The sequence below is a fragment of the Jiella avicenniae genome, assembly GCF_021390325.1.
Lineage (GTDB): Bacteria > Pseudomonadota > Alphaproteobacteria > Rhizobiales > Rhizobiaceae > Jiella > Jiella avicenniae.
Genome location: NZ_JAJUWU010000016.1, coordinates 115,048 through 171,579, shown reverse-complemented (window position 1 = coordinate 171,579; position 56,532 = coordinate 115,048). Strand labels below are relative to the sequence as shown.

At 66.5% G+C, this 56,532-nt stretch carries 53 protein-coding genes, 1 tRNA gene and 1 pseudogene; 41 read left to right on the top strand and 14 right to left on the bottom strand.

Annotated features, from left to right (window positions below; all coding sequences use genetic code 11):
• Positions 1-187: 187 nt before the first annotated feature.
• Together LZD57_RS16160 and LZD57_RS16155 are read right to left on the bottom strand one after the other, a co-directional pair.
• Positions 188-1,303 carry a (5-formylfuran-3-yl)methyl phosphate synthase gene (locus LZD57_RS16160; protein ID WP_233720510.1) on the bottom strand — a complete coding sequence of 372 codons (1,116 nt, stop codon included), beginning with the start codon at positions 1,301-1,303 and terminating at the stop codon, positions 188-190.
• Entirely contained in the window at positions 1,300-1,761 is a 462-nt protein-coding gene (locus LZD57_RS16155; RefSeq protein ID WP_233720535.1) for a DUF3280 domain-containing protein, read from the bottom strand. Before LZD57_RS16155 ends, LZD57_RS16160 begins: the two co-directional genes overlap by 4 nt.
• A 212-nt stretch (positions 1,762-1,973) precedes the next feature.
• Here LZD57_RS16155 and LZD57_RS16150 point away from each other — a divergent pair, with 212 nt between their 5' ends.
• From LZD57_RS16150 to LZD57_RS16105, 10 genes are all read left to right on the top strand, one after another.
• The gene (locus LZD57_RS16150) at positions 1,974-3,260 is read left to right on the top strand and encodes an ABC transporter substrate-binding protein (protein ID WP_233720509.1); all 1,287 of its coding nucleotides are present in this window, start codon (positions 1,974-1,976) and stop codon (positions 3,258-3,260) included.
• 86 nt (positions 3,261-3,346) lie between these two features.
• Entirely contained in the window at positions 3,347-4,801 is a 1,455-nt protein-coding gene (locus tag LZD57_RS16145) for a sensor histidine kinase (protein ID WP_233720508.1), read from the top strand.
• Positions 4,798-5,451 carry a response regulator transcription factor gene (locus tag LZD57_RS16140; protein WP_233720507.1) on the top strand — a complete coding sequence of 218 codons (654 nt, stop codon included), beginning with the start codon at positions 4,798-4,800 and terminating at the stop codon, positions 5,449-5,451. The genes LZD57_RS16145 and LZD57_RS16140 overlap by 4 nt, the downstream gene beginning before the upstream one ends.
• A 125-nt stretch (positions 5,452-5,576) precedes the next feature.
• Entirely contained in the window at positions 5,577-5,852 is a 276-nt protein-coding gene (locus LZD57_RS16135; protein ID WP_233720506.1) for a hypothetical protein, read from the top strand.
• A 73-nt stretch (positions 5,853-5,925) separates the two neighbouring features.
• The gene (locus LZD57_RS16130; RefSeq protein WP_233720505.1) at positions 5,926-6,900 is read left to right on the top strand and encodes a PQQ-dependent catabolism-associated beta-propeller protein; all 975 of its coding nucleotides are present in this window, start codon (positions 5,926-5,928) and stop codon (positions 6,898-6,900) included.
• 54 nt (positions 6,901-6,954) lie between these two features.
• Positions 6,955-7,593, top strand: coding sequence for a cupredoxin domain-containing protein (locus LZD57_RS16125; protein WP_233720504.1), 639 nt, complete (start codon positions 6,955-6,957; stop codon positions 7,591-7,593).
• 125 nt (positions 7,594-7,718) lie between these two features.
• On the top strand, positions 7,719-8,516 hold the full coding sequence (locus tag LZD57_RS16120; RefSeq protein ID WP_233720503.1) for an ABC transporter ATP-binding protein: 798 nt from the start codon (positions 7,719-7,721) through the stop codon (positions 8,514-8,516).
• A complete protein-coding gene (locus LZD57_RS16115) occupies positions 8,513-9,364 on the top strand; it encodes an ABC transporter permease (protein WP_420844826.1) in 852 nt (283 codons plus the stop codon). Before LZD57_RS16120 ends, LZD57_RS16115 begins: the two co-directional genes overlap by 4 nt.
• A gap of 40 nt (positions 9,365-9,404) precedes the next feature.
• Entirely contained in the window at positions 9,405-10,208 is an 804-nt protein-coding gene (locus LZD57_RS16110; RefSeq protein WP_233720502.1) for a hypothetical protein, read from the top strand.
• Between the two features lie 2 nt (positions 10,209-10,210).
• On the top strand, positions 10,211-10,627 hold the full coding sequence (locus LZD57_RS16105; RefSeq protein ID WP_233720501.1) for an ACT domain-containing protein: 417 nt from the start codon (positions 10,211-10,213) through the stop codon (positions 10,625-10,627).
• 116 nt (positions 10,628-10,743) lie between these two features.
• Here the strand turns inward: LZD57_RS16105 and LZD57_RS16100 are convergent.
• The 3 genes from LZD57_RS16100 to LZD57_RS16090 form a co-directional block, all read right to left on the bottom strand.
• Positions 10,744-10,819, bottom strand: a tRNA-Trp gene (locus LZD57_RS16100).
• A 143-nt stretch (positions 10,820-10,962) separates the two neighbouring features.
• Positions 10,963-11,799, bottom strand: a complete 837-nt coding sequence (locus LZD57_RS16095) for an FTR1 family iron permease (protein ID WP_233720500.1) — start codon at positions 11,797-11,799, stop codon at positions 10,963-10,965.
• A gap of 5 nt (positions 11,800-11,804) precedes the next feature.
• Positions 11,805-12,149 carry a cupredoxin domain-containing protein gene (locus LZD57_RS16090; protein WP_233720499.1) on the bottom strand — a complete coding sequence of 115 codons (345 nt, stop codon included), beginning with the start codon at positions 12,147-12,149 and terminating at the stop codon, positions 11,805-11,807.
• 493 nt (positions 12,150-12,642) lie between these two features.
• On the opposite strand from LZD57_RS16090, the gene LZD57_RS16085 reads away from it, so the two are divergent.
• From LZD57_RS16085 to LZD57_RS16060, 6 genes are all read left to right on the top strand, one after another.
• On the top strand, positions 12,643-14,316 hold the full coding sequence (locus LZD57_RS16085; protein WP_233720498.1) for a sensor histidine kinase: 1,674 nt from the start codon (positions 12,643-12,645) through the stop codon (positions 14,314-14,316).
• 189 nt (positions 14,317-14,505) lie between these two features.
• Positions 14,506-15,546, top strand: a complete 1,041-nt coding sequence (locus LZD57_RS16080; RefSeq protein ID WP_233720497.1) for a magnesium transporter CorA family protein — start codon at positions 14,506-14,508, stop codon at positions 15,544-15,546.
• A gap of 143 nt (positions 15,547-15,689) precedes the next feature.
• Positions 15,690-16,697: an LLM class flavin-dependent oxidoreductase gene (locus LZD57_RS16075; protein WP_233720496.1), complete on the top strand. Its 1,008-nt coding sequence runs from the start codon at positions 15,690-15,692 to the stop codon at positions 16,695-16,697.
• A 110-nt stretch (positions 16,698-16,807) separates the two neighbouring features.
• Positions 16,808-18,058 carry a hypothetical protein gene (locus LZD57_RS16070; protein ID WP_233720495.1) on the top strand — a complete coding sequence of 417 codons (1,251 nt, stop codon included), beginning with the start codon at positions 16,808-16,810 and terminating at the stop codon, positions 18,056-18,058.
• Entirely contained in the window at positions 18,055-18,642 is a 588-nt protein-coding gene (locus LZD57_RS16065; protein WP_233720494.1) for a protein-S-isoprenylcysteine O-methyltransferase, read from the top strand. Before LZD57_RS16070 ends, LZD57_RS16065 begins: the two co-directional genes overlap by 4 nt.
• Before the next feature lie 90 nt (positions 18,643-18,732).
• On the top strand, positions 18,733-19,989 hold the full coding sequence (locus LZD57_RS16060) for an arsenic transporter (RefSeq protein WP_233720493.1): 1,257 nt from the start codon (positions 18,733-18,735) through the stop codon (positions 19,987-19,989).
• Positions 19,990-19,992: 3 nt separating this feature from the next.
• Here the strand turns inward: LZD57_RS16060 and LZD57_RS16055 are convergent, their stop codons facing one another.
• A complete protein-coding gene (locus LZD57_RS16055; protein ID WP_233720492.1) occupies positions 19,993-21,879 on the bottom strand; it encodes a DEAD/DEAH box helicase in 1,887 nt (628 codons plus the stop codon).
• A 734-nt stretch (positions 21,880-22,613) separates the two neighbouring features.
• On the opposite strand from LZD57_RS16055, the gene LZD57_RS16050 reads away from it, so the two are divergent.
• From LZD57_RS16050 to allE, 10 genes are all read left to right on the top strand, one after another.
• Complete coding sequence (locus tag LZD57_RS16050) at positions 22,614-24,260, top strand: thiamine pyrophosphate-binding protein (RefSeq protein WP_255699986.1); 1,647 nt, start codon at positions 22,614-22,616, stop codon at positions 24,258-24,260.
• Positions 24,261-24,355: 95 nt separating this feature from the next.
• On the top strand, positions 24,356-25,387 hold the full coding sequence (locus LZD57_RS16045; protein ID WP_233720490.1) for an ABC transporter substrate-binding protein: 1,032 nt from the start codon (positions 24,356-24,358) through the stop codon (positions 25,385-25,387).
• A 3-nt stretch (positions 25,388-25,390) separates the two neighbouring features.
• Entirely contained in the window at positions 25,391-26,458 is a 1,068-nt protein-coding gene (locus LZD57_RS16040) for an ABC transporter ATP-binding protein (protein WP_233720489.1), read from the top strand.
• Positions 26,455-27,312, top strand: a complete 858-nt coding sequence (locus LZD57_RS16035) for an ABC transporter permease (RefSeq protein ID WP_233720488.1) — start codon at positions 26,455-26,457, stop codon at positions 27,310-27,312. The genes LZD57_RS16040 and LZD57_RS16035 overlap by 4 nt, the downstream gene beginning before the upstream one ends.
• The gene (locus LZD57_RS16030) at positions 27,309-28,121 is read left to right on the top strand and encodes an ABC transporter permease (RefSeq protein ID WP_233720487.1); all 813 of its coding nucleotides are present in this window, start codon (positions 27,309-27,311) and stop codon (positions 28,119-28,121) included. Before LZD57_RS16035 ends, LZD57_RS16030 begins: the two co-directional genes overlap by 4 nt.
• 36 nt (positions 28,122-28,157) lie before the next feature.
• Positions 28,158-28,910 carry an aspartate/glutamate racemase family protein gene (locus tag LZD57_RS16025; protein ID WP_233720486.1) on the top strand — a complete coding sequence of 251 codons (753 nt, stop codon included), beginning with the start codon at positions 28,158-28,160 and terminating at the stop codon, positions 28,908-28,910.
• A gap of 80 nt (positions 28,911-28,990) precedes the next feature.
• Positions 28,991-29,809, top strand: a complete 819-nt coding sequence (locus LZD57_RS16020) for a polysaccharide deacetylase family protein (RefSeq protein ID WP_233720485.1) — start codon at positions 28,991-28,993, stop codon at positions 29,807-29,809.
• A 4-nt stretch (positions 29,810-29,813) separates the two neighbouring features.
• Positions 29,814-30,752, top strand: coding sequence for a polysaccharide deacetylase family protein (locus LZD57_RS16015; RefSeq protein WP_233720484.1), 939 nt, complete (start codon positions 29,814-29,816; stop codon positions 30,750-30,752).
• A gap of 13 nt (positions 30,753-30,765) precedes the next feature.
• The gene (locus LZD57_RS16010; RefSeq protein WP_233720483.1) at positions 30,766-31,884 is read left to right on the top strand and encodes a M20 family metallopeptidase; all 1,119 of its coding nucleotides are present in this window, start codon (positions 30,766-30,768) and stop codon (positions 31,882-31,884) included.
• A gap of 1 nt (position 31,885) precedes the next feature.
• A complete protein-coding gene (allE, locus tag LZD57_RS16005; protein ID WP_233720482.1) occupies positions 31,886-32,629 on the top strand; it encodes a (S)-ureidoglycine aminohydrolase in 744 nt (247 codons plus the stop codon).
• Between the two features lie 23 nt (positions 32,630-32,652).
• Here the strand turns inward: allE and LZD57_RS16000 are convergent, their stop codons facing one another.
• Positions 32,653-33,573 carry a LysR family transcriptional regulator gene (locus tag LZD57_RS16000; RefSeq protein WP_233720481.1) on the bottom strand — a complete coding sequence of 307 codons (921 nt, stop codon included), beginning with the start codon at positions 33,571-33,573 and terminating at the stop codon, positions 32,653-32,655.
• A 77-nt stretch (positions 33,574-33,650) separates the two neighbouring features.
• Here LZD57_RS16000 and LZD57_RS15995 point away from each other — a divergent pair, with 77 nt between their 5' ends.
• Positions 33,651-35,063, top strand: coding sequence for an FAD-binding oxidoreductase (locus LZD57_RS15995; RefSeq protein WP_233720480.1), 1,413 nt, complete (start codon positions 33,651-33,653; stop codon positions 35,061-35,063).
• 103 nt (positions 35,064-35,166) lie between these two features.
• On the opposite strand, the pseudogene LZD57_RS15990 reads toward LZD57_RS15995, so the two are convergent.
• The 4 genes and pseudogenes from LZD57_RS15990 to LZD57_RS15975 all read right to left on the bottom strand — a co-directional run.
• Positions 35,167-35,360 (bottom strand): annotated as a pseudogene (locus LZD57_RS15990) (IS5/IS1182 family transposase); the annotation flags it as partial.
• 53 nt (positions 35,361-35,413) lie between these two features.
• Positions 35,414-36,154 (bottom strand): GntR family transcriptional regulator, encoded by a 741-nt coding sequence (locus tag LZD57_RS15985; RefSeq protein ID WP_233720479.1) that lies wholly within the window; start codon positions 36,152-36,154, stop codon positions 35,414-35,416.
• Between the two features lie 25 nt (positions 36,155-36,179).
• The gene (locus LZD57_RS15980; RefSeq protein ID WP_233720478.1) at positions 36,180-37,160 is read right to left on the bottom strand and encodes an aldo/keto reductase; all 981 of its coding nucleotides are present in this window, start codon (positions 37,158-37,160) and stop codon (positions 36,180-36,182) included.
• Entirely contained in the window at positions 37,157-37,885 is a 729-nt protein-coding gene (locus tag LZD57_RS15975; protein ID WP_233720477.1) for a GntR family transcriptional regulator, read from the bottom strand. Before LZD57_RS15975 ends, LZD57_RS15980 begins: the two co-directional genes overlap by 4 nt.
• 141 nt (positions 37,886-38,026) lie before the next feature.
• Here LZD57_RS15975 and LZD57_RS15970 point away from each other — a divergent pair, with 141 nt between their 5' ends.
• The 10 genes from LZD57_RS15970 to LZD57_RS15925 all read left to right on the top strand — a co-directional run bounded on the left by LZD57_RS15970 (position 38,027) and on the right by LZD57_RS15925 (position 49,093).
• The gene (locus LZD57_RS15970) at positions 38,027-38,827 is read left to right on the top strand and encodes an alpha/beta fold hydrolase (protein ID WP_233720476.1); all 801 of its coding nucleotides are present in this window, start codon (positions 38,027-38,029) and stop codon (positions 38,825-38,827) included.
• On the top strand, positions 38,827-39,219 hold the full coding sequence (locus tag LZD57_RS15965) for a carboxymuconolactone decarboxylase family protein (protein WP_233720475.1): 393 nt from the start codon (positions 38,827-38,829) through the stop codon (positions 39,217-39,219). Before LZD57_RS15970 ends, LZD57_RS15965 begins: the two co-directional genes overlap by 1 nt.
• Entirely contained in the window at positions 39,216-39,836 is a 621-nt protein-coding gene (locus tag LZD57_RS15960) for an amino acid synthesis family protein (RefSeq protein WP_420844825.1), read from the top strand. Before LZD57_RS15965 ends, LZD57_RS15960 begins: the two co-directional genes overlap by 4 nt.
• A 108-nt stretch (positions 39,837-39,944) precedes the next feature.
• The gene (locus LZD57_RS15955) at positions 39,945-41,459 is read left to right on the top strand and encodes an ABC transporter substrate-binding protein (RefSeq protein ID WP_233720474.1); all 1,515 of its coding nucleotides are present in this window, start codon (positions 39,945-39,947) and stop codon (positions 41,457-41,459) included.
• A gap of 107 nt (positions 41,460-41,566) precedes the next feature.
• Positions 41,567-43,042, top strand: a complete 1,476-nt coding sequence (locus LZD57_RS15950) for an aldehyde dehydrogenase (RefSeq protein ID WP_255699985.1) — start codon at positions 41,567-41,569, stop codon at positions 43,040-43,042.
• A 7-nt stretch (positions 43,043-43,049) separates the two neighbouring features.
• On the top strand, positions 43,050-43,991 hold the full coding sequence (locus LZD57_RS15945) for an ABC transporter permease (protein WP_233720473.1): 942 nt from the start codon (positions 43,050-43,052) through the stop codon (positions 43,989-43,991).
• A gap of 9 nt (positions 43,992-44,000) precedes the next feature.
• Positions 44,001-44,816 (top strand): ABC transporter permease, encoded by an 816-nt coding sequence (locus LZD57_RS15940; RefSeq protein ID WP_233720472.1) that lies wholly within the window; start codon positions 44,001-44,003, stop codon positions 44,814-44,816.
• Positions 44,817-44,820: 4 nt separating this feature from the next.
• On the top strand, positions 44,821-46,581 hold the full coding sequence (locus LZD57_RS15935; protein ID WP_233720471.1) for a hypothetical protein: 1,761 nt from the start codon (positions 44,821-44,823) through the stop codon (positions 46,579-46,581).
• On the top strand, positions 46,578-47,354 hold the full coding sequence (locus LZD57_RS15930; RefSeq protein ID WP_233720470.1) for a hypothetical protein: 777 nt from the start codon (positions 46,578-46,580) through the stop codon (positions 47,352-47,354). Before LZD57_RS15935 ends, LZD57_RS15930 begins: the two co-directional genes overlap by 4 nt.
• The gene (locus tag LZD57_RS15925; RefSeq protein WP_233720469.1) at positions 47,351-49,093 is read left to right on the top strand and encodes an ABC transporter ATP-binding protein; all 1,743 of its coding nucleotides are present in this window, start codon (positions 47,351-47,353) and stop codon (positions 49,091-49,093) included. Before LZD57_RS15930 ends, LZD57_RS15925 begins: the two co-directional genes overlap by 4 nt.
• 626 nt (positions 49,094-49,719) lie before the next feature.
• Here the strand turns inward: LZD57_RS15925 and LZD57_RS15920 are convergent.
• The 3 genes from LZD57_RS15920 to LZD57_RS15910 are packed head-to-tail and all read right to left on the bottom strand — an operon-like array spanning position 49,720 to position 52,499.
• The gene (locus tag LZD57_RS15920; RefSeq protein ID WP_233720468.1) at positions 49,720-50,688 is read right to left on the bottom strand and encodes a TRAP transporter substrate-binding protein; all 969 of its coding nucleotides are present in this window, start codon (positions 50,686-50,688) and stop codon (positions 49,720-49,722) included.
• A 25-nt stretch (positions 50,689-50,713) separates the two neighbouring features.
• Positions 50,714-51,991 (bottom strand): TRAP transporter large permease, encoded by a 1,278-nt coding sequence (locus LZD57_RS15915; protein ID WP_233720467.1) that lies wholly within the window; start codon positions 51,989-51,991, stop codon positions 50,714-50,716.
• 10 nt (positions 51,992-52,001) lie between these two features.
• Positions 52,002-52,499, bottom strand: a complete 498-nt coding sequence (locus LZD57_RS15910; protein ID WP_233720466.1) for a TRAP transporter small permease — start codon at positions 52,497-52,499, stop codon at positions 52,002-52,004.
• 144 nt (positions 52,500-52,643) lie between these two features.
• Between LZD57_RS15910 and LZD57_RS15905 the strand changes: the two genes are divergently transcribed.
• The 4 genes from LZD57_RS15905 to LZD57_RS15890 all read left to right on the top strand — a co-directional run bounded on the left by LZD57_RS15905 (position 52,644) and on the right by LZD57_RS15890 (position 56,498).
• A complete protein-coding gene (locus LZD57_RS15905) occupies positions 52,644-53,732 on the top strand; it encodes an Ldh family oxidoreductase (protein ID WP_233720465.1) in 1,089 nt (362 codons plus the stop codon).
• A 36-nt stretch (positions 53,733-53,768) separates the two neighbouring features.
• Positions 53,769-54,443, top strand: a complete 675-nt coding sequence (locus LZD57_RS15900; RefSeq protein ID WP_233720464.1) for a GntR family transcriptional regulator — start codon at positions 53,769-53,771, stop codon at positions 54,441-54,443.
• Positions 54,444-54,668: 225 nt separating this feature from the next.
• Positions 54,669-55,211, top strand: coding sequence for a TRAP transporter small permease (locus LZD57_RS15895; protein WP_233720463.1), 543 nt, complete (start codon positions 54,669-54,671; stop codon positions 55,209-55,211).
• A gap of 9 nt (positions 55,212-55,220) precedes the next feature.
• Positions 55,221-56,498, top strand: coding sequence for a TRAP transporter large permease (locus LZD57_RS15890; RefSeq protein WP_233720462.1), 1,278 nt, complete (start codon positions 55,221-55,223; stop codon positions 56,496-56,498).
• The last annotated feature ends 34 nt before the right edge of the window (positions 56,499-56,532 follow it).

The following is a 56,532-nucleotide window of genomic DNA, read 5'->3' as shown; positions in this document are numbered from 1 at the left end:
GGTGCGCGCAGATCGAAAGCTCCTCTTCGACATCGAAGTGAACGCCACCTCGCGTCGTCTTGCAAGATCGAAGCCTGCCCGACGGCGCAGCGCATGCCTGCCACGAAAATCCCGCATGGTTCGGCGAAACGAACCGCGCGGCGACCTGCGGGCGCGCAGGAACGACGGAACGGACGGCCCCCGGCCTTCAGCCGAAAAAATCGGCGCGGCGGCGACGGATCTCGATTCCGACCGCGGCTGGCCCCAGTTCGAGCTTCTCGACGCGAACGCTCACCTCGAAGACGCGCCGGTCCGAAAGGATCGTGCGGGCGAGATCGAGGGCGAGCGTCTCGACGAGATCGGTGTGGCCTGCCTCGACGAGGGCCCGGATCGCGTCGGTGATCAGGTCGTAGGAATAGACCTCGGCGATGTCGTCGGCCGTCGTGGCGATCCGCGCGATCCGGGCGTCGACGGAAAAGCGCACCTTCTGCCGCCGGCCGCGCTCGTGGCCGTAGGCGCCGATTTCCATGTCGAGAACCAGATCGCGAACGAAGATGCGATCGCGGGCGGCTTCGTCGATCGGGGTCGGCGCCGCTGCCGTCGGCGCGCCCGGGTCCTGCGCCTCGAAGGGCGTCCCTCCGGCGCCGAGAAGCCCGGCGATGCGCCGCACCTTCGTTTCGTCGAGGGCATCGCCCCGCGCCCCGGCGGTGAGCGCGCCGCGAAAGCCGAGATAGTCCGGCCGAAGGACGAGAAGACGGGGAATGTCCGGCGCCTCCAGCGAGCCGGCAAGGCCGGTCATCAGGCCGAGATCCCTCGCCGTGCGAACGAAGCCGGCGAGAGCGCCAATCGTGAGATGCGCCAGGAGCCCGCCGGCGGCCTTGCTGGCGCCGCCCTTGCCGATCGTGTCGATCATCGCGCCATGAAAGCCGGCCGCGGCCAGTGGCCCGAGAAGCGTGAAATCCGGGTCGCCATCGGCGAAGAAGACCGCGACGAGGCGGATTTCGCGGGCGATCTCAGCGAGCGCCGAGATCACGGAGAGACGCTCGGCCCGGGACGCCGGGAACAGCCCCACCTTGACGAAATCGGCCGCACGCCGCGCCTTGACTTCGCCAAGGACGACGTCCGGCTGCATCGGCAGATCCCCGGCGACGGCCGAGACCGGCCGGCGGCCCGCCACGACGTCGATCGTCGCGGCGAGAATCTCCGGGGTCACGGCGCCGAGTGCGCCTTCTGCCGGGTCCTTCAGATCGATGATGTCGGCCCCGCCCGAAAGCGCGATTTCGGCCTCTGCCGGACCGGTGACGCTCGCGAGCAGTTTGGTCAATGCGCCGCCTCCAGCTGCGTCTTCAAGCGGTTCTCGAAGAGATATGTCAGGCCGCGGTCCCAGCTTTCGTCCGTGTTGGAGCGAATGTCGGCGCTGCCGCGGGCGATCTCCTTACCGCTTGAAAGGTCGAAGGCATAGGCGTTGATGTTGAGGATCAGATTGGAGACCTTCTGGACGGTGCCGACGACGGCGACGTCCGCGCCGACCTCTTCGGCGAAGGTCAGGGCGCAGTTGCCGCAACTCTGCAGATTGGCGCCCGCGGCCTTGTCGGCGACCGGTGCCACGTCGACGATCTCGTAGCCGTCGAGGCCGGCGATGTCCTTTCGCAGCATCGGCGCCATCCGCTTCAGCCGCGCTTCCTGGGCTTCGTTCTTGCCGAGCATCGAGCCTTCGAGGCTCGAATCGATCAGCTCGAACCCGAAGACCGCGACCTTGCGCTCAGCCGCGGCGGCCGGCATCGCCACGGCCAGCGCCAGCAGAACAACGGGAAAAAATCTCGCTTGCCTGATCAATCCGGCTCCACGACAGATGGCGGGTGCGGACATAAGGCTCCTCCCTGAATGTGGTGCCCGAGGTCTAGTGATAGCGCGGCGGCCGGGGGGAGCAATGCGGAGCGAGGTGTGGCGCGAGGATCGCCGGGCACCTTCGACCATGCGGGAGGAAAATCATCATGTTCGATCTCGATCGCCTGAAAGGCGGGCTTGTGCCGCTCGTCCTCGCGCCGCTGATGATCTCGGCGGCGACGCTCGGAAGCGCGGCCCAGGGCACCGGCGAGAGCGCAGCGCCGGCCGCTGGCGCCGCGGCCCCCGCAGCGGCTTCGCCGGGCCAGAAAAAGCTCGAGACCGTCCGCATCGGCTATCTGAGAACCTACGAGCGCAGCCTCGCCCTGTCGGTCCTCGGCATTCCGCCGGAGGACATCGGCCTTGCCGGAGCGAATGTCGCGATCAAGGACAACGACACCACCGGCTCCTTCATGGGCCAGAAATTCCTTCTCGACGTGGTGACGCTGAAACCCGGCGACGACGTCGCCCCGGTGGTCGAAAAGATGCTGGCGGACGGCGACCACTACATCGTCACCGACCTGTCGGCCGAGGACACGCTGAAGGCCGCCGACCTCGCCAAGGCGAAGAATGCCATCATCCTCAATGCCGGCGCCGAGGACGACCGGCTGCGCAACGACGACTGCCGCTACAACGTGTTCCATACCGCCCCGTCGCGCTCGATGCTGACCGACGGGCTGGCTCAGTATCTGATGTGGAAGCAGTGGCGGAACTGGGCGCTCGTCGAGGGCGAGCACGAGGACGATCGGCTCTTTGCCGAAGCCCTGAAGCGTTCCGCCACGAAGTTCGGCGGCAAAATCGTCGCCGAAAAGGTCTTCGAGGATGCCGGCGGGGCGCGGGCGACCGATTCCGGCCAGGCGCTGGTGCAGCGGCAGATCCCGGTCTTTCTGCAGGACCTGCCGGACCACGACGTCCTCCTCGTCGCCGACGAGAGCGAGGTGTTCGGCACCTACATTCCCTGGCGCACCTGGATTCCGCGGCCGGTCGCCGGCACGGCGGGGCTGGTGCCGGGCTCCTGGCATCCGGCGAGCGAGCAGTGGGGCGGGGCGCAGATCCAGAACCGCTTCGAGGACGCCACCGGCCGGCGCATGGAATCGAAGGACATGCAGGCCTGGACGGCGGTCCGCGTCATCGGCGAGGCCGCCTCGCGGACCCAGTCGACCGATCCGGAAAAGATCGACGCCTTCATCCGCGGCAAGGACTTCACCGTCGCGGCCTTCAAGGGACAGCGCCTGACCTTCCGCGACTGGGACTGGCAGCTGCGCCAGCCGGTGCTTCTCGGCACCGAGGATTCGGTCGTCACCTCGTCGCCGCAGGAAGGCTTCCTGCATCAGGTGTCGGAACTCGACACGCTCGGCTACGACCGGCCGGAATCGACCTGCAAGTTCGACAATTAGGTCGGCGTCGCATAGGGGTTCGGGGAGCCGAGAATCCCCCGCCCGAAACGGGCCGATCCGGCGATGGAAGACGACGAGACGGGACGATGGCCGGATGGCGACCACGCATTGACGTCAACGCGATGTCGCTGAAGGCCCGCCTCGCCTCCACCCTCGCCAGCGCCTTCGTCGCGATCCTCGTCATCGGCGCCGTGCTGACCTTCTTCCAGGCGCGGGACAACATCCGTGCCGAGCTCGAGGCGGCGCGCAGCGTCGCCAGCAACCGCGTCGCCCAGCTCGTCGCCGAACTGCCCGCCTCCCGCGACGTCCAGGGCAAGCTCGCCGGCTTCGTGCGCACCTTCAACGGCGACCGACGGGTCAAGATCGTGCTGATCGATTCCGTCGGGGTCATTCGCGACCAGTCGGTGATGGCGAAGGGCTTTTCCGCCCTGCCCGACTGGTTCGTCGCGCTGCTCGCGCCCGATCCCACCGTCACGGTGATGCCGCTGACGACCGTCTCCGCGCCGATCACCTCGGCGGCGATCATCGTCGATCCGCGAAACGAGCTGGCCGACGCCTGGTTCGATCTTCTGACCGCGCTGGGCCTGCTCGTTCTCTTCCTGGCGATCGCCTTCGGCGCGATCTGGGTCGTCGCCGACCGGGCGCTCAGGCCGCTCGGCGCGATCCACGAGGCCTTCGTGCGCATCGGCGGCGGCGACTATTCGGCGAAGGTGGAGCCGGACGGCCCGCCGGAGATGCAGGAACTCGCCGAGGGCCTGAACGCCATGACCGACAGGCTCGCCGTGATCTCCAGCCGCAACCGGAACCTCTCCGACCGGCTCCTCCATCTCGAGGACGAGGAACGCGCAGAGCTTGCCCGCGACCTCCATGACGACGTCGGCCCGCTGCTCTTTGCCATCGACGTCGACGCCTCCGGCATCCGGCGGGTCGCGCGGACACAAACGCCGGACTATGCGGCCATCGCCGACCGCGCCGACGCCATCGTCTCGGCGGCCCACGCGGCCCGCAAGGAGCTGAAGCGCATCCTCGGCAATCTGCGGCCGGGTGCGACCTCGGGGCTCGGCCTGAAGGGCGCGATCGAGGAAATGGTCGCCGACCTCCAGTCGCGGCATCCGGGCGTCGACGTCGTTCTCGACGTGCCCGAGGGCGATTTCGGCGCGACGATCGAGACGCTGATCTATCGTGCGGTGCGCGAAGCGGTGACCAACGCGCTGCGCCACGCGAGGCCCGCCACCATTTTCGTCCGCATCGAGGAACACCCCGGCGCGCTGGACTTTTCCGTCACCGACGACGGCGGCGGCTTTGCCGGGCCTCGCCAGCCCGGCGGCGGATTCGGCCTCGTCGGCATGAGCGAACGGATCGAGGCGGCCGGCGGCCGGATGCGGGCGGAGGAGGTCCACGTCCCGAAGGGGGTGCGGGTGCGCGGCACAGTTCCGCTGGCCGGACGCAGCCCGCGACGACAGGAAGAGACCCTCCCCCGGATCGGTCTCGACGACGCGGCCGCCTCGGCCGCCATGGCATATGCGAAGGACGAGCAATGAAGCTTCTGATCGTCGACGACCACAAGGTGGTGCGGGACGGCATCCGCCGGCTCGTCGAAGGCACGGCCATCACCGCGATCGAAGAGGCCGAGACGCCCTCCGAGGCGCTCGGCGAGTTCCGGAAGATGCGTCCCGACGTGACCATCCTCGACATCAACCTGAAGAACGGCTCGGGCCTCGACGTCCTGCGCAGGCTGCGGGCCGACGATCCGAAGGCCAAGGTGGTGATCTTCTCGATGTATTCCGACGTCGTCTATGCCGTCTCGGCGCGGCGCGAGGGCGCGCTCGGCTACGTGTCGAAGAGCGCCCCGTCCGACGAACTTCTCGTCGCGCTCGAACGGGCGATGGCCGGCGAGACCTACGTCGATTCGGAAACCGCCGCGCTGATGAAGGAGCATGCGAGCCGCGAAACGGGGGTGTCGGACCTGACCCGCCGGGAACTGCAGATCCTGCACATGCTCGGCGACGGCAAGAGCCTGTCGGAAATCGCCGAGGGCCTCGGCGTCGCCTACAAGACCGTCGCCAACACCTCGACGCGGATGAAGGAGAAGCTCGGCGTCGAACGCACCTCGGATCTCGTCCGCTTCGCGCTCGAAACCAAGGGCGGTCGCATGCTCGAGCGCGGCGAGCGGCCGCAATCCGGGAAGTAGTCCCGTTGCCGGACGGCAATCTCGTAAGCTAGCAATTCGATTGCTGGCGTTCTCCGCGGCCCGTCTCTCCCAAAGGCGAGTTGCGGGGAACGTCGGGCACCGACGAACGAGACGGGAGGCTCGCCATGCCGACGATCGCACGCATCGGATTTGCTTGCGCATTCCTCTTCGCCGCCGGCGCCGCGCTGGCGCAGGAATCGGAAACGGTCGAGGAGATGGCCTCCCCGGAGGAGGTCTCGAAGGTCGCCGAGACGCTCTCCAAAATCGGCTGCACCGCGCCCTCGGTCGAGAAGGAGAGCGACGACCTCTTCGAGATCGACGACGCGACCTGCGAAATCGGCCAGTACGACATCAAGCTGAACGGCCAGTACAAGATCATCGTGATGTCGATCGACGAATGACGCGCCGTCGCGCATCCTGCGTGGACGAGCAGGGCCGAAATTCGCGGTCTGCTGCGGCTGATGGGAGGAATGATTGAGACGACTGTCACTTGCGGCTCTCGCCGCGACGCTCGCGCTGTCGGCTAGCCCCGCCTACGCATACAAAGTCTTCGTGTCGAACGAGAAGGGCAACGACGTCACGGTGCTCGATTCGGAGAAGGACTTTTCCGTCGTCGACACCTTCAAGGTCGGCCAGCGCCCGCGCGGCATCGCCGTCAGCCCGGACGGGACTTCGCTCTACGTCTGCACCAGCGACGACGACATCATCAAGGAATTCGACACCGAGACGCATGCCTTCGTCCGGACGTTGCCCTCGGGCCCCGATCCCGAACTTCTCGTCGTTTCGCCCAGCGGTGACCAGCTCTACGCCGCCAACGAGGACGACAATCTCGTCACCGTCATCGATCTGAAGAGCGGCGCGCGCCTCGCCGAGATCCCGGTGGGCGTCGAGCCGGAGGGCATGGGCGTGTCGCCGGACGGGCAGACGATCGTCAATACGTCGGAAACGACGAACATGGCCCACTTCATCGATCGCGACAGCCAGCAGATCACCGCCAACGTCCTGGTCGACTCGCGGCCACGCTTCGCCCAGTACAAGAAGGATGGGAGCGAGATCTGGGTCTCCGCGGAGATCGGCGGGACGGTCTCGGTGATCGACGCCGCGACCAAGGAGATCAAGCACAAGATCTCCTTCGAGATCCCGGGCATCCGCTCCGAGGCGATCCAGCCGGTCGGCATCCGCGTCACCGACGACGGAACCAAGGCCTACATCGCGCTCGGACCGGCCAATCGCGTCGCCGTCGTCGATACCGATACTTACGAGGTGGCGGACTATCTCCTCGTCGGCCAGAGGGTCTGGCAGCTCGCCTTCTCGCCGGACCAGAAATATCTCTTCACCACCAACGGCCTGTCGAACGACGTCACGATCATCGACGTCGCGTCCGACCGTGCCGTGAAGTCCGTCCAGGTCGGCCAGCAGCCATGGGGCGTCGCCGTCACGCCGGAATGATCGCGGGGGGCCGTTCTCGCGCGAAATCGACGACAATCACCGGGAGGAACCGCAATGAAATCACCATGGCTCGCCTTGATGGCCGCGCTGTTCGGCATCGGCATCGCCTTTGCGCCGGCTGGCCCCGCCTTCGCCCAGCAGGACGATGACGACGACGACAAGCCGGCGGCTTCTGCCGCGGCACAGGCCGACGACGACGACGACGACGACGATGACGACGACACGCAAGGCGCCGACATGGTGCCGGCCGCCGAGGGGCTGAAGATCCCGCCCGGCTCTGAAATGATGCCGGCCGCCGCCCTGAACGGCGACCAGATCGGCCTGCCGAAGAACAGCCTGTCGTCGCAGATCGTCACGCCGTTGATCCTCGGCGAAGGCGGCAAGCCTTTCACGGTCAACCACACCGACTTCTATCTCCGCGCCGGCCAGGCCTATCGCTGGGACATCAAGTCGGAAGGCGACATCGAGTACAAGTTCAACGCGCCGGATTTCTTCCGCAACGTCTGGATGAACCAGATCGTCATCGACGATCTCGAGATCCACATGGCGGGCGCCCCCGCCTGGCTCGAATACGACGCCCACGGCACCATCACCGTGCAGTTCCAGACCGTGCGTCCCGGGCGCTACGACTGGCATGTCGGCGGGCTCGACGACGAGCACGAGATGAAGGGCACGATCACCGTGGTGCCCTGAGGGCCGGCCATCGCGACGGAACAGAGGCCGCGGGTCGCCCCGCGGCCTTCTGCCGTTGAAGCCTTAGCCCGATCAGGTGGTTGCGCTATAATGTCGGTGAAGGCGCCGAAGAGAGCGATGCAAGAATGCAGGACGGGACCCTGAGCCACTCGGAAGCCCCCGGCCTCCCGGCCCTTTCGGTCGAGCGGGTCAGCCATTCCTACGGTCAGCGAAAGGCGCTGGACGACGTCTCCTTCACCGTGCCGCAAGGCTCCTTCACCGCCCTTCTCGGGCCCAACGGCGCCGGCAAGTCGACGCTGTTCTCGCTGGTCACCCGGCTGTTCAACGTCCGCCACGGCGCCATCCACATCCTCGGCTTCGACCTCAATGGCGAGCCGGGCGAGGCATTGCGCCGGCTCGGCGTGGTGTTCCAGGCCCGCACCCTCGATCTCGACCTGTCGATCAGCCAGAACCTGATCTATCACGCGGCGCTGCACGGCCTGCCGGCCTCCGCGGCACGGAAGCGGGTCGGCGAGATCCTCGCCACCTCCGAACTTCGCGGCCGTCTCAAGGAAAAGGCCCGCAACCTTTCCGGCGGGCAGCTTCGCAGCATCGAGATCGTCCGCGCCTTCATGCACCGCCCGCGGTTGATCCTGCTCGACGAGCCGACCGTCGGTCTCGACATCCGCTCACGCGCGGCGATCCTCGCCGAGGTGCGGCGGCTGGTGAAGGAGGAAGGCGTCAGCGTGCTGTGGGCGACGCATCTGATCGACGAGATCGACCCCGGCGACCGCGTCGTCGTCCTGCATCAAGGCACGGTGCGCGCCGAAGGTCCGGTGCCCGAGGTCGTCGCGGCGGAACGGGCGAAGTCGATCGGCGACGCCTTCACGCGCCTGACCGGTCTCTCCGCCAGGACGGAAGGTCTCGAGGAGGTGCGCCGGTGAGCGACGCGACGCTGCAACGATCCGGCGCCGCGCCGACGCCGCGCGGCTTCCCGCTCTCGGCCTATCTGATCTGCGCCGGCGGGATCATCTGGCGCGAGGCGTTGCGCTTCGTTCACCAGCGCGAGCGCTTCGTCTCGGCGCTGGTGCGCCCGCTGCTCTGGCTGTTCATCTTCGCCGCGGGCTTCCGCCAGGTGCTCGGCGTCTCGATCATCGCGCCCTACCAGACCTACATCCTCTACGAGGTCTACATCGCCCCCGGCCTCGTCGGAATGATCCTGCTCTTCAACGGCATGCAGTCCTCCCTGTCGATGGTCTACGACCGCGAGACCGGGACGATGAAGACGCTGCTCGTCTCGCCGCTGCCGCGCTGGTTCCTGCTGGTCTCGAAGCTGTTCGCCGGCGTCGCCGTCGGCGTCGTCCAGGTCTACGTCTTCTTCGCCATCGCCTGGTTCTGGGAGGTGCAGCCGGAGTGGCTGGGCTATCTCTACGCCTTGCCGGCGATCTTCCTCGCCGGGCTGATGCTCGGTGCGATGGGAATGCTGCTCTCCTCGCTCGTCCAGCAGCTCGAGAACTTCGCCGGGGTGATGAACTTCGTCATCTTCCCGATGTATTTCGCCTCCGCGGCCCTTTATCCGCTCTGGCGGGTCCAGGAGTCGAGCCCCCTGCTCTACCGGATCTGCCAGTTCAATCCCTTCACCCATGCGGTGGAACTGATCCGCTTCGCGCTCTATCAACAGTTCAACGTCGACGCGTTCCTGATCGTCCTCGGCTGCACGGTGCTGTTCCTCGGCGGGGCGATCGTCGCCTACGATCCGGCCCGTGGCCTGATCAGCCGCAAGCGGCAATAGCCGGCCAGCCGGCAGAACGAAATCGAATGGGAGGAAGGTGATGAGGTCCGAAACCAAACTAGGACGGCTGCCCGAGGCCCTGCGCAGCGTGTCGCTCGCCGTCCTCGCCGTCGCCGCCGCCTTTGTACCGGCGAACGCCCAGGACGGCGCGCAGCCGCGCGAAATCCCCAAGGACTTCGTCCTGCCCGGCCCCGCACCGACCAACGCGCCGGCTGCGGCCGGCGATGCGCCGAGCGCCGCACCGAAGGCCGATACCGGCGGCGGGGATGCCCGAAACCCGATGGACTTCGCCAAGGCGCCCGCGGCGGCCACCACCGACTGGCCCTGCATGCAGCGGCGGGTGGAGCGGATTTCCGCCGGCCAGATCTGGGCCGGCCCGCCCCTGCCCGATGCCGCCTCCGTCACGGCCGGCGACGCGATCGACCGGCTGGTCGACGCGGTGACGGCGCGGCGTCTGCCGCTCGCCGAGGCGGAGCAGGCCGTGAAGGATTATCTCTCCGGCCTTTCCGAAGCCGAGCGCGAAGACGAGGCAAAGGCCTTCGTCGCGGTCATGCTCGATCGCTTCAACGCCGAGCGAAGCCAGGTCATGCGCGGGATCGAGCGCTACGGCGCCAAGCAGAAGGCGATGGCGGCGCGGCTGCGCGAGGAGACGAAGGCGTTCTCGACCACCCAGAACAACCCGACGGCCAACCCGACGGCGCTCGACGAGGCGCGCCAGCAGTTGCTCTGGGACACCCGCGTCTTCCAGGAGCGCCGGCAGTCGCTGAGCTATGTCTGCGAGGTGCCGACGCTGATCGAGCAGCGCGCCTTCGCCCTCGGCCGCGCGGCGGAACAGGCGCTGTGACGATGGCGAGCGGAACCGGGCCGAAAGCCCGCATCAGCGTCACGCTGCGCGTCCTGGCCGGCAGCTATGCGATCAGCCGGCTGGCGCCCGACGCCGCGATTCCCGACTGGGCCGATGGACCCGGCTTCGTCTCCATCGGGCGGACGGCGGAGGAACTCTCGATTCTGTGCGAGGCCGAACGGGTGCCTTTCGGCATTCGCTCGGAGCCGGGCTGGAGCGGCTTTCGGTTCGTCGGCCCCTTCGCCTTCGGCGAGACCGGCATCGCCGCCGCGGTCCTTCAGCCGCTGGCGGACGCCGGGATCGGCATCCTCCTCGTCTCCACCTTCGACACCGACCATCTGTTCGTGAAGACCGAACAGGCCGGCCGCGCCGCCGAGGCGCTCACCGCCGCCGGACACGTCGTGGCACCGGGCGGCTGAGCGAACGAACGCTCCTCGGCCCGCGCCGCGGCATGGGCCGCGCGGAGGCACGACCGTCCGAATCCCGGCGGTCGGGCGGCCGACGTGGCCTGGAAAGAAATGTGGTCCGGGAAGAATGGCAGGGGCAACAGGGCTCGAACCTGTGACCTGCGGTTTTGGAGACCGCCGCTCTACCAACTGAGCTATACCCCTACGACCGGGCTGGAAATAAAGCCTCGGCGGGCCGGATGCAACAGCAATCTTCCGCGATCTGCGAGGGCCGGTCCGACGGTCGCGTGGAAGCGTTTGCGGGGCCGGTCGGGTGCGCACGCTCCGCCCCTGCAATCATGCGGGCCTCAGGCCGACGCCCGCATCCGGCCCCGATGGCCGCCCTCCTGGCCGGCGAAGCGGCGGACGACGAGCATGACGGCGATCACCGCCAGATAGGCGGCGAGTTCGCTCGCCGAGGGCTGCGAGGCATAGCCGACGAGGATGTGGGCGACACGGCCGAGGAGGCTCTCTTCCGACAGCACCGAACTCGTGTCCCAGAGCGGCGTCACCCATTCGTTCAGCCAGCCGCCCTGCGCCAGAAAGCGCATCGCCTGCGCCGCTAGACCTGCCGCCAGCAGCGTGATCAGCGCGGAGAGGACGCCGAAGAGATGGCGCAGCGGGATGGCGATGAGGCCGAGATAGAGAAGCGCCGAGATCACCGCGCCGCCGGCGATGCCGAGCAGCCCGCCGACCATGATGCCGCCTGCCGTCGTCTGGCCCGCCGCGGCGACGCCGTAGAGAAACAGCACCACCTCCGAGCCTTCGCGCAGCACGGCGACGGCGCAGACGATGGCGAGCGCCATCAGCGATCGATGGCCGGCCCTCACCTCTTCGCCGACGGTCCTGAGCGAGCGCGCCAGTTCGCGTCCGTGGCTCGCCATCCAGGCATTGTGCCAGACCAGCATGACGACGGCGATCAGAAGGACGGTCGCATTGAGCGCTTCCTGACCGGATCCCTGGAACAGATCGGCGATCGCGCCGGCGAAGGCCGCGACGAGGCAGGCGCCGAGAAAGCCGGCGAAGACGCCGCCGGCGACATAGGCGCCGCGATGGGCGAGGCCGCGCGTCGCGGCCAGCACCACGCCGACGACGAGCCCCGCCTCGATGACCTCGCGAAAGACGATGACGAAGGACGCGAGCATGGCGCCTACTTCGCCGTCACGACGCCGCGCGCCGTCGCGGCGTGATACTCGCCCATGAACATGTAGCGGCCGGGAACCAGCGGCTGGATGCGGATGATTCCGGTCTGGCCGCCGCCGACGACCTTCTCGACCCGCAGATCGTGCGAATCGAATTCGTCGGGCGTCGCGTCCGCGTTGGTCAGCTCGATCTGGAAGCGCTGATTGGCGGGCACCTCGATCTCGGACGGCGTGAAGACGTGGTCCTTCAGCGTCATTTCGAAGGTCGGAACGTCGGCCGCCGGAGCCGGCGAGACCGCAAGCGCGGCGAAACAGGCGGCACCGAGGAGGGTGGCCGGGAAGAGCGAAGCCATGGCGAGATCCTGATTGCTGTTGCCGGAAGCCGGCGAGGTCGAGCGAGCCGGGAGGATCGACCCGCGATTTTCGGGCGAAGAGTTACACCCGCCCGGCAATGCTGACACTTCCGCTCAGATTAAATCTTCGTCATGTTTCGCGCCCGACCGGGATTGCCGGGACCGCGTCGTCGGCGGCGGTCCGGCGACGGCGAGGAATCGCGTCCTGGAGGACGATGCCGTTCGCGGACGGAAACGCATGTGAGCACCCTGAACGGAGCATCGAGCCGACGCAGCGGTCGTCCTGCAAGAAGGCCGGCACACTTGTGGTAAATTTCGGCCATCTCGCTTAAGATACACGACGAACGGGGATATTCGTCCGGCGCGGTGGCTCGCGATTTCGAGAGCCCCCGCGTGTTCGGGAAAGGCGGCGGTGAGCGTTCAAGCGCGATCAGATGGGGAGGCCGGCGGCCAGCGGCAGCGCCGCTCCATGCCTGCTGCCAGAGGCCGGAGAATGGCCCTCTGGCGGCTGTGGCGCCGCCCGACCCTTCTCGTCCATCTCATCGCTTTCGGGCTGATGGTGCTCGTGCCGGCGCTGTTGTTCAGCGCCTATCTGATCGTCCAGTTCTCGCAGCAGCAGCAGGAGATCGCGGCGGCGCAGGTCAACGACACGGCCGAGATCGTCTCGAACGCCATCGACCGGGAGATCTACGGCCTGCTCACCTCGGGCCGGGTGCTGGCCGCCTCGCCCACGCTCGTCGACGGCCGATTGGCGCAGTTTCACGAGCGCACCGCAGCGGCGCTGGCGGGGACCTTCACCACCGCCGAACTCGTCGATCGCGACATGAGGGTCCGGGTCGAGACGCAGGAGGGCTTCCCTCCCTCCGGCGAGCGTTTCGCCGACGAGGCCCTCGCGCGCAACGTTCTGGACACCCACCAGCCGGCCGTCTCGGGTGTCAGCTTTCGCGAGAAGCGCGGCGAATTCGTCTATCAGGTCGCCCTGCCCGTCAGACTCGAGGAGGGCGTCGGCTACGTTCTGGTCCTTTCCAAGGCGACGACGTCGTTCGAGGCGGTGATCGCCGACCGCAACCTGCCGAGCCGCTGGTCGGCGATCATCAAGGACACCGCCGGCAAGCGGGTCTTCGCCGCGGTGACCAGCGACGGGCGGATGCGCGCGCGCCAGATCTCCTACGACAATCCCTCGATCATCGAGGCCATCGGCAATGCCGGCATGGGGACCGATCTGATCGAGGCCTCGACGGTTTCCAACCTGTCCGGCTGGACGACCACGGTGGCGGTTCCGAGCGCCGTCATCGGCCGGCCGGTGATGCGCTCGTGGCTGCTCCTCGTCGGGGTCGGCGCGTTGCTTCTCGCCTTCTCCGTCGCGCTCGGGATCACCTTCGGCCGCCGTCTCGCCGACCCGATCCTGAAACTTTCCCAGCAGGCCGGAAAGATCGGTCGCGGCGACCCGGCGACGATGATCTCGACCGACATCGCCGAGCTCGCCCAGGTCTCGAAGGTGCTGGCCCAGGCCTCGCGGGAGCGTCGCGAGGCGGAAGAGCAGAACCGTTTCCTGATGCGCGAGATGAGCCACCGCGCCAAGAACCAGTATGCGCTGATCGCCGCGATCGCCCGCAGAGCCGCCAACGAGAGCGCCGACACGACGCAGTTCCTGGCGACGCTGTCCGAAGCGCTCAACTCGCTGGCCCGCTCCGCCGACCTGCTTTCTTCCGGTGGCTGGCACAGCGTCTCGATGGCGGAACTCGTCGCAACGCAGTTGCAGGCCTTCAATTCCGGCAGCCACCAGATCGTTCACGACGGTCCGGCCCTCTCCCTGAATGCCACGGCGGCGCAGACGGTCGGCCTCGCCTTGCACGAGCTCGCCACCAATGCCGCAAAATACGGCGCTCTCTCCACGCCGGACGGCAAGGTCGCCATCACCTGGACCTGCGGCGAGAATCTCACCCTGTCCTGGCGCGAGAGCGGCGGCCCGCCGGTGACGAAGCCGCGGCACTCGGGCTTCGGAACGCTGGTCACCCAGAAGATGACCGCACGCGGTCTCGGCGGCTCCGTGGACATGGACTATGCGACGACCGGCATCGTCTGGGTTCTCACGGCTCCTCTCGACGCCGTCGTGCCGCAGCAGGAGTCGGGGGAAAGCGGGATTGCCGGCGACGGCGGCGACTGAGCTCTCTCCGCATCCTCGCCAGTCGTTCACCCGCTCTTCACGGCAAGGCAGTAGCCTGCGATCGGACCCACGCGGCGCCCCGTTGCGAATGCCGTCCGGTCCGTCAACGATTTTTCACGATGATTGCGGCCCAATGCCGAACCACAGTGCAACAGCCGACTGGCTCAGGCGCCATGCGAAAGAGCGCGGATGATCGAAACCTATTCGTTCGACGGCATCAAGGTGATCCACGAAACGGCCCGTTCCGGCGACCTTCCCGAGGGCGCCATCTGGATCGACCTCCAGTCGCCGAGCGCGGAGGAGATCGCCGCCGTCGAGGCGCGCTGCGCGGTCGCCATTCCGACGCGGGAGGAGATGAGCGAGATCGAGGTGTCGAGCCGGCTCTATTCCGAAGACGGCGCCGACGTGATGACGGCGAGCGTCGTCCATGGCGTCCAGAACGGATCGCCGGCCTTCGCGCCGGTCACCTTCATGCTCGCCCGCGGTCGGCTGATCACCGTCCGCTACTCGGAGCCGAAGAGCTTCCGCATCTTCGTCGCCAAGCTCTGCAGGGATCCCGCCGCACTGCCGCCCCACCACGCTCAGACCGAAGCCGGCGAGGTCGAGCGTTCCCCCGGCAAGGCGCCGACCGCCGAACAACTGCTCGTCGGGCTTCTCGAAACCGTCATCGACCGCATGGCGGACCTTCTGGAACTGATCTCGGCCGATCTCGACCGCATCGGCGAAGACATCTTCTCCTCCTCGGCCAAGAAGAAGCCGACGGGAACCGCCGACTTCAAGAAGCTCCTGCAGCGCATCGGCGCGGCGGGTGACCTCACGTCGCGGGTGCGCGAAAGCCTGGCGACGCTCGATCGGCTGCTGCCCTTCCTGCAGCTCGTGCTCGACCGCAAGAAAGGCAGCGGCATGAAGGACGGCAAGGCGCGGGTGAAGGTGATGGCCCGCGACATCCACTCCCTCAACGACTTCGTGTCGTTCCTCTCCAACAAGACGACCTTCCTGCTCGACACCACCGTCGGGATGATCTCGATCGAGCAGAATGCCATCATCAAGATCTTCTCGGTTGCCGCCGTCGCCTTCCTGCCACCGACCCTCGTCGCCTCGGTCTACGGCATGAATTTCGAGCACATGCCGGAACTCGGTTGGGACTACGGCTACGCCTATGCGCTCTGCCTCATGGTCTTCTCGGCGGTCCTGCCGATGCTCTATTTCCGTTACAAGAACTGGCTCTGATCCCTCCCTCGGCCGCGCCACTTCCCGCCGACCGAGGTGCCGCGAACGGTGAACGCTGCGGTCAGGCACGGGTCCCGGGTCTTTTCACGCCCGGCCGATGACGCCATCTGCGCTGCGACACGTCATCCGACCGGAGCGAACCCATGCCAGCCTTTTCCGTCCTCGATCTTTCGCCCGTACCGGACGGCTTCGAAGCAGCGGACGCCTTGAGAAATTCCGGCGAACTCGCGCAGCTTGCAGAACGGCTCGGCTACCGGCGCTTCTGGATGGCCGAGCATCACAACATGCCCGGCATCGCCAGCGCCGCGACCGCAGTGGCGCTGACCTACATCGCCGGTCGGACCGAGACGATCCGCGTCGGATCGGGCGGCGTCATGCTGCCGAACCACGCGCCGCTGGTGATCGCCGAGCAGTTCGGGACGCTGGCGACGCTCTATCCGGATCGTGTCGATCTCGGCCTCGGCCGGGCACCCGGCACGGACATGATGACGGCGCGGGCGCTGCGCCGCAATCTCGAGGCGGCCGACGGCTTTCCTCAGGACGTCCTCGAACTGATGCTCTATTTCGAGCCGTCGAGCGAAGGCCAGAAGCTCCGGGCGATCCCCGGCGAGGGCACGCGAATCCCGGTCTTCATCCTCGGATCGAGCCTCTACGGTGCGCAGCTCGCCGCCCATCTCGGCCTGCCCTACGCGTTCGCCTCGCATTTCGCACCGGCTGCCCTCGACCAGGCGGTGGCGATCTACCGCGAGACCTACCGTCCCTCCGAACGTCATCCCGAGCCCTATTTCATCCTCGCCGCCAACGTCTTCGCGGCCGATACGGACCACGAGGGCGCCTATCTCAAGAGTTCGATGGAGCAAGCCTTCGTCAATCTGCGCACCGGCAATCCCGGCAAGCTGCCGCGCCCGGTCGAAGGCTATCTCGCTTCGCTGGAGGGGCCGGCGCGGACGATGCTCGACGAGGCCCTCGCGGTCTCGGCCGTCGGCTCGCCGGAATCGGTCGAGCGCCAGCTGACCGCCCTCGTCGAGCGCTACCGGCCGGAGGAGGTCATTCTCACCGGCCAGATCCACGACCATCAGGCACGGTTGAAGTCCTTCGAAATCGCCGCCGGCGCGATGAAGCGGATCGGCGCGGCGCGGCGGGCGGCCTGAGCCGTCCTCGCTTCGGCCGGTCAGGGCCGAGAGCGAGAGACACTTTTTATCGGCGCCCGAGTGCGTTAGAGCCTTTTCCCCAGTCAGGATCACCGCGCCCGGGGAGAAGCATGATCACGCGCCGGCTCGTCTGCCTCTTTCCCGGCTTCGAGCCGTTGCGCGCCGATGCTCACGTCCGGCGCTTTCGCCGCGGCGCCGAATCCGCCGCCGCGCTCTTCGACCTGACGATCGGCCTCGACGAGCCGGCCGGGGGGCAAGGGCCGGACGGCCCGTTCGCCAAACTGAACGTCCGGCTCGGCGGCGCGTCGGCCGGCAATCGGCCATGGCGCACGAACACGGAGATCGTCGTCTTCGACTGGGGCGATCTGATCCTGTCCTACGCGGCGCGGCCGTTCTTGAGGCGGTTCTTCTCGGGCTACGTGGCCCTTGCCGACTTCCTGTTCACCGGCACGGTCTTCCGCTATTTCAGGGTGAGCTGGCGCTACGGCCTGTTCTACCTGTTTCCGATCGTCCTCCTCCTCGCCGCCATCGCTCTCGGCCTTTGTCTCGGCTGGCTGGCTGCCGTTCTTGCGGCGGGCCTCGGCGCTTGGCCCGCGGCGCTGATCGGCCTTGTGGTCGCCATCGCCGTCCTCTTCGGCCTTCTTTTTCTCGCCAACGGAAAGCTGCATCTTCTCACCGCGCTCGACGACTGGGCGATGGCGCGCGACATCTGCCGCCGCCGCAACGCCGCAATCCGCGAACGCCTCCGCCTGCAGGCCGAAGAACTCGCCCGGCTGCTGGCCGGCGGCGCGACCGAGCCCGGCACCGAAGTCGTCGTCGCCGCCCACAGCCTCGGCGCCGTCCTGGCGGTGATGGCGCTCGACGCGGCGCTGAGCCGGCCGGATCTGGCGGGTTGCCAGCCGCATCTCCTCACCGTCGGCTCCAGCCTGATGAAGACGGCCCTGCATCCGGCCGCGCGCGACCAACGCGCCGCGGTGAAGCGCCTCGTCACCGAACGGCTCGTCCCCTGGACCGACTGCCAGGGGCTTTCCGACCCGATCAACTTCTACAAGTCCAATCCCGCCACCTCCCTCGGCATCGACGAGGGCCGCACGCCGCGGGTGGTGCGCGTCCATTTTCGCAAGCTGGTGAAGCCCGAGACCTACAAGCGGATCAAGCGCGACTTCTTCCGGCTGCACCGCCAGTTCGTCCTGCCGGTCGAGCGGCGGGCGCCCTATTCCTTCCACCTGCTCCTCACCGGCCCGCATCCGCTCGGCGACTTCGCCTATGAAGCGACCATCGACCGGCCGCCGCTGAAACCGTTGCCCGAACCGCCCAAAATCGTCTCGTCCGGCGCCGCCGGGTCGGGAGGCTCGGCATGAGCGCGGCGCTCGTCGGCAAGATCTGCTGGGTTCTTCTCGTCGCGGGCTGGTACGCGATCCGCTACCCGTTCGAGCGACGGGCCAGGCGCGGGCGCGTGCGCAAGACCGCGCGGGGACGGGCCGAGACCATCCGCATGCTGATCTCGCTGTCGGGTCTCGGCATCGTGCCGGGGATCTTCGTCGCGACCGGCTTCCCGCGCTTTGCGACCTATGCGCCCTCGCCCGTCCAGACCGCGCTCGGCGTCGCCGCGATGGTCGCCGCCCTCGTCCTCTTCCGCCTCACCCACAAGGCGCTCGGCAAGATGTGGTCGGTGTCCCTCGACATCCGCGAGAAGCACCAGCTCGTCACCAGCGGCATCTACCGGCGCGTGCGCCATCCGATGTACACCGCCTTCTGGACCATGGCGCTCGCCCAGGCGCTGCTCGTTCCCAATCTCGTTGCCGGGCTCGCCGGGCTCGCCGGCTTCGGCACCCTGTATTTCCTGCGCGTCGGCCCGGAAGAAGCGATGATGGAAGAGACGTTCGGCCAGGCCTATCGAGACTATCGGGCCCGCACCGCAAGGCTCCTTCCCGGGATCTACTGAGCAAGGCTCCACGTCCCGTGGCGAGCCCGCTCGCCTCCATCATTCGTTTTCGCAGCAGTGCCCGCGGGAAAGCCGGATGACACCCGTCCCATGACCCAGCAACTCGCGACGCTCGCCACATCGGCCGTCTCGGCGCTCGCCGTCGCCGGCGTGATCCTCCGTCCCTTCGGCTGGCCGGAATGGATCTTCGCCACCATCGGCGCCGCCCTCCTGGTCGTCGCGCGGCTCCTGCCCGTTTCGGAAGGACTTGCGGGCGTCGCTTCGGGCACCGACGTCTACCTCTTCCTCGCCGGCATGATGCTTCTCGCCGAGATCGCCCGGCGCGAGGGCCTGTTCGACTATCTCGCTGCTCGCGCCGCAAGGGCCGCCGGCGGTTCGCCGGTCCGGCTGTTCACGCTGGTCTACGGCGTCGGAGCGCTCGTCACCGTCTTTCTGTCCAACGACGCGACGGCCGTGGTGCTGACCCCTGCGGTGATCGCCGTCACCCGCGCGGCGAAGGCGAAGGACCCGATCCCCTATCTCCTCGTCTGCGCCTTCGTCGCCAATGCCGCCTCCTTCGTGCTGCCGATCTCCAACCCGGCGAACGTCGTCGTCTTCGGCCAGACCATGCCGCCCCTCGGCGAATGGCTGGCGCGCTTCGCCCTGCCCTCCCTCGCGGCGATCCTCGCGACCTATGCCGTCCTCCTCCTCGTCACCCGGAAAAACCTCGGAGAGCGGATCGAACCGGAAGACGACACACCGGCCCTGTCCCGGGGCGGCAAGGTCGCGTCCCTCGGCCTCGCCCTTGCCGTCGTCGCGCTCTTGACGGCCTCGGCGCTCGGCGCGGATCTCGGCCTGCCGACGGCCATCGCGGCTCTTGCCACGCTGCTGCTCGTCTCGATCGGCCAAAAGCAAAGCCCGCTTCCGGCGCTCGGCGGCGTTTCCTGGACGACCCTCGTCCTCGTCGCCGGGCTGTTCGTCATCGTCCGCGCCCTCGACCGGATCGGCCTCGAGGCCGAACTCGTGGTGGCGCTGAAATGGATCTCCAGTGAGGCCGGCGAATGGGCCGCCCCGCTTGTCGGGGCGGGGACGGCGATCGGCACCAACCTCACCAACAACCTGCCGCTCGGGCTCGTCGCCGGCGGCGTCGTCGCGGCGGCGGACGTTCCGCCAAATGTCGTCGACGCCGTGCTGATCGGCGTCGATCTCGGCCCCAACATCTCGGTCACCGGGTCGCTGGCGACGATCCTCTGGCTCCTGGCGCTGCGGCGCGAGGGCATCGGCTACGGCGCGCTCGCCTTCCTGAAGGTCGGCCTCGTCGTCACCCCGCCCGCCCTCGCTCTGGCGCTTGCTGCCATGATGCTCTGAGGCTCAGCCCTTCGGCCGACGCTCCTTGCGAGGCTTGCCCTGCGGCCCGCCGGAGGGGGCGTCGGCGCCGTCCGGCCGGCCGCCCTTGCGGTGGAAGGGCTTCTTGCCGCGCGGCTCGTCGAATCCGCCGGGCTTGCGGCCGCCGGCGAACGGCTTGCCGCCCTTGCCACCCGGCTTTCCCGCGGGCTTGCCCTTGCCGAACTTGCCGCGCGGCGGCGCATCGCCGGCCGGACCGTCGGCGAAGCTGATCGTGATGTCGTCGCCGTCGCTCACCTCGGCCGCCGCGGCAAACTTCTTCGCGACGCTCTCGGCGATCTCGAACTTGGTCTCGCGGTCGTAGATCTTGATCGCGCCGATCTCCTGGCGGGTGATCTTCCCCCGCCGGCAGATCAGCGGCAGAATCCATTTGGGATCGGCATTGTTGCGCCGGCCGACATCCATGTGGAACCAGACCACCGGCCCGCCGCGCACCTGGTCGCGGCCGCCGCGCTCGCCTTGGCCGCCATCGCCGTCGCGATCGTGCCGGCGGCCCTTGGCCGCGTATTCCCGCTCCCTGGCGACCTTCAGGTCCGGCCCGAAACCCGGATCGAACACGTCCTCCGGCGCCGGCAGCCGGGCGCGATAGAGCCGCGCCAGCGCAGCGGCGAGGTCCTCCGGGCTGCGGGTTTCGAGGAGACGCTTGGCGGCCGTCAGATCCTCCTCGCCCGCCGGTTCGGTCAGCAGCGGATCGGAAAGGAGCCGCTCCTCGTCGAGGCGGCGGATGGTTTCCGCCGAAGGCGCGCCCGACCACACCGCCCGAATGCCGGCCTCCGCCATCAGCCGCTCGGCCTTGCGCCGGCGCGAGATCGGCACCAGCAGGGCCGAAACGCCCTTGCGGCCGGCCCGGCCGGTGCGACCGCTGCGATGCTGCAGCGTCTCGGCGTCGCTCGGCAGTTCGGCATGGATGACGAGGTTGAGGCTCGGCAGGTCGAGGCCTCTGGCGGCGACGTCGGTCGCCACGCACACTCGCGCCCTTCCGTCGCGCAAAGCCTGCATCGCCTGATTCCGCTCCGCCTGGCCGAGTTCGCCCGACAGGGTCACGACGGAAAAGCCGCGCTCGGCGAGGCCCGAGGAAAGATGGCGCACGGATTCGCGGGTGTTGCAGAAGACGATGGCGCTCGGCGAATCGGCCTCGCGCAACACGTTGACGATGGCATGCTCGACCTCGTTCGGGGCGATGCGGATCGCCCGGTACTCGATGTCGACGTGGCCGGTGGTGCCCTTGGCCACCTCGATGCGCATGGCGCCGCGCTGATAGCGCTTGGCCATCGCCATGATGGTCTTCGGCAGGGTGGCGGAGAACAGCAGCGTGCGCCGCTCGGCCGGCGTCGCCTCGAGCAGGAATTCCAGATCCTCCCGGAAGCCGAGATTGAGCATCTCGTCGGCCTCGTCGAGCACCAGCGCCTTCAGGTCGCCGATCTTGAGCGCGCCCCGCTCCAGGTGATCGCGCAGCCGGCCGGGCGTGCCGACGACGATATGGGCGCCGCGCTCCAGCTTGCGCCGCTCGGCGCGCGGATCCATGCCGCCGACGCAGGTGACGATCTCGGCGCCGCAATGGGCGTAGAGCCAGGTGAGCTCGGCGGTGACCTGGATCGCCAGTTCCCGCGTCGGCGCGACGATCAGCGCCATCGGCGCGCCGGCCGGCGCAAAGCGCTCGTCTTCGCCGAGCAGCGTCGCGGCGATGGCGAGCCCGTAGGCGATGGTCTTGCCGGAGCCGGTCTGGGCCGAGACGAGGAGGTCGCGCTCCGCCGTCCCCTCCTCCAGCACCGCGTCCTGGACGGGTGTCGGCTCCTCGTAGCCGCGCTCGGAAAGCGCCCGGACGAGCGGGGTGATGGCGGTGCGAAACGGCATGAAACGTCCTTGGAACGGCGGGCCGGCGCGGCGCGCGATGCGCGGCATCCGGAGATCGGAAATCCCCGCCCGGCCCGTCCTATGGCACAGCGGCGCGACGGGTTCAAATCGGACGCCAACGGTTGCGAGGTCGCTCGCGAGGAGGCGTGCGGGACTTCGCCCGGAAATGCGCCACGGTCCCCTCGCGATTCCAGGGCGCACGCCTTGGACAAAGCGCCGATCGACGCGGTTTCCCACCAGCGTCGGGCCGCCTCGAAAGCACTCTCCGCAGTCCGGCACGCCGCGCCGACGGCGCGGACGAGCGTGGAAGCCGACGAGGGTGGCTGGCGCGACGAAGACGACGGCAAGTTTCTGACATGGTCAGCTCAGATATCCGCTTTGCCGGACCCGTGTCCTACTATTTTCAGGCCACGGGGAGACCCAGCTCCAGCGCCACCTCGGCCTTGAAGTCCGCCGAATACCACTTCCGTTTCCCCGTCATCGGGTTCGTCCTTTCTCTCGGGCGAACCAAGCTTATCCAACTGTCCGGGAAACCGGGACTACCTCACCGAGACGCGGGCTTGGCTGACGAGACATGGAAGGGCCTATCGTCGCCGTCGGGGTGGCTTCGTCTCCGAGTTATGTTCTCTTGAGAGAACTTTTTCGGTGAAAATTACGCACTTTTTCTCATTTTAAAACCTGCTAACCTCCCCCTTGCTCATCGCCTTTTTCGTGATCGGGGGCTTTACGGAAACATGCAGCATGCGCGGGTCGCAAGGACGGTTCATCGGCTTTTGGCCGAGAGTTTGGCAAGGCTCGGAACCTCGCATCTGTTCGGCCTCGTCGGCGACGCCAATCTCTTCATGGTCGATGCCTTCGTCGCGAACGGCACCGGGCGCTACGTCGCCTGCACCCACGAGGCGAATGCGGTGCTCGCCGCTCTCGGTTTCGCACAGGCGAGCGGGCGCATCGGGGTTGCGACCGTCACCCACGGTCCGGCGCTCACCAATTGCGTGACGGCGCTCACCGAGGGCGCCAAAGGCGGCATTGCGATGGTGCTCCTGTGCGGCGATACCGCGCCGGGCGACCTTCAGCATCTCCAGAAGATCGACCAGCGGCCGGTCGTTGCCGCCACCGGCGCCGGCTTCGTCGAGATGCGCGGGCCGGAGACGGCGGCGGCCGATCTCGAACGCGCCTTTCGCCTTGCCGCACACGAGCGACGGCCGGTCGTCTTCAACATGCGCGTCGACCTGCAATGGGCCGAGGCGAGCGGTCGGCTCCTGCGGCCGGTCCTGCCCGAGGTCCCGATGGGCCCGGCGCGGGGCGAGGCGCTGGAAGACGCGGTCGGCATGCTCGCCTCGGCGCGGCGACCGCTGATCCTCGCCGGGCGCGCTGCGATCGGTGATGACGCGAGAACGGCCCTGATCGATCTCGCCGCCCGCCTCGAGGCGCCGCTCGCGACGACGCTGAAGGCGCAAGGGCTCTTTGCCGGCGAGACCTTCGATCTCGGCATCTTCGGCGGCCTCAGCCATCCGGTCGCGGTGGATGCGATCATGGCGTCGGACTGCATCCTCGCCTTCGGCGCGAGCCTCAGCAAGCACACCATAGAAGAGGGCGCCCATACGCGCGGCAAGCGGGTGATCCAGGTGCTCCCGGACAGTCTGGAAACACCGCGCCTCACCGAACCGACCCTTTGCCTCATCGGCGACATCGCGGGCACGGCCCGCGCCATGATCGCTCTTCTCGACATGGCCGACATCGCCGGCTCCGGCGCGGCGGACGAAGACCTGAAAAAGCGACTGGCGAACGAACGGGTGGCGCGCGAGACGCTGCCGTCCATGGCGAAGACGGCGCCGGGAACGGTCGATTTCGAACCCGCCCTGAGGGCGCTCGACGCCGCCTTGCCGAAAAAGCGCGCCCTCGTCGCCGATCTCGGCCGCTTCGTCACCACCGCCTGGCGGCATCTGCCGGTCAGCGCCCCGCGCGACCTCGTCTATACCTGCCATTTCGGCGCGATCGGCTGCGGGCTCGGCGAGGCGATCGGGGCGGCGGCCGCCGATCCGTCCCGCCCCACCGTGCTCGTCGCCGGCGACGGCGGATTTCTTCTCTCCGGCCTGTCGGAACTCGCGACCGCCGTCCGCGAGCGAATGGACCTCGTCGTCATCGTCTGCAACGACGGCAGCTACGGCGCCGAGCACATCCAGTTCACCAATCGCGGCATGGATCCGGGCCTGTCGATGATCGCCCCGCCGGACTTCGCCGCGATCGCCGCCGCGATGGGCCTCAAAGCCTTTCGCGTCGACGACCCCGAAAGCCTTGGGCAGGCCTGCCGGGCGCTCGGCGCCCGCAAGGGGCCGACCCTCATCGACCTGCGTCTCGACCCCACCGCGATTCCCATGTGATCGCCACGACTGCCCCCGTCCCCCGACGGACAACGGGTCTGCCGCTTCGGTTCGGCGGAGGCCCCACCTTCCAACTGGACCCCAAGGAGTGACTGATGAATTTTTCGCGTCGTAACTTCCTGCAGTTGTCCGCAGGCGCCGCAGCCCTCGGCATGATGCGCGCGCCCGCCTTCGCCCAGTCCGACACCTTCATCGTCAACATGTTCGGCGGCCGCTGGGAAAACGACTGGCGGCAGACCATCATGCCGCGCTTTGCCGAGCAGATCGGCAAGCCCTTCGACCTCGACATCGGTCTCGGCATGTCGTGGATCTCGAACTTCCGGGCTGCCGGCGTCGAAAATCCGCCCTTCCCCGCCGTGATGCTCAACGAGAAATACACGGCGATGATCCGCAACGACGGATACTTCGAGGAGCTGACGCCCGAGAAGGTGCCGAACATGGCGGACCTGATCGAGCCCGCCATCCTCAAGGGCAAGACCGCCCTCACCGGCATGCTGGCGCCGCTGGTCCTCGCCTATCGCACCAATCTCGTCAAATCGCCGCCGAAGGGCTGGGCCGATCTCTGGGACGAGCGCTTCAAGGGCCAGCTCGGACTTTACAAGATCACCAACTCGGCTGCGACCATGATGGCGCTCTGGGCGGGCGAACACTTCGGCTCGGGCCGCGACGACATCGAGACCGCCGTCGCCAAGTTCAAGGAGCTCGCCCCCTTCCCGCAGATCGGCTATTCGGCGCAGCTGACGCCGCTTCTGACGCAGGGCCAGATCGCGGTCGCGCCGATCGACGTCGGCGAAGTCAAGACCATGCAGGAGCAGGGTGTGCCGATCGACTTCGTCGTGCCGGAAGAGGGCATGATGGTGTTCGACCACTCTTTCTCGGTCTTCAAGAACCACCCCGACAAGAAGCTCGGCGAGGAGTACGTAAACTTCGTCCTCAGCCCCGAGACGCAGCTCTGGATGGCGGAAAACTGGTTGATCGCGCCGACCAACAAGACGGTCGAACTGCCCGAGGAGCTGCAGAAATGGCCGCTCCAGGCCGAGGTCGTCTCCAAGGCGATCCGCTTCGACTGGGACGAGACGCTGGCGATCATTCCCGATCTCAACGATCTCTGGGACCGCACGATCTGATCCATGGCGACTGTCGACGTCAAGAACCTGCGCAAACGCTACGACGACTTCGTCGCGCTCGACGGGGTGTCGATCGCGGCGCGGTCGGGCGAGCTCGTGACGCTTCTCGGGCCCTCCGGCTGCGGCAAGAGCACGACGCTGCGCTGCCTTGCCGGGTTCCTCGAACCCGACGGGGGCGAGATCGAGCTGGACGGGCAGAGCATTCTCGCAACGCCCTCCAACCGCCGCGGCTTCGGCGTCGTCTTCCAGAACTATGCGCTCTTTCCGCACATGACCGTAGCCGAGAACATCGGCTACGGTCTGAAACTCAGAAAATGCAGCGCCGACGAGATCAAGACGCGGGTCCACGACGTCATGAGCCTCGTCAAGCTGACGGGGCTCGAACATCGCATGCCCCGCGAGATCTCCGGCGGCCAGCAGCAGCGCGTGGCGCTCGCCCGCGCGCTCGTCCTGAAGCCGAAGCTCCTCCTTCTCGACGAGCCGCTCGCCAATCTCGACGCGCGCCTGCGGGACGAGGTGCGCTGGCTGATCCGCGATCTCCAGCAGCAATCGGGCATCACCGCCTTCTACGTCACCCACGACCAGTCCGAGGCGATGGCGATCTCGGACATGGTGGCGGTGATGAAGAAGGGCCGCGTCGCGCAGTTCGCGAGCCCGCGCGAGATCTACCAGAAGCCGGTCGAGCGCTATGTCGCGGACTTCACCGGCGAGGCGAATTTCCTCTCCTGCCGCCCCCTGCGAGCCCTCGGCGAAGGCCGCATGCGGGTCCGGGTCGGCGGGGCCGAACTCGACGTCGAATGCGTCCCTTCACTGAAGCCGGACGATGCGGCCGAACTGTTGCTGCGCCCGGAATCTCTGGCACTGGCGGGCTCGGGCGAGGCCGCGACCTTTCGCGGCAAGATCGTCAAATCGGCTTTTCTCGGCGCGTCCCAGCATTGCGAGATCGCGCTTGCCGACGGCGGCGTCCTGAAGCTGACGACCCCGCCGAACACGCCGGTGCGCATCGGCGAGGACGTCGGCATCACCGTCGACCGCTCGCATGCCTGGCTGATGCCAGAGGTCGCGGCATGATCAAATCGCGCCATCTCAGGCTTCTGCTCGGCGTTCCGGCGGTCGCGCTGATCTTCGTCTTCATGATCCTGCCGATCACCAACATGGTGGAGATGAGCTTCCGCGTGCCCGGCGCCGTCGATCCCTTCGGCGACGACTATACGCTGATGCATTACGCCCGAGTCTTCGGCGACGGCTTCTACTGGAACGTTCTCGTCCGCTCGCTCCTGACGGCGGCCGGCGTCGCGATCCTCTGCCTGATCGTCAGCTTTCCGATCGCCTGGCACCTGTCGAAGGCGAGCGGGATGAAGGCCGCCCTCCTCTACGCGCTCATCGCCTCGCCGCTGATGACCGGCGTCCTCGTGCGCAATTTCGGCTGGATGATCGTGACGGCGTTGAACGGCCCGCTCAACGAGAGCCTGATCGCGCTCGGCATCATATCGCAGCCGCTTCGGCTTCTCTTCACGCAGACCCTCGTGATCCTCGCTTTGGTGCATGTCTTCGTGCCGTTCATGGTGCTGCCGATCAACAATGCGCTGCGCAACATTCCGGACAATCTCGTCGAGGCGTCCGTCTCGATGGGCGCGAGCCGCTACCGGGTCTTCCGCGACATCATCCTGCCCTTGAGCTTTCCCGGCATCCAGCCGGGGCTGATCCTCGTCTACGTGCTGGCGGTCGCGGCCTACGTCACGCCGGCGCTGCTCGGCGGGCAGATGGTCACCTACATGCCGACCCTGATCATCGCCGAACTCACCGGCACCTTCCGATGGCCGCTCGGCTCGGCGCTCGCGATCATGCTGTCGCTCTCGACGATCCTCGTCGTCGGCGTCTTCACCGCGCTGACATGGCGGCTGATGGAAAGGGCGCGGGCATGAGCGGGACCGCCACCATGTTCGCCCATCAGCGGCCGGTCGGACTCGGCTTCGCCGTCTTGATCGCCCTTCTCTACGTCTTCCTGCTGGTGCCGCTGGTGACCATCGTCGGCGCGTCCTTCACGGCCGGGCTGTTGATCGAGTTTCCGCCGCGCGGGTTTTCGCTGCAATGGTATCGCGAGTTCTTCGCGCGTCGGGATCTCGTCGACGGCCTGCTTCTGTCCTTGCGCATCGGCGCGATCACCGCCGTCGTGACGACGGTCGTCGCGACCATGGCGGCGTTGTGCGGCCAGGTCCTGTCCGGCCGAAAGAGCGGCTGGTTCCAGCTCGGAATGACCCTGCCGCTGCTGGTGCCGGAACTGCTGACCGCCGTCGGCCTGCTGTTCTTCCTCTTCAAGATCGGGCTCGGCAAGACGGTGCTGGGGCTTCAGATGGGCCACATCCTGATGTCCTTCCCCTACGCCTACGTCTCGATCACCGCCGCCCTCAGGCAGGTACCCGCCTCGCTGGACGAGGCCTCGGCGAGCCTCGGCGCGACGCAATGGCAGACCTTCAGGATGGTGATCCTGCCCCTGATCATGCCGGGCGTGGTGATGGGCGCGATCTTCGCCTTCATCAACAGCTTCGATCTCTACACGATCTCGCTGCTTCTCAAGCCCCTGGGCGGCAACACCCTGCCGCTCGCTCTCTTCGATTTCCTGACCTACGAGTTCAAGCCCACGGCGGCGGCGGCCGCGACGATCTCGATCGTCCTCTCCGTCATCGGCGTCGCCCTGGTGCAGAAGCTCGTCGGCCTGCAACGCGCTTTCTGAGGGTCGGCAAGCCCATGACGCGAGAACGGCACGCCCATGGTTGAAAGGCACGACAGGCCCCGGCTGCTCTACCAGCTCGTCAGCCCGCTCCACCGCAGCGCCGGCGAGGCGGAGGTCGCGCGGCGGCTGGCAATGCTCGAGGGCTGGTCGCCCGGCGCCGAGGTCGCGATCGCCTCGCCCGAAAGCGGCCCCGCCGCCGTGGAATCGGCCGTCGACATCGCCAGGGTCTTTCCGAGCCTGCAAGAGAGCGCGTCCCGCTGGCGGGACGAGGGCTTCGACGCGGTCGTCATCGGCTGTTTCAGCGATCCGGCCGTCGAGGCCTTGGCCGAGGTTTCGAGGTTGCCGGTGGTCGGCCCCGGAGAAGCCGCGATGCTCGCCGCCGTCCAGCTCGGCGAGCGCTTCTCGGTCCTCTCCTCGGACCCGACCCCGCCGGGGCTCAGGCGGCGCATTCGCGGCATCGGGCTCGAGGCGATGTTCGTCTCGGAAGTCCTCGTCGGCTGTGACGTCGCGGCGCTCGTCGCAGAGCCCGAACGCCATTTCGGCGGCATCGTCGAACGGGCGCGCGCCTGCCTCGACCATGGCGCGGAGGTTCTGGTCCTCGGCTGTCTCGCGATGTCATTCGCGCCGGAGTTGCCTGAACGATTGAGCGAAGCGGTCGGCGTGCCGGTCGTCAATCCGGTCATCGCCGGCCTCCGGGCCGCAGAAGCAGCCTTGCTCTACCGGCCCCCACTCGCCGGCCAGCGCAGCACGGCGGCGCGAAACTCAATGAATCGGGAAGGACGACCATGAGCGAGCCCCATCCGGCTTCGGCAGACGCAGGAACTTACGGAGCCCTTCTCGCCGCCGCGCGCTTTCAGGAACGCCGGCGAGTGCCGATCAAGGATTTCGCCTATCCCGACGGCGTCCGGATCGCCGTCAACTTCACCCTCGACTTCGACGCCATGCTCCTGAGACGGATGCTGAACGAGCCTTGGGGCCAGAAGGCCAAGGGCGAATTCGGCGGCCGCGTCGGCATCTGGCGCATCCTCTCGATGTTCGAGGCGAACGGCGTCGACGTCACGCTCTTCACGCCGGGCCGCATCTGCGAACTCTATCCGCAGGTGCTCGAACACGCCGTCGCGGCGGGCCACGAACTTGCGGACCATATGTGGGAGCACGAGGTTCCGAAGGACCCCGCGATCGAGGACGCCCATCTGACGCGGGCGCTAGCAGCGCTCGAAAAGGTCGCAAAGCGGCCCATCACCGGCACAAGGTCGAGCCACACGCCGGCGCTCCTGAGAAGCAAAGGCGTCGTCTACAACTCCTTCACCTCGGCCCGCACCATGCCCTTCTACGAGCTGGACGCGGACGGCGAAAACCCGATGCTGCAGCTTCCCTTCCACTACGCCCTCGACGACGCGATGTATTTCAGCTTCGGCTGGCTCGCGACGCCGAACGCGGCGCAGCGCATTCTCGACGTCGACGAGATCTTCGACATCTGGTGGGCGGCCTTCGAGCACCAGTACAAGCGCGGCGGCTATCTGAACTTCCTGCTGCACCCTTTCGTCTCGGGCCATGCGATGCGTGTCGACATGATCGAGCGCCTGATCCAGCGCATGCAGACCCTGCCGGGGGTCTGGTTTCCGACCTGCGGCGCGCTCGCCGAGCACATCTTCACCCACCATCCCTACTGCGGAGCCGAGGAGTAGGCCGATGCCCTGGAAGGACAATTACACGACCAGCGACGAGATCGGCATCCGCGACGACGCCGTCATCTGGCCGGACGGCAGGCACATGGCGCTCGGCCTGACGGTGAACCTCAACCCGGCGACCAAGAGGAGCGGCATCACGGCGAAGGACCTCGCCTATCCGACCTGGCATTTCGGCATGAACGAGGGGCTGGACGCCTTTCTCGATCTCTTCGCCCGGCTCGGCATCAAGGCGACCTTCGCAGTGCCGGCGCTCGTGGTCGAGGCCTATGGCCGGCAGATGGAGGCGATCCTGAGGGGCGGTCACGAGATCGCGGCGCAAGGCCTTCTCGGCGAGGACCCGAACGTGCTCGAAGCCGGGCAGGAAGCTGACCACATGGACCGCGCCGGCGACATTCTGAAGCGTATGACGGGAATGACCGCGAAGGGCTGGTACGCCCTGCCCCGCAGCGACGACCGCTTCGCGACCGGCACCGTGACGGACTCGACGATCGGCCTTCTGCGCGAGCGGGGCTATGCTTATTTCGGCAACGGCCTCGCCGACGACGCGCCCTATTACTGGATCAGCGACTTTTCGAAACGCGAGAGCCTGCTCACCCTCCCCTATTACTATCATTTCGACGACACCTTCTTCCTGATGTTCCCCCACGAGGGCACCGGGCTCGAACGCCCGGCGGCACTGAGGCGGAACTGGCGGGCGGAGTTCTTCGCGCAGTATCGCCGGGGCCGCTATTTCAACATCACCGTCTCACCGGCCCGTTCGGGCTGGCAGCACCGCTTCGACGATCTCTCGGGCTTCCTCCAGGAAGCGATGACCTATCCCGGCGTCTGGGCCGCGACCGCTTCCGAACTTGCCGCCCACTGGCAGGCGACGAATCCGCCGGAGACCCATCTGAAGCCCGCCGCATCGATCTGGCGCGACTATGAAGACAGCCTGAGCTGACGCCATGGAGCCGATGAACAGTGAAGACATCCTCGCCGGGCTCATGCGCTGGGTGGAAATCGATACGCCGACCGGCGCGACGGAGGCGATCGGCAGGCTCATCGACCTGATCGCGTCCGATCTCGAACCGCTCGGGGCCGCGATCGAGCGGGTGCCCGGCCGCGACGGGATGGGCGACCACCTGATCGCCCGCTTTGCCGGCGGCGACGGGCCGGGCGTCCTCGTCTCCAGCCATATCGACACCGTCTGCCCGCCGGGCGCGGTCGAAACCCGGCGGGACGGCGACCGGCAATACGGCCCCGGCATCGCCGACATGAAGGGCGGCGGCTATCTGGCCTTCTGCGCGATCCGCAATCTGCTGACCTCCGGAACACCCCTCCCCGGCCCGGTCACGCTCATCTACAACAGCGACGAGGAGATCGGCTCGCCGACCTCGCATGCGCTGATCCAGGCCGAGGCACGGAGGCACGGGGCGGCGCTCATCCCGGAGCCCGCGCGCGGCGACGAGGTCATCACCTTCCGGAAGGGCCGGGCGAAATACACGCTCGACGTCTTCGGCCGCGAGGCCCATGCCGGCTCGGCCTTCGAAGACGGCCGCAGCGCGATTTCGGCGCTCGCACGCGCGATCGTCCGCCTCGACGGGCTCACCGATCTCTCTGTCGGAACCACGGTCAATGTCGGGCGCATTCGCGGCGGCACCGAGCCGAACGTCGTCGCGGGCCGCGCCGCCTGCGACATCGACGTGCGCTTTACCGACGACGAACGTGGCGTCGAAATCGACCGGATCATCCGCGCCATGGTCGCGGACCATCCCGAGATCCGGATCGAGGTCTCGGGCGAGATCGAGAAGCCGGGCCTTGCCCGGACGGCAACGACGCTCGCGATGTTCGAGACGGCTCGTGCCTTCAATAAGGGTTTGGGCGCCCCCCTTTCCGAAACGAACTCCGGCGGCGGCAGCGACGGCAACTTCACCTCGGCCGCCGGCATTCCGACCCTCGACGGGCTGGGCGCGATCGGCAACGACTGGCACTCGCCGAACGAACACATCCTCGTCGAGCCGCTCGCGCGGCGTGAGGCGCTGCTTCGAAAGCTGATCCATCATTTTGCGGGCACCCGCCCGTCCGGAGACTGACATGCCCCCTCGACTTCGACCGGATTTCGGCGGAACGCGCTCGGTCGTAAAGGCGCGCCACGCGCTTCTCACCCCGGAAAGCCACGAGAAGATCACTCAGCCCGGCTGGCCGGGATGCGAATTCGTGACGCTGATCTCGCCCGACATGGGGGCGAAATTCGCCATGTCCCTCGTCGAAGCGCATGACGGCCTGACCGCGCCGCCCGCCATGGCCGGGGTCGCCCGGTTCCTGTTCTGCCTCGACGGCGAGATCGCCATGGGCGGCGAGACGATGGGGCCGGAGTCCTTTGCCTTCCTGCCGCCGGACGACACGCGCGAGATCGCCCTCTCGAGGGGCACGCGACTGGTGCTCTTCGAATGGCGCTTCGTGCCGCGCGGCGATATCCCAGGGGCCGTCACGGGAACGCTCGCGGACACCGCCGGCAAGCCGCTGCGCGGCGACGATCGGCTCATCGTTCAGAAGATGCTGCCGACCGATGCCGCCTTCGACTGCGAATTCAACGTCATGAGCTTCGAGCCCGGCGCTTCGCTCGCCTATGTCGAGGTGCATTTCATGGAGCATGGGCTGCTCTTCCTCGACGGCGGCGGCATCTATCGCCTCGACGAGGACTGGCTTCCGGTGACCGACGGCGATGCGATCTGGATGGGACCCCACGTTCCCCAGTGGTTCGGCGCTCTGGGGCGCGAAGCTTCCCGCTATCTGATCTACAAGAACTACAATCGCTCGCCGTTATCGCCGCGATGATGGCTGTCCGTTCCCGTCGCGCGTCAGCCGCCATACTGGGCGAAGAGCGCCTTGACGGACGCGGCGAAGGCGACGGACGAGTTCGTCGGCGCGCGGCCCGCCACCCGGCAGCAGGACAGCGGCTTTCGCTCGATGCCGAGATTTTCGACCTCGATGAAGGAAAGCTGCTCGCGCTTGCTCTGCAGGAAGCGGCCGATCACCATCGAAACGCCGAGCCCGTCCTGAACCATCTGCCTCAGAAGACTGAAGGAGTTCGTGTGCATGACGGTTCGCACCTCGACGCCTGCCCTCACCAGCGCATCCTGCAGCATCTGATGGAGCGCGACGGAGGGGTCGGGAAAGATGAACTTCTCCCCGGCGATCTCCTCGAGCCGCACCTTTCGCCGTTGGGCGAGGGCGTGGTGGCGCGAGGTGATCAGATAGGTCCGGCGATGAAGCGTCGCGAGGACGTCGATCTCCGGCGCGGCGGGAAAGTTGTAGCCGAGGCCGATATCGACGTCTCCGTCGTGAAGGCGCTTGAGGATGCCGGGCGTGTTCTCGACGATGATCGTATATTCGAGCGCCGGAAAGTTGCGGTGCATGTTGTGGAGGATGCCCGGAAGGAGGTCGGAGGCGACCACCTCGTTGACGCCGACGCGCAAGTGACCGCGCTTGAGCCCGAGAAGTTCGTTCAGCTCCTCGCGAACGATCGACAACTCGTTGATGATCGAGGCGCTGCGGTAAAGAAGGATGCTGCCGGCCTCGGTGAGTTCGAGCCCGCCGCGCCCGCGATCGCGCCGGAAGAGCTCGACGCCGAAATGGTCTTCCAGGTTCTTGATCTGCTTGCTGACGGCCGATGGAGCAACGTTCAGCTTGTCGGCCGCGGCACGGAACGAACCCTGCTGTGCCACCTCGACGAAATGCTGAAGCTTGGAGAGGCGCGAGAGAACGGAGCTGCTTGTCATGAAGGGTGTTCCGAGGGAGCGCAGGAAGAGACCGTCACGATAGCGAATGTTTCGCGCGGCGGGAAAGGATGCCTGCAATGAACGACGATGCCCTCGCTGCTTTGTCGGAGATCCTTGGCGACGGCGAACTGCTCCTCGACGAGGCGGATCGCGCACGATACGCTTCCGACGGTTCGGGCCTCAAAGGCGATCTGCCGCTCGCCGTGTTGCGTCCGGCGACGACGGAGCGGCTTTCGCAGGCCATGGCGGTGTGTGCGCGCTTTCAGATCGCGATGATCACGCAAGGCGGCCGCACCGGCCTCTCCGGTGGCGCCTGCGTCGCCGGCCCGGCCGTCGTCCTTTCCACCGAGCGCATGCAAGGCGTCGTCGAGATCGACGAAGACGCCATGGCGATGACGGTCTGGGCGGGAACGCCGCTCGAAAGGGTTCACGACGCCGCCCGCGAAAAGGGGCTCGACTTTCCGGTGGATATCGGGGCCCGAGGCTCGGCCACCGTCGGCGGCCTCATTGCCACCAATGCCGGCGGCATCCGCGTCTTGCGCCACGGCATGATGCGCCAGAACGTGCTCGGGCTGGAAGTCGTCCTGGCCGACGGCCGGATCCTCAGCCGCCTCGGCAAGCTGGTGAAGGACAATTCCGGCCTGGATCTGAAGCAGATCTTCATCGGCTCGGAGGGCGCGCTGGGGGTCGTCACCATGGCGGTGCTCCAACTCAAGCCTCATGCCGGCAAGGCGATGGTCGTCCTGCTCGCGCTTCCGGACTTCCCGGCTGCGCTCTCTTGCCTGTCGCGCGCCCGCACGATGTTCGGCGACCGGCTGACGGCCTTCGAGGGCATGTGGCCGGACTATTGGGATTTCGTTTGCGGCGAGGCGAGGCTCGCGCGGCGACCGGTCTCGGGGACGCACGGCTTCTACGTGCTCGTCGAAATCGCCGACACCGATCCCGCGGACATCGAGAACTGGTTCATGGCGCTGAGCGAGGAGGGGCTGGTCGAGGACGGTATTCTCGCGCAATCCATCGCGGAAGCCCGCGCGCTCTGGGCCGTTCGCGAGGCGGTCGGCGAGGTCGACGAGGCGCTCGGCCCCCATATCAATTTCGATCTCGGAGTCGCCTCCTCGCGTCTCGGCGAGTTCTGCGAGGCGTGCGACCGATGTCTCGCGGATGTCGACGGCGCGGGTCGGGCCCTGAAAGTCGGCCACGTGGGCGACGGCAACGTCCACCTCCTCGTCGCCCATGACGGGCGCACGGAGACAATCCACGACATCGAACGCGCCATCTACGGCCTCGTCGCCGAGTGGGGCGGGGCGATCACCGCCGAACACGGCATCGGAAGGCTGAAGCGCGCCTGGCTTTCTTGCAGCCGATCATCGGAGGAAATCGCCCTGATGGGTCTGCTCAAACAAGCGCTCGACCCGGCAGGGCTATTGAACCCGGGCATCTATCCGGTCCCGGAACCGGGGGCGGATGAAACCGGGCGACATGCCTGCTGACGACATCCACGCCTTGAGGCGCATCCGGAAAGTGCAGGTCATCGGGCCGAGAGCGGTTGTGCGCCGCGATCGGCATCGAACCGAGTGCCCGCCTCGAAATCGTTCAGACGTGACTGCATCTCGCGGGCCGGCGTGTTAGCAGCCTGATCTGCGCGACATGGATCCGGGCCCCGGCGCTCGAGATCGGTTCTCGAAGTCCTTCGCCAGCCTGCGGCATCGGCCGAGCCAGGCAACGGTTCGCTCCACCACCCATCGGCTGGGCAGAACGACGAAGCCATGAATAGCGCGTTCGGATCTGCTGCAGGACATCCGGCGCGTCGTGACGGTCTCGAGGCCACCCGTGTGGCCGCTCATGGCATTTTTCCCGAGACATCCACCGTGATCGGGACATTGGTGGCCGCAGCCTTTTCCGCCATCTCGACATGCCGCCGACTGAGCCTTTCGGCGCGCCTTCCGTCGCGAGCGGCCAGGCTCTCGACGAGAGCCTTGAGTTCGGCGAGCGACGCCTTCCGCCGGCCCGGCTCCGAAAGCGAGACGATGCGCAGTTGCGAAACCCGGATATGGACGCTTCGCAGCATCCGCTCCGCCTCCTCGTTGCCGGCCCCGGCCATCAGGAGATCGTAGAAGCGGGTCTTGGCGGCGATCATCCGCATCGGATCGCCCTCGCCATAGACGGCGACCAAGTCGTCATGGATCTCGCCGAGTTCCGCCATCTGTGCCTCCGACGCATTCTCGCAGAACCGGCGGCAAATGAGGCTTTCCAGTGAAGCCCGGATATCGAAGATGTCCCTTGCGACCTTCCGCGTGATGACGGAGATGATCAGCCCCCGATTGGGCACCTCCGTCACGAGCCCCTCGTTCTCGAGTTCGCGCAACGCCTCCCGCAAGGAGGCGCGGGAGACGCCCAGCCTTTCGCACAGAACGCGCTCGACGAGGCGATCGCCGGAACACAACTCGCCCCTGGCGATGGCGCCCTTCAGCGCATCCGCCACCTGTTTGCGCAGCAGCGGCGCGGGCGTGACGCGCAGACTGCCGACATCTGAGGAATCCCGTCGTGCAGATCTTGGCTGCGGAGCAACGGTAGCGGACATGTCTGTGCCTTCAGTTCCCACCGGATCAGTGCCCGGAGCCGGACAAGGGCCTCGTGCCATAAGCGGCGTCGATTTTGGCGAGATCTTCCGGTGAAAGGGCGATGTCAAGCGCTGCGACCGCCTCGTCGACATGCGCGGCCGAAGTCGCCCCGAAGATCGGCGCCGTCACGCCCGGCTGGGCCAGCGTCCAGGCCATCGCGACCTGCGAAGGCGTGCGGCCGAGCGAGCCGGCGATCTGCGCAATCACGGCCTGCACTTCGAAGTCGCACGGACGGTGGTAGTATTTGGTCGTGTAGTCGTCGCTGCGCGTGCGTTCCGTCACGTCGTCCGCCTGGCGGCGATCGGCAGACAGAAAGCCCCGCGCCATCGGGCTGAACGGAATGACGGCGATCTGTTCATGCCGGCAGTAGGGCAGAAGCTCCCGCTCACATTCCCGATGCGCGGGATTGTACTCGCACTGCATTGACAGAAATTGCGGGAGGCCCGCCCGCCCGGCTTTGCCACGGCACAGAGCCAGCGTCCAGGCCGGCATGGTCGTCACGCCGACATGCAGCGCCTTCCCCATTCTCACGATGTCGGCCATGGCCTCGACGAGCTCGTCGAGCTCGGTTTCGCCATCCCAGACATGCGTCTGGAAGAGATCGACATGATCCGTGCCGAGCCGCGTCAGCGAGGCATCGATCGCCTGGAAGAGATGTTTTCTGGAATAGCCGCGGGCATTGCAGTGCGGCCCCATGGGATTGCCGGCCTTCGTGGCGAGTACGAAGCTGTCGCGCGCAAGCCTGCGGACGAGTGTCTGCCCGAGGATACGCTCGCTTTCCCCGGCCGAATAGAAGTCGCATGTGTCGAAGAAATTGATCCCGTGCTCCAGGGCCCGTGCGACGATCGGCGCCGACGCGGTCTCGTCGAGGACCCATGCCCGCCAGTCCTTCGAACCGAAGCCCATCGCGCCGAGGCAGAGTCGGGACACCTTCAGATTGCTTTTTCCGAGCCTCACATATTTCATGGCATCGTGTCCTTCGGAGAAGCCGCCGATGCTCGGGTGGTCTTCGTTTCCATGGATTGCAGGGTGGCGACTGCAAATTCCGCCGACCGTTCGACATATTCCCGGGTCAGGCGCATTGCGGTCTCGGCGTCGCGCGCTTTCAGCGATGCGGCGATCGCGTTGAGGCGCCGCATCGTTTCTTGCCGTCGTTCCGATGTGGCGACACGGGCCGTTATCGTCCGCAGGTAGGTCATCCGGGTGCGCAGTACGAATGCGAGCTGGCGCATGACCTCGTTGTCGGCGCCCTGGGTGATGATGTCCGCGACATCGTCGAGCTTGCTGGCATGCTCCCGCGCCTGGTCGGGGCGATTGGTGGCCTCCGCCTCGGCAACCGCCGCCTCCAGCGCCGCGATGTGCTCTGCCGACGCGCGCTCGACGAAGAAGCGCGCCATCGATGTCTCCAGCACGACGCGCGCTTCGTAGATTTCCCTGACATTTCGCGGCGACAGACGTGTCACCGAGACACCTTTGCCGGGGATCCGCGTCACGAGGCCTTCGGCTTCGAGCTGGCTGAGCGCTTCGCGGATGCTCGTGCGACTGACCCCCGTGCGCTCCGCAAGACTCCGCTCGACGAGCTTTTCCCCGGGGTGGAACATTTCGGTCATCAGAGCTTCCCGCAGCACATCCGCCGTCTGTTGCCGCAAGGTCGGCATATGCGTCGGTGCGAAGCGCTCGATACCCTGCAATTTCGCCTCCCGCTCGTTCGTCCCTGGCGCAGGGCCTTAGCCGCCGCATGGCGTTTCCGCAACCGCAAAAGCGGCGTTGACCGTCATATTGTCCGATGGTATACCAACAGACATGAAGGGGCCCACCTCCAAGGAGCCGCGATGAGAACCGGCGACGGCCTGATCAATTTCGAGCGAAGCGGCGACGGACTCCCACTCGTGCTCGTTCATGGTGTCGGCGCGGGCCTGCGCAGTTGGGACGGCGTCGTCGCCGAGCTTGCCGGCAGCTTCGACATCCTGCGCCAAGATCTCCGCGGCCACGGAGCTTCCGCCAACATCGAAACGACCTATTCGATCGAAGCGTTCGGAGCCGACATCATCCGGATGATGGATGACGCCGGGGTCGAGAAGGCAGCCGTCGCCGGTTTCTCCCTCGGCGGGCTGATCGTCCAGAAGCTTGCGCTGACATGGCCCGACCGGTTCAGCCGCCTCGTCATTCTCTCAGCCGTCGCGGGACGTACGCCCGAGGAGCGGGCAAAGGTCGTCGACCGCCTCGACATGATCCGCCAAGGAGGCATCGACGCGATCACCGGGGCCGCGCAGGACCGGTGGTTCACGCCGGAGTTCGCGGCGCGCCATCCCGAAATCATCGAACGCCGCATCGCCGAATTGAAGGCCGTTCATCTGCCGTCGTATCTCGAGGCCTACCGTGTCTTCGGAACGACGGAACTCGTCGACGAACTGGGCGCGATCGATCTGCCCACACTCGTCATGACCGGAGAGTTCGACCAGGGGTCGAATGTGCGAATGGCCGAAACGATGCACCGGCTCATACCCCGGTCCGAGCTGAAGATCCTGCCGAAACTGAAACACAGCGTGTTGGTGGAGGCTTCGCCGCTCATCGCGAAGCATATCCGCGAATTCGTGCTGGAAGACGAACGCACTTCGGAAAGTGACGCCTGATGGACAAGCAGCTGTTCGACCGCGGTCTGGAACGCCGGAAGGCGACGCTGGGGCCCGAGTATGTCGAGAATTCGTTAAGCCGCTCCACCGAGTTCTCCCAAGGGTTTCAAACCTTCATCACCGAGTTCTGTTGGGGTGCGGCCTGGGGCGACGACCGGATCGAAGCCCGCACGCGCAGCATGCTGAACATCGTGATGATCGCCGCGTTGAACCGGATGCACGAATGGGAGCTGCATTTCCGTGGCGCGATCCGGAACGGCGTGACGCGGGACGAACTGGATGCGTTGATCACCCATCTGACGGTCTATTGCGGCGTCCCCGTCGGGGTGGAATGCCACCGGATCGCCAATCGGGTGTTTGCCGAACTCGATGCCGAAGGGGCGGCTTCGTGAGCGATATCTTCATCCGCAAGGTCGTCGACTACGTCGAGGACACGATCGCCGAAGGCGGGCGGCTCGCTGCAAAGCCGCTGCGGATGGCGGCCTGTGCGGCGGTGATCCGCAACCCGTGGGCGGAACAGGGCTTCGTCGAAGATCTTCAGCCGGGCATTCACCAGGCGGCACGGGTTCTCGGAGATGCTCTCGTGCCGCGCCTCGTGGCGCTCATGGGCGGCCCCGAAGGTATCGAGGCCTATGGGAAAGCGGCCGTGACGGGCTCCGGCGGCGAGATCGAACACGCGGCCGGCCTGATCCACACGCTGCACTTCGGAAACGCCTTTCGAGCCGGCGCGCAGGGGGACTCCTTCCTGCCCTTCACGAACAAGCGCGCCGGCGTCGGCACCGCGATCACCATTCCGATGACCAACAAGTCGGAGGGGCGAAAGGGTTCTCGGGCGCATTTCCTGACCGTGGAGTTCCATGTCCCCGACGCGCCGGCGGCAGACGAGATCGTCGTCGCGATCGGCGCGGCAAGCGGCGGGCGCCCCCATCACCGTATCGGCGATCGCTTCCTCGACATGAAGATGATGGGCGTCGATCAGGCCGGCAGACCTCTGCAGAATCCATCCTGACTTAATTCCAGTCGGACGACGGTCGGCCTCTCACGGCCGAACCCCGGGTTCGGCGCTCCCTTCCGGAAACAGGCCAACATGGAGAGCATGATGAACAGACGGCAATTGATGTCCGCTTTCGGGGGCCTTCTGCTGACGACGGCCCTTCCCTTCAGCGCCTGGTCGCAGGAGGGGACGCCCGTTTCCGGCGGGACCCTCAATGTGGGCTTCATCAGCGATGTCCGCACCCTCGACCCCATCCAGTCGGCGCAATGGACCGAACGGCAGGTTCTGTTCCTGATGTTCGATTCCCTCATCGACGTGAATCCCGATTTCTCCCTCAAGCCGGGCCTTGCCGAAAGCTGGGACTTCGAGGACGACGGAAAGAAGATGGTTCTTCACCTCAGACAGGGCATCGAGTTCCACGACGGCACGCCCTTCAACGCAGAAGCCGTCAAGTGGAACCTCGACAAGAGGCTCGATCCGGCGACAGGATCGTCGCAGCGCTCTCTTCTGGAAGGTGTCATTACCGGCGTCGAGGCGACCGACGAGCACACCGTCACCATCGACCTCGCGCAGCCCTACCCGCCGCTGCTCGCGCTGCTGGCCGATCGCGCAGGTCTGATGGCATCGCCGAAGGCTGCCGAAACATTCGGCAAGGACGCCGGCTCCCATCCTGTCGGCACCGGCCCCTTCGTGTTCGATCAATGGACGCGCGGATCGACCATCTCGCTGAAGCGCAACGACGACTTCTGGCAGGGCGACATGCCGTATCTCGACGCGGTCGTCTTCAACGACATTCCGTCGAACCTGGTCGGCATCCAGCGGATGATGATCGGCGAGATCGACTTCATCAGTCAGCTGGATCCGCTCGATACGCAGCTTGCGAAGGCAAGTCCGGATATCGAACTCGTCCCCTCGAACAGCGGGCCCTGGTATTCGCTGCAGTGGAAGTGGGACACGGCGCCCTACGACAATCCGGAGCTGCGCCGCGCCGTCGCCCACGCCCTGAATCGCGAGCGGATCAACCAGATTCTGTGGGCCGGTGAGGGCAATGTCTCGAACGGCTTCACGCCGGACGGGCTGTGGTGGACGCCGGCCAAGCTCGAAGAGTACGAGTACGATCCGGTGCTTGCCCGCAAGATCATCGCGGATGCCGGGCTTCAGGGAACCACCCTCCGGCTTGCCGCGCCGAGCGGAGACACGCTGCGCCGCTTCTCCGAACTCGCCAAGGAAGATCTCGACGCCGTCGGCCTCGACGTTCAGCTCGAACCGGTTCCGCAAAGCGAGTACTATGCGCGGACGGTCGCCGGCAGCATTCAGTTCACGCCGATGCGCTGGTCGCAGCGCGCCGACCCGGACGGCCTGATCCACTACCTCTTTGCGAGCGACGGGACGGCAAACTCGACCGGCTACGGCAACCCGCAGGTCGACAAGTGGATCGACGAGGCGCGCCGGACGTCGGACGAGGCGCGCCGCAAGGACCTCTACGACCAGATCCAGATGCAGATCTCCAAGGACCTGCCATACATGCCGGTCGGCTTCAGCAGCGAGTTCAACGCGATGCGCAAGTCGGTCAACGGTTTCGTCGCGATGCCCGATCAGATCCCGCGCTTCCGCTACGTCTGGAAGAGCCAGGGCTGATCGGCAGATCCCCAACGGGACAGGGCACGCATTCGAACGCTCCGTCCTCCGCCTCCCCCTGCGTCGGGCCGAGCCCGCCGTCCTCACGAAAAAGACGGATCCGCATCATGTCCGCAAGTTACCAGATGTATATCGACGGCGCGTTCTGCGAAGCGAGCGATGGGAGGCGCTTCACGTCGACGAACCCGGCCAGCGAAGAGGAATGGGCGACTTTCCCCGAAGCGACCGCCGAGGACGTCGACCGCGCGGTCAAGGCCGCTCATGCCGCCTATCTCGATGGTCCCTGGGCCCGCATGACCCCGCGCGATCGCGGCCGGATCCTCAAGCGCATCGCGGCGGAGCTCGAAACCGCCGGGCCGGAACTGGCGATTGCGGAGACGACCGATACCGGCAAGCTGCTCCGGGAGACGCGCTGGCAGGCGCGCAATCTCGCGGAGATCTACGACTACTATGGCGGGCTTGCCGACAAGGTCGAAGGCCGGATCCCGGCCTCGGGCGACACTGCGCCCCTTTCGCTCATCCTGCGCGAACCGCTCGGCGTCGTGGCCGCGATCGTGCCCTGGAACTCGCAGCTGCAACTGGCGGCGTTCAAGATCGCTCCGGCCCTCGCCGCCGGCAACACCATCGTCCTGAAGCCCTCCGAAGACGCTTCGGCGGCGATCGCGGCCTTCGCCGAGGTGATGGACCGTGCAGGCCTTCCGCAGGGCGTCTTCAACATCGTGACCGGCTCGGCCAATCCCTGCGCGCAGACGCTCGTCTCGCATCCGTTGGTGCGCCGCGTCAGCTTCACCGGCGGCGTCGAGACCGCGCGCAAGGTCATCACCTCGTCCGCCCGGAACATCGCGATGCTTTCGCTCGAGCTCGGCGGCAAATCGCCGGTCGTCGTTTATGACGACGCCGACCTCGACAGCGTGGTGAACGGGGTCACCTCGGCAATCTTCGCCGCCAGCGGCCAGAGCTGCGCCGCAGGTTCCCGGTTGCTCCTGCAGGACAAGATCTACGACAAGGCGTTGGAACGCATCCTTTCCCGCGCGAAGGAGATCGTCATCGGCGATCCGATGGGGGAGGATGTCCACATGGGGCCGCTCGCCACCCGCCGGCAGCGCGACCGCATCGAGCGACTGCTCGACGACTCCTCGAAGGCGGGAGCCAGGATCCTCACCGGTGGTGGCCGGGCGGGACGTTCGAAAGGCTGGTACTTCGAGCCGACTATCGTCGCCTGCGACAGCCAGGACTATCCGATCGTTCGCAACGAACTGTTCGGGCCGGTCCTCAGCGTCCTGCGTTTTTCCGACGAAGCGGAGGCGATCGCCCTCGCCCGCGACTCCGATTATGCCTTCGCCGGGGGCGTCTTCTCGCAGGATTTCGGCAAGGCCTACCGGACCGCTCGCGCGATCCCCGCGGGGCGCTTCTGGATCAACACCTACCGCGTCACCTCCTACATGATGCCGTTCGGAGGCTCGGCCAACAGCGGCTACGGTCGCGAGGGCGGGATCGAGGCGATCCACGACTACACGCAGACGAAGGCCATCTTCGCCGATCTCTCCGGCGAGAGGGTCGCAGATCCCTTCGTGATGCGCTGATCCACCGATGCTAGCGCTCATCGCCTCGCGGATCGCGATCATGGTGCCGAACGTCGTCCTCCTGACGTTTCTCCTCTTTGCGTCCGTCACCTCGTTTCTCGGAACCCCGGCCGCCATCATGCTCGGCGAAAACGCCTCGCCCGAAGCGGTAGCCGAGCTCAACGAGAGGATGGGCTTCGACCAGCCGCTGCTGCTGCGCTACGGAGACTGGATGGGGAGCGCCCTGACCGGCGATCTCGGCCGCTCCTATGCGACCCAGCAGCCGGTCGCACAGATGATCGCCGACGCCCTGCCGCTGACGCTCGAACTTGCGGTCTGGGCGATCCTCATCGCTTTTGCAGGCTCGTCCCTGATCAATTCCGTGACCTTCATGCGCAGCTACGTGCAAAGGGTGACGGCCGCTGTGAGCGTCGTCGGGATCACGATCCCGAACTTCTTCCTCGGCCTGCTTCTGATCTACGTCTTCGCCGTCGAACTCCGCCTGCTGCCGACGACGGGTTGGTCGCCCTGGTCGAACGGCATCGGTGCGCACCTCGTTCACATGATCCTGCCGGTGGTCACCCTGACGACCTTCTATTTCAGTTCCTTCAGCCTCGTTTACCGCGCCGAGTACGAATCCCTTCGCGGCAGCCTTTTCGTGCGCGCGGCGCGGTCGAAAGGTCTTTCGGAGACGCGCATCTCCTATCGACACATTCTCCCGAACAGCATCCTGCCGCTGATCACCTATGCCGGATTGTCGCTCGGCCAGCTCGTCGGCGGCGCGGTGGTGACGGAAACCGTGTTCTCGATGCCGGGCATGGGCCGACTTCTGGTGAATGCGATCAACACCCGCGACTTTCCGGTCATGCTGGCGGTCGGGATGGTGATCATCGTCGGCGTGATGCTTCTCAATCTTCTCGCGGACCTCGCCTACGGGATCGTCAATCCGCTCGTTCGGCACGCGAGGTAAGGCGCCACGATGCAGAAGTTTCCCGCACGCCTCGTCCTCGGCCTGATCCTTCTCGCCGTCATCACGCTGGCAGCCGTCTTCGCGCCCCTGATCGCGCCCTACCCACCCACGGCCAGCACGACGAATATTCTCGGCGCACCGTCCGCCGCAAACTTTTTCGGCACCGACCAGCTTGGCCGGGACGTCTTCTCGCGGGTGCTCTTCGGGACGCGCGTTTCGCTCCAGGTCGGCGCTGCGGCGGCGATCGTCGCGGTCCTGATCGGTGCGCCGATCGGCCTGGCAGCCGGGTTTTTCCGAGGCTGGGTCGATTTCATCCTGGTTCAGGTCATCGACATCTTCATCGCCCTCCCCGGCCTGGTGCTGGCGCTGATCATCACGGCCATGCTCGGTCCCTCGGTATTCAATCTGTCCATTACGCTCGGCGTCGTCACCGCCCCGACGGTGGCGCGGCTGGTGCGCGGCCAGGTTTTCGTGGTGCGCGAGATGCTGTTCGTCGAGGCAGCGAGAGCCACCGGCGCGAGTTCGTTCTGGATCATCCGCAAGCACGTCATGCCGAACACCATGCGGGTCGTCTGGTCGCAGTTCGCCATCAACGTCTCATTGGCGATCTTTACGTCGGCGAGCCTCAGCTTTCTCGGTCTCGGCGTACCGCCGCCGGCTCCAGACTGGGGCGGAATGGTGCGTGACGGCTCGAGCTTCCTGCCGATCCGTCCGCTGCTCAGCCTCGGACCGGGCGCCGCCGTCGCCCTCACCGTCTTCACCTTCTACCTCGTCGGCTCGAGCATGAACGACGCATTTTCCAGACGCCCCCGCGTCGCGGAGTAAGTCAATGCCTGCACATCTGAGTTCCCCCGACCTTCCCGGCTATCTCGAGGATTGTCTCCAGCGCCATTGCGGGGCGCAGCACGCCGGCGAGGTGAAACGCCTGATGCGACCGGCCGCCGAATTGATGCGGGTCGACAGCCTGAAATGCTTCAAGGCCTCGCGGCTGAGCTTTGCCGATGTTCTCATCCGCAAGATGACGCGCGAGGAATGGCGGATCGAACTGGTCTCTTCGGTGTGCGAGGACGACGCCGCCGCCAAGTTCGTCTATCACATCAGTGCCGGCGGGCATGAGTTCACCTATATCGCACGCGCCTATCCGTGGGACGGCATCGAAAAGGTCGGACGACGCTCCGACGGCGCAAACCGCGACCTTTTCGGCGCGCTTTTCGTCGGGGTTGCCGACCAAGAGCGCATCGCCCGGGAATTCGCGACCTTCGACACCAAGTCCGAAGGCCTCGCGATGCGCACCGATGCCGACGTCATGGGCTGGACGCCTGCGAACCGCAGCAGCCGGCACTTCGATACGCTGGTCGACTGGCTCGCTCGGGGCGAACAGCCGCCGGCGGAACAGGCCAACGGCTATCTCATGCGCAATGGCGGATTCCAGAGCAGCGGCCGCAACGGATCGGTCTCCTTCCTCGGCATTCCCGAGGATCATCCTCTCGCCCATCCGTTCTTCGCCGATCTTTTCGCCGTCTATCTTGTGCGGCTGGTCTCGATCGACCTCGCGAATGCCGTCGCCCGGCAGCGCAATCCCGCAGCCGCCCAGCTCGATCCGGCGATCGCCCGCCAGCTCGGCATCGGCAACTCCTCGGGCCAGGGGATGTGCGTGGCGCTGCAGCGCTGGCCGCACTGGGTGGCGACCTGGGTGGTCGTGCGCGAGACGGCGATCGCCTTTGCCAAGCATCAGAAGGTGACCGACGCGGGCCGGGCGAAAATGCACGAGACCATCGCCCACACGATCGGGATCTACCGGCGTACCGACCCCCAGAGCGAAGACTACGTGGCGTCGAACGAGGTGATCATCGCGGATCTGAAGCGTGTGGACGCGGCAATCGACGATCCCGCACTCGAGCGGTGGAATGACTTGGCGGATGCGCTCGCGGAGCGGATCGACCCCGAGAGCCGCGAGCAGTTGAACAGCATGCTGCTCGACCTGGTTCCGGAGTTCTGCGACGCCGTCGCCCCCTATCTGAAGATCGGGGCCGCCCGCCGTCGAAGCCTGAAGCCCGAGATGACGGTCAGGTCGTTGCGAGACATCCTGCGCCGCAATTATGGCTGGGCGCTTCGCAGCGATCGCACGCTCGCCGCCAGCCATCAGCACTTCTGGTACCATTCCGCCGACAACGGCGAACAGCGGCGCGGCGAACGGATCGTCGATCAACACGAGCACTTCGAATCCTTCATCGACCATATCGGCCTGATTCATCGGCTTGCCGCAGTCCTTGCCAGCCATGACGACGACGTGCTCGCCGGAGATGTCGTTCTCGCGCATCCGGAACTGCACTTTGCGATCTCACGCGTGCAGTATCTCGACGGCCTCGCTTACGCGGAGATTTGGGGCGGGCTTGCCGATCGCGACTTCCGCCCGGCCGATCTGATCCGGTTCTTCTTGGCCTCCCTCGGCATTCGGGGATCGACACCGCTTTCCATCCGGTACGTCCGCGGGACGTTCTTTCAGGACCAGCCGCTGCCCGCGGACTTTTCGCCCGACCGATCGAAAGCCGCGTCCAGCCAAGCCGACATGGAAAGGATCCTCTCGTGACGAACGCGTTCACCGTCGCCTATTCCGAACTGACGCGCGTCCTGCCCTGGTCGCTCCGTGCGCTGGGCTATCCCTTCCCTATCGCGGATCGGGGTTCGCATCTCACTGCGACGGCCGCGGCGATCTCGCCGAAAATACTCGACGAGATCGCCGGGATGCAGCACAGGCCGGCGTCGGGACCGCTCCACGAGATCGCGGCGGACGGCACCCTGGCGATCGATGCGCAAGGTGTCTCACTTCTCGAAGTCGGGCCCCCGGCGATTGACTATCTCGCCGCCCATGCGGGCGACGCTCCGCTCGGCGTTGCGAGAATCGCCGGCGCTTCCGAAGCTTCTCTCATTGCCGCCATCCTCCTCACCGGAGCGGAATACGGGCTGTCGTCCATCGCCCTCCTGCCGTCTGCAAAGGCATGCGCGTGGTACGTTGCCAGCAGGGGTGATGACAAGATGCGGCTTTCGGCCGGAACGGGCACGACGACCCTGCTCGCGGCCCTGCTCGACGACATCAGGCAATCCCCAGTCCTCGCCGAGGCGGCCGCGCGTCAGGACGCCTTGACGATCGTCGCTCGGGCCACTCCCTTCCAGATTGATGCCGATGCAGCCGAGACCATCGATCCTGCAAAAGCGATCAGCACCGCGCATGCGCGCGGTATTCCCGTCAGTGCGCAGACGTTGAAGGCGATCTACGATCTCGAAGTCCTGACCTGGATGCCCTCTTCCGAGCGGTCACGGGCGCAGGCCGGCTTCACCCAGCCGGCGGGGACGGCGGCATGACCGAGCCGATCCTCAAGGTCAGCAACCTGAACATAGCCTTCGGCCGCTACGAAGCCGTGCGCAACGTCGCTCTCCACATCGATCCGGGTGAAACGCTGGCGGTCGTCGGTGAAAGCGGTTCGGGCAAGAGCGTCACCGCGACGGCGGTCATGGGTCTGCTCCCCGCGCGTGAGATATCGATCAACGGCTCGATCGTTCTCGACGGCCAGGAAGTGCTGGGCGCGCCGGAATCCGTCCTTCGGGAGATGCGCGGCAAGGTGGCCAGCATGGTCTTCCAGGAACCGATGATGAGCCTCAACCCGGTTCTGCGCGTCGGCACGCAGATCAAGGAAATGTTGCGTCAGCACCGGCCGCTCAGCGACGCGCAAGCGCGGCAGGAAGGCATCAGGCTGTTCGACCGGGTGCGAATACCCGACGCGCAGCGCCGCTTCGACGACTATCCGCACATGTTCTCCGGTGGCATGCGCCAGCGTATCATGATCGCCATCGCGCTCGCCTGCTCACCCAAACTCCTGATCGCCGACGAGCCGACGACCGCTCTGGACGTGACGATCCAGGCGCAGATCCTCGACCTCCTCAACGAGGTCCAACGCGACAGCGGCACGGCGATCCTCTTCATCACCCACGACATGGGCGTCGTCGCCAACATGGCCGACCGGGTGATGGTCATGCAGCAGGGGATGACGGTGGAGACCGGCTCGGTGAGGGAGATCTTCGAGCATCCGCGCGAGGACTATACGAGGATGCTGATCGAGGCGGTGCCGCGCCTCGGCCAATCCGGCAACGCCGTGCTTTCGCCCCGGACACCGCACGAACGACCGCGTCCGGTTCTCAGCGTGAAGGATCTCGTATCCCGCTTCGACGTGCGCGGCGGAGCGTTCAATCGCAAGGTCGGGCGCGTGCACGCCGTCGAAGGCCTGAGCTTCGATCTCCATGCGGGAGAGACGCTGTCTCTCGTGGGGGAGTCCGGCTGCGGCAAATCGACGACCGGGCGGAGCATCCTGTTCCTCGATCCGCCAGACAGCGGCGACGTGGTCTTCGACGGCAATCGGGTCGATCCCTCCGATCGGGCGAGCCTCGCCAATTTGCGGCGCAACATCCAGATGGTGTTTCAGGATCCGTTCAGTTCCCTCGATCCGAAGCAGACCATCGGCGCGACGATGGCCGAACCGCTGCTCTGCCACGGGCTCGCTTCGAAAAAGGTGGCGCAGGAAAAAGCCGAACATCTGCTCGAACGGGTCGGGCTGGAGACCGCGATGATCTCGCGGCTGCCGCACGAATTCTCCGGCGGCCAGCGGCAGCGCATCTGCATCGCGCGAGCCCTGATGCTGGATCCGAAGGTCATCATCGCCGACGAGGCGGTTTCGGCCCTCGACGTCTCGGTCAAATCGCATGTCGTCGACCTGCTGATCAGCCTGCAGGAAGACATGGGCCTCGCCTATCTCTTCATCAGCCACGACATGGCGATCGTCGAGCGGGTGAGCCACCGCGTCGCGGTGATGTATCTCGGCGAGATCGTCGAGATCGGGCCTCGTGCCGACGTGATCGGGAATCCGAAGCATTCCTATACGCAGCAGCTGATGGCCGCGGTGCCGGTCCCGGAACCGGTCGAGGATCGCCACCGGATCATCGGCACCGAGACCGGCGAGCTGCCCTCGCCGATCCGGCCGTTGGACTACGTCCCGCCACGACGGGCGTTGACCGAAGTCGCTCCGACCCACTTCGTCGCGGGCCTCTGATCGCGGCGGGCGGATGAATGATCCGTCGAGCCTTTCGCGCCTGGAAGGACACTGCCGGGCGGTGCAACCGGGAAGCGGGGTCGGCCAGCGCGTGGGACGCCGCGCGTGCACGGCACGCCGCCGTCGACAGCCGAAGCGGGGTGAGCCGCTGTCCGACAGGCAAGACGCACCTGCAGAAGCAGGCGAAGGAGGACGTCGCCGGGATCGACCTCTATTGCAGCCCCCACATCAACGTTTCCCGCAAGAACGTCGCGAACTTCGACCAGAACCCGCTCGGCCGCTTCTTCCTCAAGGATCCGGTCAAGTATCGACCGGTCAGATCGGCTGCAGCACGAGAGCCGACTCGGTGGTTCCCGAGCCGGCTCTCGCAGGGAGACCGGTGTTTTTCAAATGAGCAGACGCTTTTCAGCGGCTGCTTCGGGTTGACGGCTCCGACAAGGGGACGGCGACGACGAGCGCAACTCTGCCGGCGTCTCGACGAGCCAGTCCCGTCGCGTGACGGCCGGCGGGACCGGTCCGGGTGAGACCGGTCCACGGGACGCCTCGCGCTTCGACCGAACGACGGTGTCGGACGATGGCACGTCGCAGCGGCCTGTCGCGGCTTCGACCGCGACGAAACGCGACGGTCAGTTCGACGCGCCGCCCTTCAAGCGCGTGACCTGCTCGGCGAGTTCGGGGCTGAACTCTTCCATGAAGCCGTCGAAACGCGCCTCGAAGGCGGCCTGATCGGGCTCGATCACCGTGACGCCGGCATCGCGGAATTTCTGGATGAAGTTCTCTTCCTCCGCCACGACATAGTCCCCGATGACCGCGCTTGCCGACCGGGCCGCCTCGACGGCCGCCTCCTGGATGTCCTTCGGCAGACTCTCGAAATAGGCCTCGCCCATCATGAAGCCGGCGAAGTCCTTCACGTGGCCGGTGAGCACCAGATAGTCCGTGACCTCCTGGAAATTGTTGGTCCAGTTGGTGGTGAGCGGATTTTCCTGGGCATCGATGATGCCCTGCTGAAGGGCGAGATAGACCTCGTTGAAGTCCATCGGGGTCGGGCTCGCGCCGAGGCGCTCGAACATGGCGACGGGCAGGCTCGTCGGCGGCACGCGGATCTTCAGGCCCTCCATGTCTTCGGGCGTGTGGATCTCGCGGTTGGCCGTGATGTGGCGCGCGCCCCGCCAGGCGACGGCGAGGATGCGGATTTCGGAGGCTTCGGCGATGGTGTCGATGACCCCTGCCCCGCCTTCGGAGTTCCACATCGCCTCGCCCTCCTCGCGGGTTTCGAAGAGGTACGGCGTCTTGAAGAGATCGCCGAGCGGCGTGTAGGTGGCGAGCCGGCTCGGCGCGTCGAGCACCACCTGGACGGTCCCGACCCGCAGGCCCTCGATCATGTCGCGGATCGCACCCAGTTGGCTCGACGGATAGATGATCACTTCGACGCGGCCGTCGGTCGCCGCTTCCAGCTCCTCCTTGAACTTTTCAGCGCCGATGTGGAACACGTCGGTCGTGGATTGGGCGTGACCGAGGCGGATGGTGTATTCCTGCGCGGCCGCGAGCCCCGTGGAAAGCATGAGCGCGGCAAGTGCAGCGGTCAGTCGTCGCATGATTTTTCCTCCCGTTTGTGCCGGCTTAGTCGCCAAAGAAGACCTCGGGTAACCAGAGTGTCAGCGCCGGCAGGTAGGCGACCAGGATTGCCACGACGATCAGCGCGACGATGAAGGGCAGGCACTCGCGTACCACGGCCCCCACGTCGACCCGCGCGACGCGGCAGACGATGAACAGGCAGATGCCGATGGGCGGCGTGACGAGGCCGATGGCGAGCGTGAGCACCATGACGACGCCGAGTTGAATGGGGTCGATGCCCATTGCCGAGGCCAGAGGCAGCATGAAGGGCGTCGCGATGAGAAGCCCCGGTGTCGGATTCATGAACATGCCGAGAAGCAGCATGACGGCGATGACGAGCGCCATCACCACGCTCGGCGAGGACGAGAGCGAGAAAACCGCCTCCATGACGTCCTGCGGAATGCGCTCGAAGGTGATCGTCCAGGAAAACACCGCCACGGTGGCGACGATGAACAGGAGGACGCCCGACTCGACCGCGGTCTCGACGAGGATGCGCGGCAGGTCGGCAAGGCGGATCGTGCGGTACACCAATCCCAGAATGAGGCTGTAGAGCACGGCGATCACCGCCGCTTCGGTCGGCGTCGTGATACCGAAGACGATCGCGCCCACCACGAACACCGGCGACAGGAGCGGCCAGAAGGCGGCGGCGAACGCGCTAAGAAGCTCCTTGAAGGTCGCCCGGCGCTCGGTCGGATAGTTGCGCCGGACCGAGATCGCATAGGCCGCGATGCCGAGCATCAGGGCCATCAGGATCGCCGGCACCGCGCCCGCCAGAAACAGCTTGGCGACGGACACCGAAGCGAGGCCGGCATAGATGACGAACGGCACGCTCGGCGGAAAGATCGGGCCGATGACCGAGGATGCGGCCGTAATTGCGGCCGCGAACGGGCCGTCGAAACCGGCCTTGCGCATCGCCCGGACCTCGATCTCCCCGAGCCCGGCCGCGTCGGCCACGGCTGATCCGGACATGCCGGAAAAGATCAGGCTCGCCAGGATGTTGACATGGGCGAGCCCGCCTCTGACGTGGCGCACGAAGGCACCGGCGAGGGTGAAGATGCGATCGGTGATCTTGCCGGCATTCATCAGCTTGGCGGCAAGGACGAAGCAGGGCACGGCGATCAGGATGAAGCTGTCGATCCCGGCCACCATGTGCTGCACCGCCGACATCAGCGGCAGATTGAGCGAAACGATGAGGGCGGTCGCCATTGCGAGGAGCACGAAAGCGATCGGCATGCCGACGACTGCCAGGGCGAAGATCCCGCCAAGAGCCACGAGCGCGGTCAATCCATTCCCCTCAACCGATGATTTTCGCGGGGTCGACGACGGCGTCGTCTCCCTCGATTTCCTCCGCGCCGCGCGCGAGAGCGCTCGCCGAAGACAGGAATTCCGCCGTATAGCTGATCGCCATCAGGAAGAGCGCGACCGGACCGGCCATGAACAGGGTGCCGAGCGGCAGCTCGATCGCCGGAAGCCGCGAGTTGAAGCCGAGCGTGACGAGACGCGCCCCGTGCCAGGCGAGAACCAGAAGCAGGGCCACGAGGGTTGCGTTCACGAGTGCGGCGAGCATCAGCCGCACACGGACCGGCAACGCCCCCACCACCAGATCGACCACGATGTGGGCCTTCTGACCGGCGCCTGCCGCGGCTCCCAGGAACGTCGCCCAGACGAAAGCGAACTTCGCCAGCTCTTCCGGCCAAGGGAGCGCGGAGTCGAACCCGTACCGCGCCACCACCTGAAGCATCAGGGCCATGATCGCGACGGCGAGACAGATCGCCGCCAGCCCCCGCTCCACGAGGTGCATCCCTTGCACACCGCGTTTGAGCCCTTCACCCATCGAGATCAATGACGCCTCCCACCGCCTAGACCTTGGAAATTTTCCGTAGTATGCAATCTGAAATATCACGATGTCAACGGACCAATGGCCGGAGGATCACCGATGTCTCAACAAGCCGAACGCTACGTCTCGGTCGTGACGGGCGAGCTGGAAGAATTCTGCGCGGCGATCTTTCGTGCCGTCGACGTTCCGGAGCAGGATGCAGAACTCGCCGCAAGGAGCCTGGTCGAGGCGGATCTGAGGGGCGTCGGTTCCCATGGCGTCGTGCGCCTGCAGGTCTACACGGACCGACTCGCTGCGCGGGCCACGAACCCGCGAGCCGAACCGCGCATCCTGCATTCCACACGCACCTGCGCGGTGATGGATGGCGACAACGGCCTCGGGTCCATCGTCGGCGTGCGGGCGATGCAGGAAGCGTTGAGGATGGCCGGGGGCGAGGATTGCGCCTTCGTGGCCGTCCGCAACGGCAATCATTTCGGCACCGCAGCCTTCTTCTCCGAGATCGCCGCCGAGGCCGGTGCGATCGGCTTCACCTTCACGATCGGGGGAATCAACCACATGACCCCCTGGGGCGGCGCGGAAGCGATGCTCGGCAACAATCCCTTCGCGGTCGCCTTTCCGACGCCGCTCGGCTTTCCCATCGTCCTCGACATGGCTTGCAGCGTCGCAGCCCGCGGAAAGATCATCGTCGCGGCGAAGGACGGAACGCCGATCCCCGACGACTGGGCCGTCGGCCCCGACGGCAAGCCGACCACCGATCCGGTCCGGGCCCTGCAAGGCTTCGTCCAACCGATCGCGGGACCGAAGGGCTATGCCTTGACCATGACAGTCGGTCTATTATCGACGATGCTGTCGGGGGGAGCGTTCGGATCCGAGGTGACGCACATGTATGAAGATCTCAGCCAGCCGCAGAATATCGGCCAGCTCTTCGGCGTCCTGCCCGTCGGCGCCTTTCTCGATCGGGCCGACTACGATGCCCACATCAAGAAGGCGGCGGAGGACGTCAAGAGCGTTCGGCGAGCCCCGGGCGTCGAGGAAATCTTCCTCCCCGGCGAGCGCGAACACCGCGCCAAGCTGCGCCAGAGAGCGGAGGGAGTCGCCATCACCGCAGCCGTTTTGGCCGAACTGAAGGAGCTCGGCGAGCGCTACGGATTGAGCGCACCGAGACCGATCGGTTCGCGTGCGACCTGACGGGGTGCAAGGATGTCGATCGCCGATCCGAATCGCATGACGGCTTCGCAGGAAACGGCAGCTTCCGCGGTCGAGCGAGCGTATCGGGCCCTGAAGGCCCAGATCCTGTCGAACGAGCTGCAGGCCGGCCGGCCGATCAGCGATCAGAAGATCGGCGAGCAGCTCGGCATGAGTCGCACGCCGGTGCGCGAGGCGCTCCAGCTGCTCCAGTACGAGGGTTACGTCGTCATCTCGCCGCGGCGGGGCGTGCATGTCGTCCCGATCGGGCTCGACGAGATGACGCGGACCTACGAGATGATTACGGCGCTCGAGCTTTATTCGTTGCGCCTTTGCGGTTTGCGTGGCCCGGCCGGAGGCGCCGTCGAGGCGATGCAGGCCGCCTGCGCCAGGATGGCCGAAACCCTTGAGACCGACCTGAACGCCTGGTCGAGCGCCGATCTCGACTTCCACCGGGCGCTGCTGCGCGCCGGCGGAAACGAGCTCATCCTGAACCAGGGCATGCATCATTGGGAGCGGGTCAGCCGCGCCCACAGGGTCGCGATGCGCCTGCGGGCCGCTCCCGTCCTTTCGACCGAAGCCCACGCCGACGTCGCCCGGCTCGTCGCCAGCGGCGAGACCGAAGAGGCTGTCCGGCGCCATTGCAGCCAGCGAGAGCGCTCCGGCAAGGAGCTGACCGAGGCCGTCGCCGCGGTGGGCCTGACGGAACTCTGACACGGGCGACCTCGACCCGCCCGTTCGAGGGCGTGACTGAGCCCGTCCCGTCCGCACGATCTCCTGCAGAACGCGGATTTTCTCTGCCTGGGATGTCGATCCCAGCGGGCTGCCGCACGCCTTCTGTCCATCCCTTCCTTCCATGGCAGTTGATATATCAAACGGAATATGTCTTGATCTGCATTGCGCGCGGAGTATCCGGGCGGAGGTGTTTGGGAGGGCACTTTGAAGACAACCGATCGTACGCCGTCATTTCTCACGGGGTTCCCGGGCTGGCTCGGCCCGTCGCTCGACGCCCCTGCCACGCGGATCGGCAATCTCGTCGAAATCCTTGCCGGGCTCGTCTGCGTCGTCCTGTTCGCGCTGATGATCGTCGTCGTCTCCTACGAAGTCGCGATGCGCTATCTCTTCAACGCGCCGACCTATTGGTCCGGCGAACTGGCCCGCTGGTCGATGGTCTGGCTGGCGCTACTCGGGATGGCGATCGCCGTCCGCCGTCTGGACCACATCCGGGTCGACATCCTCGTCGACGTCGTCTCGCATCCCGTGAAGGTCGCGATGGCCGTCATGCGCTACGCGGTCACCTTCGGCTTCGCGGCGGTGATGCTGATCTTCGGCGCCCGCCTGACGATCTTGAACGCCACGCAGACGAGCCCCGGCCTCGGCTGGCCGCTCTCGGTTCTCTATCTCGCGCCGACCGTATCGGCCGTGCTGATGATCCTGTTTCTCGCCGAACTCGTTTGGCGTCGCGAAATCCGCCCGTTCTGAGCCGACACCATGGAACTCTGGATTCTCGTCCTCACCCTGGTCGTGACGCTCGCCATCGGACTGCCGCTGCCGATCTGCCTTGCCGGGGCTTCGCTCGCGGGCCTTCTCGCCATGGGCGACATGCCGCTCGGGATCATCCCGCAGCGCTTCGTCGCCGGCATCAATTCCTTCGCCTTCATGGCGATCCCGTTCTTCCTGCTGGTCGGGCAGATCATGAACCAGTCCGGCATCACGCGACGCATCATCGATTTCTCCAACGCCCTCGTCGGGCCGATGCCGGGCGGGCTCGCGCAGGTGAATGTCGTCTCCTCGATGTTCTTCGGCGGAATCTCCGGGTCGGCCACCGCCGACACCGCCTCGATCGGTTCGATCATGATTCCGGCGATGAAACAGGAGGGCTATTCGGGTCCCTTCACCGTCGCGCTGACCGCCTGTTCCTCGACCTGCGGACCGATCATTCCCCCTTCGATCACGCTGATCCTCTACGGCATCATCGCCGAGGTTTCGATCACCCAACTCTTTCTCGGCGGCTACATTCCAGGGCTGATGCTGGGGCTCGGGCTGCTCGTCATGAGCTACGTCATTTCCAAGCGGCGCGGCTACCCGACCCACGCCCGCCCCTCGCTCCGCGAGCTCCTGCGCGCGACGCTTGCGGCGTCATGGGCGCTCTTCCTGCCTTTCCTGATCATCGGCGGACTGCTCGGCGGGCTGTTCACGGTCACGGAGGCGGCAGCGGTCGCGGTCGTCTACGCCCTGTTCGTCGGGCTCTTCGTCTACCGTGATCTCAAGATCACCGATCTGCCGCGCATTCTCTTCGTGACGGCCGTCCGGGTGGGCTCCTTGATGACGGTCGCCGCCGGCGCGCTGGTCTTTGCGTGGGTGCTGACCATCCTGGAGGTGCCGCAAACGGTTGCCGAATGGATCTTCGCCTTCTCCACCGACAAGATCGTCATCCTGCTCCTGATCAACGTCCTGTTCCTCGTCATCGGCATGTTCATGGAGGCCAAGGCGGCGATGCTGATCCTCCTGCCGGTCATCCTGCCGGTGCTTCCCGAGGTCGGCATCGATCCGATCCACTTCGGCGTGGTGGTCGTCTTCAACCTCCTCGTCGGGCTGGTGACCCCGCCCGTCGGGCTTTGCCTGAACCTCGCCGCCAAGATCGGCGACGTGCCGCTCAACAGGGCGGCGGTCGCATCGCTGCCCTTCATCGCGGTGCAGCTCGTCGTGCTGATCCTGATCACGTACATCCCCGGCCTCGTCCTTTGGCTGCCGGGTCTCGTCCGCTGAGCGGACCAACAGGGCCTCAAAGGTCCCAATCGAC

What these genes read in the sequence shown, in the direction of transcription:
- LZD57_RS16045 (WP_233720490.1), top strand. Translation starts at nt 24,356, where the DNA reads ATGAATTTTTCGCGTCGTAACTTCCTGCAGTTGTCCGCAGGCGCCGCA.
- LZD57_RS15970 (WP_233720476.1), top strand. Translation starts at nt 38,027, where the DNA reads ATGAGAACCGGCGACGGCCTGATCAATTTCGAGCGAAGCGGCGACGGA.
- LZD57_RS16035 (WP_233720488.1), top strand. Translation starts at nt 26,455, where the DNA reads ATGATCAAATCGCGCCATCTCAGGCTTCTGCTCGGCGTTCCGGCGGTC.
- LZD57_RS16010 (WP_233720483.1), top strand. Translation starts at nt 30,766, where the DNA reads ATGAACAGTGAAGACATCCTCGCCGGGCTCATGCGCTGGGTGGAAATC.
- LZD57_RS16070 (WP_233720495.1), top strand. Translation starts at nt 16,808, where the DNA reads ATGATCACGCGCCGGCTCGTCTGCCTCTTTCCCGGCTTCGAGCCGTTG.
- LZD57_RS15980 (WP_233720478.1), bottom strand. Translation starts at nt 37,160, where the DNA reads ATGAAATATGTGAGGCTCGGAAAAAGCAATCTGAAGGTGTCCCGACTC.
- LZD57_RS16075 (WP_233720496.1), top strand. Translation starts at nt 15,690, where the DNA reads ATGCCAGCCTTTTCCGTCCTCGATCTTTCGCCCGTACCGGACGGCTTC.
- LZD57_RS16000 (WP_233720481.1), bottom strand. Translation starts at nt 33,573, where the DNA reads ATGACAAGCAGCTCCGTTCTCTCGCGCCTCTCCAAGCTTCAGCATTTC.
- LZD57_RS16025 (WP_233720486.1), top strand. Translation starts at nt 28,158, where the DNA reads ATGGTTGAAAGGCACGACAGGCCCCGGCTGCTCTACCAGCTCGTCAGC.
- allE (WP_233720482.1), top strand. Translation starts at nt 31,886, where the DNA reads ATGCCCCCTCGACTTCGACCGGATTTCGGCGGAACGCGCTCGGTCGTA.
- LZD57_RS15945 (WP_233720473.1), top strand. Translation starts at nt 43,050, where the DNA reads ATGCTAGCGCTCATCGCCTCGCGGATCGCGATCATGGTGCCGAACGTC.
- LZD57_RS16105 (WP_233720501.1), top strand. Translation starts at nt 10,211, where the DNA reads ATGGCGAGCGGAACCGGGCCGAAAGCCCGCATCAGCGTCACGCTGCGC.
- LZD57_RS16135 (WP_233720506.1), top strand. Translation starts at nt 5,577, where the DNA reads ATGCCGACGATCGCACGCATCGGATTTGCTTGCGCATTCCTCTTCGCC.
- LZD57_RS16085 (WP_233720498.1), top strand. Translation starts at nt 12,643, where the DNA reads ATGGCCCTCTGGCGGCTGTGGCGCCGCCCGACCCTTCTCGTCCATCTC.
- LZD57_RS16145 (WP_233720508.1), top strand. Translation starts at nt 3,347, where the DNA reads ATGGCCGGATGGCGACCACGCATTGACGTCAACGCGATGTCGCTGAAG.
- LZD57_RS16140 (WP_233720507.1), top strand. Translation starts at nt 4,798, where the DNA reads ATGAAGCTTCTGATCGTCGACGACCACAAGGTGGTGCGGGACGGCATC.
- LZD57_RS16050 (WP_255699986.1), top strand. Translation starts at nt 22,614, where the DNA reads ATGCAGCATGCGCGGGTCGCAAGGACGGTTCATCGGCTTTTGGCCGAG.
- LZD57_RS16080 (WP_233720497.1), top strand. Translation starts at nt 14,506, where the DNA reads ATGATCGAAACCTATTCGTTCGACGGCATCAAGGTGATCCACGAAACG.
- LZD57_RS15965 (WP_233720475.1), top strand. Translation starts at nt 38,827, where the DNA reads ATGGACAAGCAGCTGTTCGACCGCGGTCTGGAACGCCGGAAGGCGACG.
- LZD57_RS15940 (WP_233720472.1), top strand. Translation starts at nt 44,001, where the DNA reads ATGCAGAAGTTTCCCGCACGCCTCGTCCTCGGCCTGATCCTTCTCGCC.
- LZD57_RS15890 (WP_233720462.1), top strand. Translation starts at nt 55,221, where the DNA reads ATGGAACTCTGGATTCTCGTCCTCACCCTGGTCGTGACGCTCGCCATC.
- LZD57_RS15935 (WP_233720471.1), top strand. Translation starts at nt 44,821, where the DNA reads ATGCCTGCACATCTGAGTTCCCCCGACCTTCCCGGCTATCTCGAGGAT.
- LZD57_RS15955 (WP_233720474.1), top strand. Translation starts at nt 39,945, where the DNA reads ATGTCCGCTTTCGGGGGCCTTCTGCTGACGACGGCCCTTCCCTTCAGC.
- LZD57_RS16155 (WP_233720535.1), bottom strand. Translation starts at nt 1,761, where the DNA reads ATGCCGGCCGCCGCGGCTGAGCGCAAGGTCGCGGTCTTCGGGTTCGAG.
- LZD57_RS15950 (WP_255699985.1), top strand. Translation starts at nt 41,567, where the DNA reads ATGTCCGCAAGTTACCAGATGTATATCGACGGCGCGTTCTGCGAAGCG.
- LZD57_RS15900 (WP_233720464.1), top strand. Translation starts at nt 53,769, where the DNA reads ATGACGGCTTCGCAGGAAACGGCAGCTTCCGCGGTCGAGCGAGCGTAT.
- LZD57_RS16060 (WP_233720493.1), top strand. Translation starts at nt 18,733, where the DNA reads ATGACCCAGCAACTCGCGACGCTCGCCACATCGGCCGTCTCGGCGCTC.
- LZD57_RS16090 (WP_233720499.1), bottom strand. Translation starts at nt 12,149, where the DNA reads ATGGCTTCGCTCTTCCCGGCCACCCTCCTCGGTGCCGCCTGTTTCGCC.
- LZD57_RS15905 (WP_233720465.1), top strand. Translation starts at nt 52,644, where the DNA reads ATGTCTCAACAAGCCGAACGCTACGTCTCGGTCGTGACGGGCGAGCTG.
- LZD57_RS15920 (WP_233720468.1), bottom strand. Translation starts at nt 50,688, where the DNA reads ATGCGACGACTGACCGCTGCACTTGCCGCGCTCATGCTTTCCACGGGG.
- LZD57_RS16150 (WP_233720509.1), top strand. Translation starts at nt 1,974, where the DNA reads ATGTTCGATCTCGATCGCCTGAAAGGCGGGCTTGTGCCGCTCGTCCTC.
- LZD57_RS16110 (WP_233720502.1), top strand. Translation starts at nt 9,405, where the DNA reads ATGAGGTCCGAAACCAAACTAGGACGGCTGCCCGAGGCCCTGCGCAGC.
- LZD57_RS16120 (WP_233720503.1), top strand. Translation starts at nt 7,719, where the DNA reads ATGCAGGACGGGACCCTGAGCCACTCGGAAGCCCCCGGCCTCCCGGCC.
- LZD57_RS16095 (WP_233720500.1), bottom strand. Translation starts at nt 11,799, where the DNA reads ATGCTCGCGTCCTTCGTCATCGTCTTTCGCGAGGTCATCGAGGCGGGG.
- LZD57_RS16055 (WP_233720492.1), bottom strand. Translation starts at nt 21,879, where the DNA reads ATGCCGTTTCGCACCGCCATCACCCCGCTCGTCCGGGCGCTTTCCGAG.
- LZD57_RS15925 (WP_233720469.1), top strand. Translation starts at nt 47,351, where the DNA reads ATGACCGAGCCGATCCTCAAGGTCAGCAACCTGAACATAGCCTTCGGC.
- LZD57_RS16125 (WP_233720504.1), top strand. Translation starts at nt 6,955, where the DNA reads ATGAAATCACCATGGCTCGCCTTGATGGCCGCGCTGTTCGGCATCGGC.
- LZD57_RS15995 (WP_233720480.1), top strand. Translation starts at nt 33,651, where the DNA reads ATGAACGACGATGCCCTCGCTGCTTTGTCGGAGATCCTTGGCGACGGC.
- LZD57_RS16065 (WP_233720494.1), top strand. Translation starts at nt 18,055, where the DNA reads ATGAGCGCGGCGCTCGTCGGCAAGATCTGCTGGGTTCTTCTCGTCGCG.
- LZD57_RS16040 (WP_233720489.1), top strand. Translation starts at nt 25,391, where the DNA reads ATGGCGACTGTCGACGTCAAGAACCTGCGCAAACGCTACGACGACTTC.
- LZD57_RS15985 (WP_233720479.1), bottom strand. Translation starts at nt 36,154, where the DNA reads ATGTCCGCTACCGTTGCTCCGCAGCCAAGATCTGCACGACGGGATTCC.
- LZD57_RS16030 (WP_233720487.1), top strand. Translation starts at nt 27,309, where the DNA reads ATGAGCGGGACCGCCACCATGTTCGCCCATCAGCGGCCGGTCGGACTC.
- LZD57_RS16015 (WP_233720484.1), top strand. Translation starts at nt 29,814, where the DNA reads ATGCCCTGGAAGGACAATTACACGACCAGCGACGAGATCGGCATCCGC.